Raw genomic sequence first — 57,671 nt, forward strand, 5'->3', positions numbered from 1 at the left:
TCCGTTTTACCGACAGCCGCTGCGCTGCGTTTGCTATCGAGCAGTTCGGCACCATTTTCGCTGTTTGAAGAAATTTTGGCTGCAGCAAACCTGTGTCTATGGTTAGTGATTGCATTTCAATTAGCGTACAAGGCATATGAACATACTGGATACAAGTAGGGGAGGAGAAATGATGTGGCAAGCTTGGCTTTCACTTGATCGGAAGCAGCTGCTTCGCGACCCGATATTTTTTATGGCAATTCTCTTGCCTTTATTGCTTATGTTATTTATCGCAAAAGGCTTGCCTTGGTTTGAATCAGTAGCACCATTTTCTATCACACCGCACATTCCGTATTTGCTAAGCATTTTTCTATTATTAACACCGATTACGGTTGGTATGATGGTTGGTTTAATGATGTTAGAGGAGCGCGATGAGTCACTTGTTACGTATTTTGCGATAACACCGCTTGGGAAAGGTCGATATGTAGCATTTCGTATAGGCATTCCATTATTGATAAATTTTGTTTTGTCTATTGTGCTTGTGATCGTATTTCATGATGCAGCATTAATGCGGTGGGAAGTTTTTTTGCTCCTTATCACAAGCTCTTTAGAAACACCGCTGATGGCGCTTGCGATTCTTGCCTTTGCCGCGAATCGATTAGAAGGCTTAGCGGTGGCAAAAATGCTGAATTTCATATTACTACCGCCAATAATCTTGTATTTTTTGGCAGACAAATGGCGCATATTTGGTCTCATCGTGCCAACTTACTGGGTTTCCGAAGGGATTTTAGCTTTGTCAGCAGACAGTGTTGTCAAGTTTTGGGGCTTTTGGTTAGGTGGTACAGCTTATCATATTCTTTTAATATGGTTACTTTTCTCAAGATTTAACAGATTGTTTCATTAAAAAAGCATAGGTGTTCAGGTGGACTTACTAAATTTTTAAAGGACAGGCGGCATATTGTGTTAAATATAGTTAAACTGAAGAGTAAAGTGGCCTTTTGAAATAGACATGAATCTCCTAGCAAAAATGGAGGTTCATGTCTTTCGTTATTTTACCAGAGATATCCATGATGATGGCACTGAGTCGGTTGGTCTGAGCACCGTCTCCTTGTTTTTCTAGAATGGTGTATAACGATTGGTTTTCGAGATTTTATGACATATAGATCGGTTTGGATAAAGATCGACTGTCCAATCAATGTAGATCAAGAATGATAAGCTATCAATTCATGTCTGAAAATCCCTCCATATATAACACGACAAATTTATTTGAGGACTGGATGAAATAGCAGTGAAGTGAGGTTTAAGCGAAAATATGGCAAGGATTATATTTTGCCTGAGCAATCAGAAGAGAAGGAATTATGCACTGGTGTAACAGTAACTGAAGTGAAAAATGCCTAAATATTAGTATGAAATTTTACATTTTTTTCTTCTTTGAAAAGCAACTGTTATCTATTTAATATCTTTTTGCAAAGCTATTGTTACATAAAATTGCTATGATGTCGTTGTAGGGTAAAGGAGGGATTTTTCATCATGAAAAAAACAATCATTGCTTTTACAGCTGCAGTAGCGACTTCGCTTCCATTTGTAGGTCAAGCTTCTGCTGAAACATATAAGGTAAAACAAGGTGATTCTCTTTGGGAAATCTCTAAAGAATATAATGTATCAGTGGCAGATATAAAAGAATGGAACGGCTTAACGACTGAAACGATTTATCCAAATCAAGAATTAGTCGTAAGTGAAAAAATAAAATATACAATCAAATCTGGAGATACGTTAAGCAGTATTGCCGATCAATTCGGTGTGACCGTTTCGTCACTAAAATCTGCGAATAACTTAACATCCGATTTAATTTTTGCTGGTGATGTTTTAATAATTGATCAAGCAGCGAAAGAGGAACGTACAGTAGAAAAGAAAGTGAACAAACCAGTCGTACAGCAAGAAACAACGACGAATGATAAAAACACAGCATCTGCAAATAAAACCAGTACATATGCTGCGAATGAAAAGAGTTTAAAAAAAGAAGAAGCAACGTCTTCTTCACCTAAAGAGGAAAACAGCTCTAATCAAACTGTCAGCAAGCAAGAAGTTCAAGCGAGAGAAACTGCAACGAAAGCTCAAGAAGATAACGGAGCGAAAGATGCTGGCGAAACGATTACAATGGAAGCCACCGCATATTCTTTAGTAGGAAATAAAACAGCAAATGGAACTGTATTAACAAAAGACTCAAAAGTTGTATCTGTAGATCCAAGTGTTATACCGTTAGGAAGCAAAGTATATATAGAAGGATACGGGACATATACTGCTGCTGATACGGGCAGTGCAATCCGCGGCAAAAAAATTGATATCCATATGCCTACTGAACAAGATGCGATCCAATTCGGACGTAAACAAGTAAAAGTAACAATTAAATAACTAGATAATACGGGTGCCGAAAGCTTCTTTTTGGCGCCCTTTTTATTTTTTGATTATTACGTTTTGTCAAAAAGGCTAAAGATGCAGAAACTGAAGGTGAATAGGAAAGGAAAAAATATTGCAGCGATTTTTGGAAGATGAGAACTTAAGCTATAATTGTCTAAGCTTTTTTTCATGCTTCAATGTTTTGCTGGACACGAAGTCGAGGGTTTCTTGTGCGTCTGTTAATTCGGCGCGAATCCCTTCCAATTTTTTCTCTAAGCGTGTAAAGCGTTCATCCACGTTTTTTCTAAAAGATTGCAAATCGTTTTCCAGTTTATCCATTCTTGATTCCAGCTTGTCCATTCTAGATTCCAGCTTATCCATTCTAGATTCCAGTTTGTCCATTCTTGCCTCTAAGCCATCCATTCTTTTTTCAAGATGATCAAATCTTGAGTCAATGTGCTCAGAATGCTCTTTCAGCGCCTGTAAAATTGTTTTTAATGCAACGTCTTCCATATTAAAAGGGCTGCCTCCTTTCTTTTAACTATATTTTTTATTATAAAAGATTATAGGTAAAAATGTAAGTTGGAATAATTCTGGAAAATACTCAAATCGGGTATTTGTCAAAAAGAGTTGATTACAGCAAAATTCAGCTGCACGTAACCGTCAGCCGTACAGGGCAAACGCGTTTGAAGATTGCAGTGAAACGCCGGGCAAAAAGAACAAACATGCTGAAATATTAGGCTTGTTGCAAGGACAAAAAAGGAGAGCAGCAAGCAAAAGTAAAATGAAAAAAAAAGGAACCGCAAAAGCTTTCCTAACGAGTGAAAAGAAGAACCGGCACTAGATGATTCTGAAATAAAAATTGCGCCGGTTCTACAAATTTTTAAATACCCGAAATTTTTGCAAGCAGCTTTCTTTTTTTAGCTCTCCTTCAATCTTTTGAAGAAAGAATGCCAAAGATTCGTAAAATTTGAATGAACAGGTTGATGAAGTCTAAATATAGATTTAGGGCTATTAACGGCACTTCTTCTGGATGAACACCGTAATGCTTCATTCGATTAAAGTCATATAATACGTAGCCGCTGAAAATTAATACTCCTATGAAGGAAAATGCGAGCATGCCGCCTGAGTTCAACGGCCAAAAAAGATTAAGAACATAAATGATCAGAAAAGCGAGCAGGGCAGAAAATAACATTCCGCCAAGAAATGAGAAATCTCGTTTTGTTGCAGTTGCATATACAGCTAATCCAGTAAAAACAGCGGTTGTGGCGGCTAGTGCCATAATGACCGCGTGCGCGCCGATTGTTGAAACATAATGCGAGATCATTGGATAGGCTGTAATCCCTGAAATAAACGTAAAACTATATAGAAATGTATAAGAAATAGCTTTTTTTCTGCGCAAAAAGAATGCAAAAATAATCATGCCAAGTTCAATTATGGCAAGAGGCAAAAACAGTGATGGCGGCACATATATTCCCGCTGCCATTCCTAGCATGGCGATAGCCAAAGAAACGGCAAACGCCTTTAAAACACTGGGCATTTGACTTCTATTCATAGCGTGTGTATACATAGTTTCCCCCGCAAATTTGATCTTCGATATGACGGTTAATGTTTTATGCTTTTGATATAATTTACGATTAACTTTATGCAAGGATTCATTTTTTTTAATTCAAGTCTTTGCAAATTCGATTTTGTTTAAACAATGTTCATTTTTTTTGCATCCTTTAGAAGCGGGAAGTTAGAAATCAACTATTCTACTGGACTCGACCTTTCTCGAAGAAAAGCATTGTGAGCTTGCAAATGTCAATATTGGAAAATGGAATCGAGCCATTCACACGATTTAGTGGCAAGTTTCTGCTGATGCTTTTCGAATCAAGGAAAGGTTCTAATATTTTAAGAAACTGTTTTGATCTGTGTAATTGCACAAAAGGCTGATTTCTGCTTTTGCCTTTTGTTCAGCCTTCCTGTCATGATCTGTTGAATTGCATAAAAGCGTGCACCAATTAAACCTGCACGTTTTTTAATTTTTATCTAGAAACTTAAGCTGCGGAAACTTTTTCGAAACGCTGGCCCCAGCGATTAGCCTCGAAACCAAACCGTTGCCGCAGCGGCAAAAAACGCCTTTATGCTAAAAGTTGGAAGGTGCTTGCGCTTTTTGCTAAGTCAGAAAACAACCAATCATTTTTCTAATCGTTTATACTAAAACTAATCAATGTAAACAGTTGCAAAGTGGCATTAGGAGGGAATTTTATGACTAGCTTTCGTCCCGATATGTCGGTTGAGGAAGCGATTTCAATTTTTCCTATTGGCGTTAATGAAGTGGAAGTATTTAACGAATCCGGTGAATTTGCAGGCTATTTAACACTTGAGTCGCTATTTGGAGCCGTTCAGCAAGGAGAATTAACAAAACCGATTCGTCATTTTATTTTAACGAATGCTCCTGTACAAAGTCTTGAGCAGCATTCGATCTCTTACTCTCAATTCCAATCTTTTTTTCAGAGCAAATTGTGCCGGATCGTTCTTAACTCATTATATGACGGTGTCTATATAACAGACGGTTCAGGGATTACGCTGTTTATCAATAAAGCTTATGAACGGATTACCGGGATCAAAGAAGAAGAAGTGAAAGGGAAGCATATGAGCCATTTGGTTGAACAAGGGATTATTTCCAAATCTGCATCTTTAGAAACGATTCGAACGAAAAAGCCGGTCACTCTTATACAGACCATTCGCAATGAGAGGAAAATTATTGTATCTGCAACACCTGTTTTTTCTTCTTCCAATGAAGTGATGTATGTCGTCAACAGTGTAAGAGATATAACAGAACTGATTCGTTTGAAGCATGAATTGGACAGTCAAAAGCTTTCGTATCAAAAAATTTCGCAAAACTCGCTTTTTCCTGAACAAACGGGTTTTCAAAATCTTGTTATCGGTCCTTCTACTTTTCCAATTTTCCAGCTTGCGAACAAAGTCGCCAAAACTGACGCAAAAATTTTGCTGCAGGGAGAAACCGGCGTAGGAAAAAGCTTAATTGCGAAATATATTCATTCGAGAAGCTCCCGAAGCAATAAAATTTTTATGGAATTAAACTGCGGCGCCATTCCTGAACATTTAGTAGAAGCTGAACTTTTTGGCTATGAACCCGGTTCTTTCACAGGGGCCTTGAGAGAAGGGAAAATAGGCATTTTTGAAAAGGCTAACGGCGGGACGTTATTTTTAGATGAAATTGGAGACTTGCCGTTAGAATTACAAGTTAAGCTGCTAAAGGTTGTAGAAGAAAACCGGTTTATGAGAGTAGGATCTACTGAAATGAGAGAAGTCGATGTACGACTCATAACAGCAACTCATAGAGATCTTGCATCTCTAGTAAGGGAAGGGGCGTTCCGTGAGGATTTATATTATCGACTGAATATTGTCACCTTTGATGTCCCGCCTTTACGGGAGCGGAAGGAAGAGATTGTTCCTTTATTAGAAATGTATTTGAAGGAATTTAATAAAAAATATAATGAAAATAAAAAAATGACCCCGGAATGCATTGAGTGGCTGACAAACTATTCATGGCCTGGGAACATAAGGGAGCTTGCGAATTTAGTTGAGAGACTGGTTGTGACTACCTTTCACGACACAATTGATGTAGGCGACCTTCCTCCTTTCATACAACAGATTTTCCCGGCTTCAAAGCCTAAAACTTTAAAGGAAGCTGTGGCGGAGCTTGAACGCTCCCTCATTATCGATGCACTTAAAAAGCATGGTACGACTAGAGCCGCAGCGAAATTTTTAGGAATTAGCCAAAGTGCCGTTGTACAAAAAATGAAAAAATTTCACATACGATTAGAAAACTAATCAAAAAACCTAGGTATGATTCGTTTTATAATCAATCTTTCCTGATTTACATCAGCAAATGAATAACAAACGATCTAAAAAACATTGAAGATTTTGTTACAAATATTCACGGATATTAAAAAATTTATAAAAAATACACAAATCATTTTCGAGTTGGCACGAAAATTGCATAGATATTTGAGTGACACCAGGAAAATCAATTCATTTCTCGCTAGTTTGAAAGGAGAGGAAGGAAAAAATGAATATATCTACATTTTCAATGGCGAACAAATTAATTACAGGAACTGATTCTCTCAATCAACTCCCTGAAGAAGTGAAGCGGCTTGGGATAAAAAATCCACTTATCGTGACAGATAAGATACTTATCCAAGCGGGAGTAGTAAAACAGGTTCAAAATTTATTGCCGATGGAGCCGGGAGTATTCTCGGATGTAAATCCGGAACCGGAAATTGAAATTGTCGAACAATGTCTTCAAGCGATAAAAGTAGGAAATCATGACGGGGTGATCGCTGTCGGCGGTGGAAGCGCTATCGATATTGCCAAAGCGGCTTCTGTCATGGCGACGAATAAGGGGAAAATTGAAGAATACTTTGGAATTAATTTAGTGGAATCACCAGGGCTGCCTTTAATAGCCATTCCGACAACTGCCGGAACAGGTTCCGAAGTAACGAATATTTCAATCTTGTCGGATACGAAAGAGCAGGTGAAAAAAGGGATTGTCAGTCCGTACTTATTACCTGATGTCGCAATTGTTTCGCCGATCATGACCATTACGTGCCCTCCTAGCGTGACAGCAGCAAGCGGAGTGGATGCATTGGTTCATGCTGTGGAAGCATATATTTCGAAGTTTGCTTCTCCGATTACGGATGCACTGGCAATTGGTGCTATGAAACTTATTTCCACCCATTTACCGAAAGCGTATTCAAACCCGGAAAACATCGAATCACGTGAGGCGATGATTACAGCGAGTCTCATGGCGGGATTGGCTTTTGGTAATGCAGGCGTTGGAGCAGTGCACGCTCTCGCTTATCCTCTTGGAGGACGTTTTCATATAGCACACGGTGTAAGCAACTCCTTGCTGCTTCCATACGTCATGAAATGGAACAAAATAGCTTGTTTAGAAAGATTCCGTGATATCGCAGAAGCGTTAGGTGAAAAAGTAGATCATCTAAACGATGATCAAGCGGCTGATGCAGCGATTGAAGCGATGATCCGGATATGCCGCTATGTGGAAATTCCACAATCTTTGCGTGAATTTAATATTCCGGAATCCGCGATTTCTGAAATGGCTGAGGAAGCTTTAAAGCAAACGCGGCTTCTGCGCAATAACCCTCGAAAATTAAGCAAAAAAGATATTGAACAAATATACCGTGCTGCCTATTGATAGGAGGGAAAATCATGATCATGAAATGGAAAAATCGTCCGCACGGCGCTGAAACGCCATATATCCCTGCAGGTCCCTTTAAAATACGGCTGCCGTTTATTCATTATCGGTTTGAATGGCCCGATTATGTGCAGGGTTTGCTCATGTGTGCGGTAGACCTTGGGGCTATTACTCTTTTAGCGGATCATTTAGGGATGCCGTTTGAAGTGGCTCTCGCTGTTGTTGTATTGAATGGACTTTTATATTTACTGCATCATCTGCTTGGTGACCCGGTCATTCCAGGTTGGGTCACTCCCGCGATTCCATTGATTGTTTTGTTTGTTAAACAATTTCCAGAAGGTGAGGACCGAATATATGCACTCATTGCATTTCAGTTGACTCTTGGAATTTTATCCATCATTTTAGGAGTAACGGGACTTGCCAGCAAAGTGGTGCGTTTAGTGCCTGACGCCATTAAATCAGGTATTATACTGGGTGCCGGAATTGGAGCTGTCGTATCGATTTTTGAAGCCGGAGGAAAGTTTGAATTATTCCCGATTACGATCACAATTTGCATTGGCTTTGCGTTTTATCTAATATTCTCTAAACATTTCGAAAAATTAAAGCAAAAAAACAAAGGCTGGGCTTTGTTGGGGAATTTAGGGATTTTACCTGCTATTTTGCTAGCTGTTTTTGTAGCGCCTCTTGTTGGAGAAGCGAAATGGCCGGACATTCAATGGGGTTTCAGTAAACCAGACTTCGCCACACTTTGGGCGGAATATACGGTGTTTGGCCTGGGCTTCCCTGCGTTATCGTTTTTCGTGAAGGCAGTCCCTGCTGTTTTTGCAACGTATTTAGTTGTGTTTGGAGATGTGCTGAAAACGAAAGCTCTCCTTTCTGAATCTGATGTCATACGTACGGATGAAAAAGTTGATTACAATCCGAACCGCGCCCACTTAATATTTGGTGGCCGAAACATTCTGATGAGCATGATCGGCCCTGATATTACGATGTGCGGTCCGATGTGGGCTGCTATGCAAGTGGTCGTGATTGAGCGGTTTAAAAAAGGTAAAGAAGCGATGCATTCGTTTTTCGGCGGAGCAGGATCGTTCCGTTGGGGTACAAATACTGGATTATTTTTGCTGCCTATAGTAAGTTTAGTACAACCGATACTTGGGGTAGCTTTAGCATTGACATTGTTGGTGCAAGGTTATGTAAGCGTTCGTATCGGTGTCATGCAGTCCCGCAGCCAGCGTGATCTTGGAATTGCGGGGATTGTTGGTGCAATCCTCGTCATAAAAGGAGCAACAATGGCTTTTGCTGCCGGCATCCTTTTATGCATCCTGCTGTATGGAAAAGATTTTCTGCGCGGAGAAAACGACCGCATATTTACGCACCACTCGAATGAAGAAAAAGAAAGAGAGGAGATTCAAGCAGTATGAAAGAACAACCATTGACAAAAGGGCTGTATCTTAACGGAGAATTTGTTCAGTTGGATGACAATTTTGCCGTTCAAAACCCTGCCACTTTTGAAACAGTTGGTTATGTGCCGAACGGAACCGCCAAGGAAGCAAAGCTGGCTGTCGATGCAGCTCACGAAGCTTTTAAAACTTGGTCAAAAACGACAGCCTATGAACGAGCAGAATTGCTGGAAAAATGGTATAAGCTCATAAATGATCGGCTGGAAGTGTTGGCATCCACGATGACAATCGAGCAGGGAAAACCGCTCGCCGAGGCGAAAGGCGAAATACAATATGCAAACAGCTTTGTGAAATGGTTTGCAGAAGAAGCGAAACGGATTTATGGCGAAACGATTCCGGCATCTGTTCATTCGAAGAGAATTATCGTTCAAAAACAACCTGTTGGAGTCGTTGCTGCCATAACTCCTTGGAACTTTCCGGCGGCGATGATCACACGGAAAGTCGCCCCTGCCCTTGCAGCTGGATGCACAGTTGTCATAAAACCGGCTGAACAAACACCGCTTACAGCACTTTTATTAGCAGAATGTGCTCATGAAGCAGGTTTTCCAGCAGGTGTCATCAATGTTATAACGACTGAAAAACCAGCTGAAGTCGTTGATGTTTGGATGGAAGATTCACGCGTTAAGAAGGTTACTTTTACAGGGTCTACTCCAGTTGGAAAGCTGTTAATGAGAAAAGCAGCGGATACCGTAAAAAAAGTATCGCTTGAACTTGGAGGCTTGGCACCTTTTATCATAACAGAAGATGCAAATATTCAAGAAGCTGTAAAGGGCGTTGTGCAATCAAAATTCAGAAATGCCGGTCAAACGTGCGTATGCGCCAACCGGATTTATGTCCATGAGTCAATTAAGGAGCCGTTTTTAAAAGCATTTCATGAAGCTGTTTTAACGCTGCAAGTAGGGAATGGTCTTGACGAGAAGGTAGACATTGGACCGCTTATTGACGAAAATGCAGTCAAAAAAGTTCAACATCAATTAGAAGATGCAGTCGAAAAAGGCGCGAAACTCCATGAAGGACCTTCCGTGAATATGGACAAAGGATATTTTATGAAGCCGGTTGTAATCTCTGATGTAACAGATGATATGTTGTGCATGCAGGAAGAAACATTTGGTCCATTGGCACCGGTCAGCACATATTCAGATGATGAAGAAGTTATCCAACGTGCAAATGGTACACCATTTGGTTTGGCTGCGTATGTTTACACCCAATCTCTCAAAAAGGCTGTTTGGTTTTCTGAAAATCTAGAATACGGCATTGTCGGAATCAATGACGGCCTTCCGTCTGTCGCCCAAGCACCTTTTGGCGGAATGAAAGAGAGCGGCCTTGGAAGAGAAGGAAGCCACTACGGGCTGGACGAATTCCTAGAAATTAAGTTCGTTTCTCTTCAATTAATATAATTTTGGATATCCAAAAAAGTGTGGAAAGAGGGTAAAAACACCCTCTTCCATGCTTTTAGCTACAATAGAAAAATCGTAATCTAACACTTTTTCATAAACTCATTCATTGACTAATCCATTTTAACTGACAGCCTTCCGAATTTTCTATCAGGTTTTGTTTGCTGACTTAACAATATGAATTTTAGCTATCACAATTGACAGTTTATAAGAGTTCCACATATCAATTGCTACAAGTTTTATATATCAAGCAAGATTTGAAAGAAATCGAACAATTTCATCTTGTTCGATTGTAATTTCGATGACTATTTTCATTGCTTCCACCTTGCAAATTTTGATTATTTGAAAAGCCCCTGCTTCTTTTACCTTCATTGTCACCTATTACATCTCTGCGTTAGCAACTATAAGGTGTTACGCAACGTAAAAGTCAATAGAAAAAGATGTTATTTTCTGGAACTTTTTAAAGATGAAGGTTGCCATATTTTTATTTTGAAAAGTGGCATTTTTTGAGGGATTTTACGTGAAATGGGCTGTGTAAAACAGTAGACAGTTTACAGGAATTCCATGCAATTTTCTGCTTATGACATGCTGATCCATCTCTAATTTTTATGGGAATTTGCACGATAATCCGAACACCATAAATTTTTTCTTAAAAAAACGCTCAGCTCTTCCGACAGGCTAAGCGTTTTTTTCTGCACTAATCTATTATACTTTCTGACGGTTAAAGACGTTTCTCAGCATACCGAATAAAAGGTAAGCTTGATAGCAATAAAGCTGTGATAAACAAGATGACTCCCGCCCAATGGAAATGAATCCAAAAATAGCCCCCAAATGTACCAACTAAGCTTGATCCCAAATAATAGAATAAAAGATATAAAGAAGATGCTTGAGCTTTATTCTTATCCGCCCGTTCTCCAATCCAAGCGCTGGCAATGGAATGACAGCCGAAAAAACCATATGTAAATAGTGAAATGCCGATAATTTTCACCAATACTGGCGGAAAAAGAGTCAATATGGCTCCGGAAATAGTCAAAGCGACGGCAAAAATTAGCGTGGCTGAATGGCCGTGTTCATCAGCTTTTTTGCCTAAAAATACAGAGCTGAAGCTTCCGAAAATGTAGACGATGAAAAGGAAGCCAAGCAATGATTGGCTGAATGAATAAGGAGGCTCGCTCAGTAAATAGCCAATATAATTGTATAATGTCACAAAGCTTCCCATAAATAAAAAGCCCAAAAAAATGAGAGATAAAAGCGGCTTATTTTTTAAGTGTACAGTATATGCCTTTATAACAGCTTCTATATTAAACGGCTTTTTTTCGCTATTCTTTGGTGTCGGTAGAATAAAAGCAAAGACGATGCTTAAAATAAGAGCTAGCGCTCCGATGGAAAATAAAGCGGTCCTCCATGAAAAAAAATCTGTCAACAAGCCAGTGATTATTCGGCCGGCCATTCCGCCGATGCTTGTTCCGCTTATATACAATCCCATCACTTTTCCAATTGCAGTTGGATGAAACTCTTCTGCTACATACGCCATAGCGAGAGAGGGGATGCCTGCTGAAGAAATTCCAAGCAGTGTTCGGAATACAACAAGCAAAGGAAAATTTGGGCTCATAGCAATAAACATAGAGAGCATGGAAGTAAGCAGCATCGAGATGATCATGATTTTCTTTTTTCCAAGAACATCTGACAAACTAGCAGCTACCAGCATCATAAAAGCAAGTGTTCCGGTTGAAGCCGATACGGTTAAACTGGCTGATGCGGCAGAGATATGAAATTCTTTTGAGAAAACAGGCAGTAAAGGCTGTGTTGTATACAAAATGGAAAAGGTGACAAACCCGCCGAAAAAAAGAGCTATGCTGGCCTTTACATATTCTGGACTGTTCATTTTTATGTATACCAATTGGACTCGCCTCTTTCCATTATTTCCAAATATACTATACATCTAATAAGCTAAACTGTCTAATGCAACGAATGTAGTAGAGGCGAATGACAATGAACGATAATCTGTACGAAATCACTTTTAAGGGCCGACTAGTCGAAAAAAACACAAAAATTCAATCATAAACAAAAATTTAAATCTAGCAACATTCCTCTTTCAAAACTTGCAAATGTCAAAGCCTACATTCCCTTGGCAACCGAGTGATTTGCCGTATTTGCTGCTGAAGGAATTTGAGCACCGATTCCCTTATGTGTTCACACAACCAAGGGAAAACAATTTATGCGATTGTTCCAATTGGTCGTTGGCAAAAATATAGAAAGTACAAACAAACAACTTCAAACATAAAAAGTTAGCAGGCGGACAATGTTCCGTGACAGTGGCAGCAGCGGTTTGAATTCTTGTGGAGGAATCTGCTGAAAAGTTGTATGGACGATGTGTGAAAATGTGGTAAAATATAAAAAAGCGTTTTCAAAATCAAAAAATATTAATGTAAAATCAAAAGAATTTCAAAAATAATTGACAAGATTATGTTTTTTCAAAATTGATCTGGAGGGGATTTAGAAATTGAAGAAAACTCGTTGGGGAATAATAAGCACAGCACAAATCGCTAAAAAGCAGTTGATTCCTGCGATTCAAAGATCTAAAAATGCTGTTGTGGCGGCGATAGCAAGCCGATCCGATAAAGTGATCGGGGTGGCTGATGAATTAAATATTCCGAAAGCCTATAAAAGTTATGAAGACTTGCTAAAGGATCCAGATATCGATGTTGTATACATACCGCTGCCTAACCATTTGCACAAAGAATGGATTGTGAAGGCAGCTGAAGCAGGAAAACATGTATTATGTGAAAAGCCGGCAACGCTGACAGCTGAGGAAGCGAAAGAAGCGGCAGCCGTTTGTGAAAAAAACAATGTGAAGTTTATGGAAGCATTTATGTACCAATTTCACCCACAGCATCAAAGAGTTCGAGACATCATCGCATCAGGTGAAATTGGCGATGTGAAATTAATGAGAGCCAACTTTTCGTTTTATTTGGATCCTGCCTCGCAAAATATTCGTTTAAATTCTGATATGGGCGGCGGCAGTATTTATGATATTGGCTGCTATTGTATTCATTCGATTCGAAATATTATTCAATCCGAACCGACTGAAGTGAGAGTAGATGCTGAAATAGATCCTGTTCATCGCGTTGATACGACGGCTGTCGGATATATGGAGCTTGACAATGGAGTCAAAGCCGTTTTTGACTGCAGTTTTAACGCGAGTTTTTCAAATGTTTATGAAGTGGTCGGAACGAAAGGTTCTATTCGCGTTCCAAGAGCCTATCGACCTGACCGCCAAGGAGGAGAAGGCTTAATCATTGTTGAAAAAGAAAATGAGCAGAGAATCGAAAGCATTGTAGCGGATCAATACGCTCTTCAAGTTGAGCATTTTTCAGATGCGGTGCTGCATGGAAAAAATCCTTCCTACACAAACGAAAATATGATCCAAAATATGACTGTAATCGAAGCTTGCTATGAATCGATCAAACAGGGAAAAAAGATTTCGCTCAAATAAAATGACAAAACGGCGGGGCATGTGTTCTCGCCGTTATTTTTTATCATTTTGACCAATAGAAAGCGTACTGGACAGAAGTGAATTCACCTCCCCTTATCGTCGGGCTGTACCCAACGCATGATGGCGGACTCTTACTATGAAAAAAAAACGAAAATCTGCTTTAGCAATCGAATTTTTGTATTGACAAATCCTAATAAATCGTAAATTCTCTTAATTAAGGACTTCTTTCATAAATAATATCGAGTGCATTTTGCAATATATAGGTATAATAGCATCAAACTAAAGGCAGGGGGTACGCGTGAAAATCGCAAAAGTGATTAATAATAACGTGATCAGCGTTATACAAGATGATCAAGAGCTGGTCATCATGGGACGAGGGATTGCCTTTAAGAAAAGACCTGGCGATGAGGTTGATGAAGACAGAATTGAAAAGATTTTTAAATTGGAAAATCAGGATATGGCCAGTAAATTTAAATCGCTATTGTACGAGGTTCCGATGGAATATGTAAAAGTAACGGAGGAAATGATACAATACGCGAAAAATAAACTTGGCAAAAAACTGAATGATATTATTTATATATCGCTGACAGACCATATTAATTTCGCCATAGAACGGCAAAAACAAGGGATAAAGATTGTGAATCCATTACTTTGGGAAATCAAGCGGATATATAAAGATGAATTTCAAATCGCTTTGGAAGCACTGAAAATGATTAAAGACAAATTGGCGATTGAACTGCCTGAAGATGAAGCCGGTTTCATTGCGATGCATTTCGTCAATGCTGAGCTGAATGAAGAAATGACGGATGTCGCCAATATGACAAAGATTATTCAAGATATACTGAATATTGTAAAATACCATTTTAAAATTGAGCTTGACGAGGATTCATTAAATTATTTCCGTTTCCTTACCCACTTGAAATTTTTCGCGCAACGGCTCATAAACAACATGCTGCTGAAGAGCGACGATGATGAATTGTATGAAATCGTAAAAAATAAGCATCCGGAAGCTTATGCCTGCACGAAAAAAATAAAAGATTATATTCAAAAGGTGCATGGCCATGAAATAACTTCGGAAGAAAAACTATATTTGACAATTCATATTGATCGAGTCGTGAATCGTAATTAAACAAAATCTCAGCTTCTCGTAAAAATTTTTAAATGAACTGTTGACAGGAAATGAAAGCGTATGCTAATTTGTAAATAACAATCGAATAGAAACAATTTCATTTAGGATTGTTACTGGTCATGCAGGCAAAACCTAAATTGTTTCGTCATTTTTATGGCGGGCAATTTAGGTTTTTTTATTTTCTTGATCGTATAAGCGCTTTGCGACAGGATAAAGTTGGAAATTTTTTAATAATAACGAGAGGGTGAATGAACAATGGGCCATTTCGAAGCGAAATTCCCGGAAAACTTTCTCTGGGGCGGCGCAACTGCTGCCAACCAATTAGAAGGTGCTTTTGATGCAGATGGAAAAGGTCTTTCTACTGCCGATATGGTGGCTTATGTACCAAAAGAAAAACGTGGTAAAAACGGACATTCATTAGATGTGACAAGTGCAGAAATCGAGGAAATCTTAAGCGGAGCAGCATCAGATAAAATTTTCCCGAAACGTTTCGGAATCGATTTTTATCATCGCTATAAGGAAGACATCGCCTTATTTGCAGAAATGGGGTTTAAAGTATTCCGTTTATCCATTTCTTGGCCGCGTATCTTCCCGAATGGGGATGAGACCGAACCAAATGAAGCAGGATTAGCCTTTTATGACAAAGTGTTTGACGAACTGGAGAAATATAATATTGAGCCGCTTGTTACACTTTCCCACTACGAAATGCCGCTCGGACTTGTGCAAAAGTACGGCGGCTGGACGAATCGCAAGGTGATAGATTTCTTTGTTCACTACGCTGAAACCGTATTTAAACGGTATAAAAACAAGGTGAAATATTGGCTGACATTTAATGAAATCAATATGATTACTTTCAGTCCGTACACCGGCGGCGGCATTTTAACCGATCGGGTTGAAAATGTAAAACAAGCTGCCTTCCAAGGGGTACACCACCAATTTGTAGCAAGTGCACTAGCTGTTAAAGCATGCCACGAAATCATTCCGGATGCAAAAATCGGCTGTATGCTGGCTAGATTGGAAGTATATCCGGAAACATGCAACCCGGACGATGTACTTAAAGCATTAAAAGAAGATCAGCTGAACTTATTTTTCACAGATGTTCAAGTTCGCGGCGCATACCCAAGTTATATGAAACGCTATTTTGCAGAAAATAATATTCACATTGAAAAACTTCCAGGCGATGATGCCATTTTAAAACAATATACAGTGGATTTCCTTTCGTTCAGCTACTATATGACACTTGTAGCCAGCACGAAGGATGATGCTGAAGAAGTTTCAGGCAATTTAATCGGCGGTGTGAAAAACCCTTATCTTGAATCATCTGATTGGGGTTGGCAAATTGATCCGGTCGGCTTACGGATTACGTTAAATAAATTGTATGACCGCTATCAAGTTCCTTTATTTATAGTGGAAAACGGATTAGGGGCCTACGACAAGGTTGAGGAAGACGGCAGCATCCATGACGATTACCGAATCGACTATTTGCGCAAACATATTGAGCAAATGAAAGAAGCGATTGGCGACGGTGTTGAATTAATGGGGTATACAACTTGGGGGCCTATTGACTTAGTAAGCGCATCTACCTCAGAAATGAGCAAACGGTATGGTTTTATTTATGTCGATCAAGATGATTTCGGCAACGGAACATTGAAACGCCTCCGGAAGGACAGCTTCTATTGGTATAAAAAAGTAATCGAAACAAATGGAGAAGAATTGTAAAAACGATTGCGATTTCGAAATCACTCTGTTTGAAAATGAAATGGGAGGTAGTAAGCATGAAACACGAGCGGCGCAAGCCTTTTCCAAACGATTTTTTGTGGGGAGGTTCCACATCAGCCTATCAAGTGGAAGGCGCATGGAATGAAGACGGAAAGGGACCTTCCGTTATCGATATGGCCAAATACCCCGAAGGCACAACTGATTTTAAAGTAGCCAGCGATCATTACCACCGTTACAAAGAAGATATTGCTCTGTTTGCTGAAATGGGCTTTAAAGCATATCGTTTTTCCATTGCCTGGACACGCATTTATCCTAATGGCGACGGAGAGGTAAATCGAAAAGGGATAGAGTTCTACGATCAACTTATCAATGAAATCAGAAAGCATGGAATTGAACCGATTGTGACGATTTATCATTTTGATTTGCCTTATGCATTACAGGAAAAAGGCGGCTGGTCCAATCGTGCAACGATTGATGCATATGCAAATTATTGCAAAACATTATTCGAGCATTTTGGCGATCGGGTAAAATATTGGCTGACGATTAATGAACAAAATATGATGATCCTTCATGGCGAAGCGATCGGGACCGTTGATCCGAACTTAAAAAATCCAAAAAAAGAATTGTATCAACAAAATCATCATATGTTTGTCGCTCAGGCGAAGGCAATGGCGTTATGCCATCAAATGCTGCCTGATGCAAAAATCGGACCGGCGCCGAATATTGTGACGATTTATCCGGCAAGCTCAAAACCTGAAGATGTTTTAGCTGCCAATAATTACGCAGCCATCCGCAATTGGCTGTATTTGGATATGGCTGTATATGGGCGCTATAACAATATTGCCTGGGCTTACTTGGAGGAAAAGGGATATACTCCAACAATTCTTGAAGGCGATATGGAAATTTTACAAAATGCCAAGCCGGATTTTATTGCTTTTAACTATTATACTTCGCAAACAGTAGCAGCAAGCGAAGGAAATGAAGAAGATGTGAACCAAACAGGAGATCAGCATATTACGGTTGGGGAACCGGGAGTTTATAAAGGAGCCTCCAATCCGCATTTAAAGAAAAATGAATTTGGCTGGGAAATTGATCCAGTCGGGTTTCGGACAACATTAAGAGAAATATATGACCGCTATCATTTGCCATTGATTGTCACTGAAAATGGATTAGGCGCCATCGATCAATTGGAAGAAGGCGATGTTATAAACGACACATACCGAATTGAATTTTTAAGAAACCATATCGAACAAATGCAATTAGCGATTAGTGACGGTGTTGAAGTGTTCGGTTTTTGTCCTTGGTCAGCTATTGATCTCGTCAGCACGCATCAAGGTATAAGCAAACGCTACGGTTTTATTTACGTTAACCGTGATGAATTTGATTTAAAAGATTTGCGCCGAATTCGAAAACAAAGCTTTTATTGGTATAAGCAAGTCATCTCATCGAATGGAGCCAATTTAGATTAGAAAGAGTAAATTCGACAATTGCATAATTTTTTCGGGAAGCTGTCAAAAATCAGGAAGGAATGTTACCATCCGGGCATAACCTGAACTGATTTGAACAACACAGTGCGTTTATTCGTGCGCGTTCAAATTGGTTCAGGTTTTTTATATATCAAATATATTTTTGGGAGGGTCAATCATGAAATATGAGCAATTGGCTAAAGACATTATCGAAAATGTCGGCGGTAAAGAAAACGTTATCAGTGTTGTTCACTGTATTACAAGATTGCGCTTTCAATTAAAGGACGAAGGGAAAGCGAACACAGAAGTGTTAAAAAACATGGACGGAGTCGTCACCGTTATGAAAAGCGGCGGACAATATCAAGTTGTCATCGGCAATCATGTGCCTGATGTGTATAAGGCGGTCGTTGCTATTGGCGGGTTTGAAGCTGCAAAGCCTGTCGATACGGAAGCGGGAAAAAAGGATAAAAATTTATTCAACCGCTTTATTGACGTTATTTCGGGAATTTTTGCACCAACTCTCGGCGTTCTAGCTGCAACAGGAATGATTAAAGGTTTTGCCGCTCTTTTCGCATCACTAGGCTGGATAACAGATAAATCAGGAACTTATCAAATTTTATATGCAATTGGCGATTCGTTATTTTACTTCTTCCCGATCTTTCTTGGTTATACGGCCAGCAAAAAATTCGGCGGCAACACATTCATCGGTATGGCGATCGGGGCGTCATTGGTTTATCCGGCACTATCTAATCTTACTAGCGGAAAAGCGCTTTACACTTTGTTTTCAGGCACGATGTTTGAGTCGCCTATTTATATTACATTTCTTGGCATTCCGGTCATTTTAATGACGTATTCATCTTCCGTTATTCCGATTATTTTGGCTGCTTATTTTAGTGCAAAGGTGGAAAATTGGTTTAAGAAAGTTATTCCTGATGTCGTGAAAACATTTTTAGTTCCTTTTTTTACACTGATTATCATAGTTCCTTTAACATTTTTATTGATTGGGCCAATTGCAACTTGGGCAGGAAAGCTTCTAGGTCAACTAACAGTTGCCATCTATGATTTATCGCCAATCATTGCAGGATTATTTATTGGCGGGTTCTGGCAAGTATTTGTGATTTTCGGTCTTCATTGGGGGCTTGTTCCGATTGGTATCAACAATATAAGCACACTTGGTGCAGATCCTGTTCTAGCGATGGCATTTGCTCCTTCTTTTGCACAAATTGGTGCTGTACTTGCCGTAATGGTGAAAACGAAACAGCAAAAATTGAGAACGCTTAGTGTTCCTGCATTTATTTCCGGAGTTTTCGGGGTTACAGAACCGGCGATTTATGGTGTTACGCTTCCACTCAAAAAACCGTTTATTATCAGCTGTATTGCTGCGGCAATTGGCGGAGGACTCATAGGAGTATTTGATTCAAAAATGTATATGCTGGGAGGTCTCGGAATTTTTGGTATTCCATCCTTTATCAGTCCGACTGAAGGCATTACGTTTGGTTTATGGGGCACTTTAATTGCCATTACCGTTGCCTTTATCCTTGGTTTTATCCTCACTTTCCTTTTTGGATTCAGTCAAAAATCGGCAGCAGAAGCAGATCGGCAATCCCAACAAGCAACAGCTGAGGCTGACGCGGAAGAAGAATTATTAGGTAAAAAAGAAATTATTTTCAGCCCGTTTAACGGCGAAGTAAAGCCGTTATCAGACATCAAGGATGCAGCATTTTCATCCGGGGCCCTCGGCGCGGGCGTAGCCATTGAGCCTTCGGAAGGAAAATTAGTAGCGCCTGTATCCGGCACAGTAACGACTCTTTTTCCTACGAAACATGCAATTGGAATAACATCTGATCAAGGTGCGGAAATTTTGATTCATATTGGCATGAATACCGTTCAATTGGAAGGGAAATTTTTCACTGCTCATACAACTCAAGGCGCCCGTGTAGAGAAAGGACAGCTGCTCATTGAATTTGACATAAATGGAATTCAGTCGGCGGGCTTTGATTTGGCGACACCGGTTGTTATAACCAACACTAGTCACTACAAAGAAATAAATGAAACGAAAGAAAAACAAATCAAAATTGGCGAACCTTTATTGACGCTTATAAATGACTCGGAATGATTTTGCACAAGAAAAAAGCATCTGCTGATTAAGGGCAGATGCTTTTTTTAAGAAGATTTTGAACGTTTTGCAGCTTTTCATGCTGTTTTTTTGAAAAAATATAATTCTTTTATGTAATAATAGTTTCCGTAATATGCGAATATTTCGAGAAATTATGTTAGAAAATATTACATATTTATTGCAGATATAGTCATATAAACTATAATTCTTAATAAATAAAAAATCCCCCTAAAGAGTTTGTAGTGATCTCTCATTCTCTGTCAACCGGAAAAAGAAGGTGAAAAGCTGACATTTGCCAGCGTATCTTGGAATGATGAAAAGTGAATATCGTTCCCCGAAATAAGTGGGAAATCAAAGCTGTCTAGGGTTCCGTTGCTGGCAGGCTGTATCACCGCCGGTAAGTCTGGTCCGAGAGAGAGCGTATAGAAGCTGCGTTTGATTGCAACTTCTATATACACGGAAGGATAAAAGCCTGGGAGATCTATTCTCTCTGGCTTTTATTTTTTTAAAGCTGAAAATTTAAAAATCTGGGGAGGGGGATATAACAGAATTTCTTTAAGCACTATTTTGAAATACCTAATTTCAAAAAGAGATGAAAAATATAAAGCCGAGGTGAAAGACATGAAGAAAAAGAAGTTTCCACTACTTGTTCTTTCTATCATTTTTTGCTTGTTGTTGTCTGCTTGCGGAAGTAAATCTGCAAATGAAACTTCTGGCGGCAATAAAAGCAAGAAAGAACCGATTAAGATTGGTTTCAGCGCCTTGCCGAGCTGGTATTTATGGCATCTCGTAGAAAAAAAGGGTTTTTTCGAAAAACATGGAGTGGATGTCGAATTGGTTTGGTTTCCAGTATATGCTGATTCCCTTTCTGCATTAAATACGGGAGAAATTGATGGAAACAGCCAAGCTTTGCTTGATTCGATCTCCCCTTTAGAAAAAGGAATTGATTTAAAAGCGGTATTTATTACAGACAATTCACTTGGCGGCGATGGGCTTGTTGCTTCAAATGATATTCGCTCGGTTAAAGACTTAAAAGGGAAGAAAGTTGGTACGGAAATAGGTACGATTGAACACTTTTTTCTGCTCACGGCATTGCATGAAGCGGGATTAAAGGAGTCCGATGTGAAATTTACAAACTTATCTGTTCAAGATGCGGGAAATTCATTTATAGCTGGAAAATTGGATGCAGCCGGTTTGTGGGAGCCTTTTTTAAGCATGGCAGTGAATAAGGGAAAAGGACATAAGTTGGTGACATCCGCTGATTTTCCGGGCTTGATTTCCGACTTATTCGTTGTAAGGGGAGATGTTGCGAAAGAGAGGAAAGAGGACGTGCAAAAAATCGTAGCAGCATGGTTTGATGCGGTTGACTATCTTTCGCAAAATTACGATCAATCGATTCAACTAATAGCGGACGAGGCGGGAATTTCAAAAGAAGAGCTGGATGTAGGAATGAAAGGATTCAAGCTGTTTTCTCCTGAAGAAAGCTTGAACGCTTTTAAAGAGGGAGATAACTATCAATCTTTTTATTACACAGCTGAAAAAAATGCTGAATTTTTAAAAGAGTTAGGGTTTATTAAAGACATTCCTGATTTTAGCAGCTTCGTTGACACCTCATTTATAAAAGCGGAAATTGAACGGGCAAAGTAAGGAGGATTAATGGATGGAGCTTCAAAAAGGAAAAAGGCATCAATGGACATTATTCAAAATACGCGAGGATATTCCGAAAAAATGGTATTTTACTGGGGTATCAGCTGCTTTTATCTTGTTATTGCTCATTTGGATTTTGCTGAGCAATTTAAAACTTGTGGATGAAGTATTTCTTCCGACTCCCGCAGCTGTTGTGGGCTCTTTCTTTGCTGCCCTTTCAAGTCCGGAGTATTGGGGAGAAATCGGGATTAGCGTCTACAGAGTTTTTATGGGGTTTTTACTGGCATGTCTGTTAGGGATTCCGCTCGGAATATTGGCTGGCACTTTTAAGCTTGCAGAATCGGTTATTTTGCCCGTCTCTGAGTTTATCAGGTATATGCCGGCAGCCGCTTTTATTCCACTTATTATGGTTTGGGCAGGAATTGGGGAAACAGCAAAAATTTTAGTGATTTTTATCGGAAGCTTTTTTCAGCTCGTTTTAATGGTGGCAGATGACACAAACCGGATTCATAAAGACCTACTTTATGCCTCCTATACTCTTGGAGCAAACCGCTGGCAAGTCATCTCAAAGGTTATCATCCCTGCAATGCTTCCGAAATTAATGACAACTATGCGGCTGATTATGGGATGGGCTTGGACGTATTTAGTTGTAGCAGAGCTGGTGGCGGCAAACAACGGTCTTGGATATTCGATTATGAAAGCGCAGCGTTTCATGGATACCGAGTCCATCTTTGTCGGAATCATTGTTATCGGGCTGTTGGGACTTATTATTGACAGATGCTTTGCCTACATTAATAAAAAATTATTTCCATGGGCGGAAGGAGGAAATTAAATGTTGAATGCTATCAAAGCTGAAAAAAATCTTCGCCAAGAGAAGATTGAAATAAACATTCAAAATTTGTCGAAAGTGTATAAAACGAATAATGGCTCCTTTCAAGCGCTGGAGAATGTTTCTTTGTACGTAAAAAATGAAGAATTTGTTTCCATTCTTGGACCGTCGGGATGCGGTAAGTCGACCATTTTGAGAATTTTGGCAGGTTTGGAGGAGCCGACATCAGGCAGTGTGCAAGTATCCGGTGAAGAAGTGAAAGGACCAAGTGCGAAACGAGGTATGGTCTTTCAGTCTTATACGTTGTTTCCTTGGTTGACAGTAAGAGAAAACATAGAGTTTGGCCTCAAGCTAAAAGGAATGAAACAAAAAGAGCGTAAAGAAATTTCCGATCGATATTTAGAGCTGGTAGGACTGGAAAGATTTGCGGATTCCTACGGCAAAGAATTGTCCGGCGGCATGAAACAACGTGTGGCTATTGCAAGATCGTTGGCCAATAATCCGGAAGTGTTATTAATGGATGAACCTTTTGGAGCGCTTGATGCACAAACAAAGCAATCCATGCAGCAATTATTGTTGGATATTTGGAAGAAGGAAAAAACAACCATTGTGTTTATAACGCACGACATCGATGAAGCCTTATTCTTATCCCAGCGAATATATGTCATGGAAGCAAGACCGGGGAGAATTCTCGAAGAGATTGATGCGGATTTGCAATTATTTCAAGATGGGGAGCTTGTGGATGTAGAGAAATTTATGAATGTAAAAAAACATATCATTTCTTTATTAAAGCATTAGTAAAAAAAATACAGAAGGATCGGAAGGGCTGTTGATGATGAAGATACGAAACAAACTGCTCCTTAGCTTTGGAACCGTTTTGCTAATTGTCCTGCTCGCCTTTCTTATTGTTTACTCTACTTTGCAGGACGTTTCCAAATCCTATTTTAATTTAGCAAATACCGATATGAAAAAATTGCAGCTTGCCCACCAGATTCAATTTGAAGACCTTGCGTTAACAGATGCGGTCAGAGGGGTGATTATCGAACCGGATAATACGGCCGAAAGGGAAAAGTACAATCAGTTTGCAAAGCAAATTGATCAACATATTAAAGAAGTGACTCCGATGCTGGATGATTCCAGGACGAAAAAAATTTTCCACGATCTAAATATAAATAATCAAAAATTAGTTGAATTAGAAACGCAGATGATGGAATTGGCCGGGGAAGACCGCCAAAAAACGCTTGCTATTTTTCATGGTGAATATGCGGATATTCGCGCTATTTTTAGTTCCAAACTGGAAGAATTCAAACAAATTGAGACAGAACGGATAACCAAGAAAATTGCGGAAGATGAAAAATTAATAAGAAAAAAAATCATGGCGGGTGCAGCGGTATTTATCACAGCACTGTTTGCAGGAATTTTAATTGCAATATTTATTTCTAAAAGAACCACCCGGCCATTGTGGAAAATTGCAAATAAATTAGAGGAATTGGCGCGAAATAAAGGAGATTTAACAGCTAGAATCCATATCACGAATAAAGATGAAATTGGAAAGCTGGCGGCGGCATTTAATAGAATGCTGGAGAACCTGCAAAAAATGATGCTAAAAATAAAGGAAACGACAGATGAAGTTTCCGCTTCAGCACTCGAGCTTTCTGAAGGTACTAAAAACTTTGCGGAAAGTACAGAACAGATCACGATGGCAGTTCAAGACATTGCTTCCGGAGCCGGTGATCAAGGGGACATGGCGGATGAAAGCTCACATGCGGTGAATAATATTGCCAATGAAGTTCAAAAAATTGCATCGTCATCTTCTTTCGCAGCAGAATCGGCCTTGACCACATCGAAAATCGCAGAAGAAGGAAACAAATCAATTGTCAAAGCAGTCAAGCAGATGGAATTTTTACAAAAATCCGTTGATGAAGCGTTTATTAAGATTGAGGAACTTGGCAAGCTTACCGACGAGATAAAAAAAATATCAGATGTCATGGCAAATATAGCGGAGCAGACGAATTTATTGGCTCTAAATGCTGCAATTGAGGCGGCGCGTGCAGGGGAACAAGGCAAGGGTTTTGCTGTTGTAGCAACGGAAGTTCGAAACTTGGCGGAAGAGTCAAAACAATCTGCGATTCAAATAAATGAAATGATACAGCATGTCCTCTCCATTGCTGCTGCCGCCGTGGAGAATATCGATAAAGGAAGGAGCGATCTAAAAGAGGGTAAAAGGGTTGTTGATGATGCTGGGCGCGCTTTCCATAAAATTTTAACATCAGTTGAGAAAGTAACATGTCAAATACAAGAGGTTTCCTCATCTGTCCAGCAAATGTCAACAGGAGCTGATCAAGTTGCTGTTTCTATCGGACAATTGGCTGACATCGCCAAAAAATCATCAGCTCATTCACAAAATGTGGCAGCCTCAACGGAAGAACAACTGGCTGCAATTGAAGAATTTACAGCAACGGCAGAAAATCTCTCAAATGTAGCAAAAAAACTGAGAAACATGATCGGGGAATTTAATGTTTAACATTGTTTTTATCTATTTCCAGCATTCATTGTAAGTTTCATGTTATATTATCTAACAAAATCATTGAACAATGCTGCACTCCTTTCTATATTAATCTTAAATAAAAATTTCATAAAGGTTCCTGATCGATAGGAACAAAAAAGCTGTCTAGGGTTCCGCTGCTGCTTAAGTTTGCAGCAGGTCTGGTCCGAGAGAGAGCGTATAGAAAGCATCAAAAGATGTCTTTCTATAAACACGGAAGGATAAAAGCCTGGGAGATTTCCCTAGGCTTTTATTTTTTTACAACGATCATTAAGAAAAGTCTCAAGGGAGGTATTTTGGATGACTAAAATTTTCAGCAAAACGATCGTACCTGGAGGAAAATGGTCGGGAAAAATTGGAAAAGGAAAGCTTATTCGTTTTACAGCCTTGGAGGCTGGAGCCAATCTTTCACTTATGATGTATCATGCACATGATCTTTCAGAGCGTTATAACATGCCAGATACATTAAAAGCCCAGCACACATTTCACTTGACAAAGGGAAACGTATTGATGAGCGATAACGGCCGAGTATTGGCCAGCATCACTAGCGACAGCCTTGGCTGGCACGACACTGTTTCAGGCTATACCACAAGGGAAGGAACAGATGAGAAATATGGAAAAACAAGCTATCAAGAATTAAGAAATGACTGGCTCAGAAGCGGAGAAGAGAACTTTGCCATGGAACTTGTAAGAAACGGGCTCAGCCTGCGCGACATGGCTCCTGTCGTCAATCTGTTTTCAAAAGTGAAAACCGACGACAAAGGCAACCTTACCTATTGTTTGGATCATTGCAAAAAAAATGACACAGTAACATTAAGAACAGAAATGGATATTTTGCTGATTGTATCTAATACACCAAATCCGCTTGATCCAAGAACCAACTATCCGTCCGTTCCGGTGGCAATGGAAATGCTTCCGGCAGAGCCTGTCGATTTGAACGATTATTGTGTAAATTATCGTCCTGAAAACCGCCGGGCATTTGAAAATACTTGGGAATATTATGCGCTTTTATAGCATTGGGCAGGAAATTGTTTGAGTACCCAGGCTGATGCCTTTAAAGATCAATATTATAGAAAATACCGATTTAAAAATACGATATGAGGAGGAAAGGAACATGGAAAATATTAAAAAAGTAGAAAGTCCTCGAAAAGAAGAAAATGCAATCTATAACAAAATCATCCCTGCCGGGGAAGGCTGGATGCATGAACTAAATCCAGGGCAAGTTCTAAGAATTGTCGACTTGGAAGGAAACCAAGCAGTAGATACATTGTTTTACGATGCAGATAATCCGGAGGATCATTACAGTGTAACAGCCACCATTACAGGACAGAAAAATATTTACTTAACAACAGGTTCGGTGCTTCGTTCTGAATCAGGAAATGAATTGCTGAAGATTGTAGCGGATACATGCGGGCGCCACGATACATTAGGCGGTGCTTGCTCAGCACAAAGCAATACCGTCCGATATGCACATGATAAATTGCATATGCACAATTGCCGCGACACGTTTATGCTGCAGTTGTCGAAATATGGGGAGCGTTTTACAAAAAGGGATCTGGCTCCAAATATTAACTTCTTCATGAATGTTCCGGTTACAGAAGATGGTCATTTAGAATTTGCTGATGGAATCTCTTATGCCGGAAGTTATGTGGAATTATTATCCCTTCGGCGGACATTGGTGCTGATCAGCAACTGCCCGCAATTAAACAATCCTTGCAATGCTTACAATCCAACAAAAATACAAGTGCTGATTTGGGATAAATAAACAGAATCAACTAGGATACGGATGCGTCAGGGGGGAGAACAAAAATGTTTAAAAAAATTCTGATTGCCAATCGCGGGGCAATAGCCGTCCGGATTGAACGGACGCTTCGCAAGCTTGGAATTCTATCGGTTGCTATATATACAAAGGCGGATCAAGACAGTTTACATGTAGACGAAGCAGATGAAGCTATTTTAATAGGAAAAGGCCCGGTCAAAGACAGCTATTTGAATGGAAATTTAATCATAAAAGCTGCCATTGAGTCAGGAGCCGATGCCATTCATCCCGGATATGGATTTTTAAGTGAAAACGCAGATTTTGCCCGCTTGTGCGAACAAAATGGAATTACGTTTATCGGACCTTCACCTGAACAGATGGAGATATTCGGATTAAAGCATTCTGCCAGAGAAATTGCAAAAAAAGCCAATGTTCCTTTATTGCCGGGAACGGACCTCATCACCGATTTGGATGAGGCGGTAAAACAAGCTGAACATATTGGTTATCCAATTATTTTAAAAAGCACGGCAGGAGGCGGAGGCATCGGAATGCGCGTTTGCGAAAATGAACAGCATTTGCGCTCGGCATTTGAGGCGGTACGTCGTCTTGCTGAAACAAATTTTAAAAATAAAGGCGTTTTCCTGGAGAAATATATCGCTAGAGCACGCCATATAGAAGTTCAAATTTTTGGAAATCGATTTGGTGAAGTGGTAGCTTTAGGCGAACGAGACTGCTCTATTCAGCGCCGCAATCAAAAAGTTGTGGAAGAAAGTCCGGCCCCTCTTTTGTCCCAGGAAGTCAGAAAAGGAATGTTCGCAGCCGCCATCCGATTGGCGGAAGAAGTTGGATACCGGAGTGCAGGCACCGTTGAGTTTTTATATGATCCTGAAACAAGCTCCTTTTACTTTCTTGAAGTGAATACAAGACTGCAAGTGGAGCATGGTGTAACAGAAGAGGTCTTTGGCATCGATCTTGTTGAATGGATGATACGTGAAGCAGCAGATGATCTGCATGAATTGCATTCCTTAGTTAAAGAGCCGAAAGGGCATAGCATTCAAGCACGTATTTATGCGGAAGATTGTTTGCATGAGTTTCGGCCGAGCGCCGGACAGATTGATGAGGCAAAATTTCCTAAAACAGCTCGAACGGAAACGTGGGTAAGAAACGGAATCACGGTTACGACTCTTTATGATCCAATGCTGGCGAAAGTGATTGTTCGTGGAAAAAACAGGGAAGAGGCGATCGGAAAACTCATACAAGCGCTAAACGAAACGAAATTGTACGGTATTACAACCAATCTCCACTACTTGAAAGCTTTATTGAAGGAAAAGGATTTTATAAAAGGGAATGTATACACCCGTTTATTAAACCATTTTCAACCTAGAGAACATGCACTGGAAGTATTGGACGGAGGAATTCAAACAACTGTTCAGGATTGGCCCGGACGCATTAAATATTGGAGCGTAGGTGTGCCGCCTTCCGGTCCAATGGACCAGCTCTCGTTCCGGATTGGAAATAAACTTCTCGGGAACAGAGAAGGCGCCCCTGGTCTTGAAATGACATTGCGCGGGGGATCTTATCGTTTTCGAGATGATATATGGTTTTGTATTACAGGTGCCGATATGCAGGCTAAGCTTGACGATCAGCCCGTGCCGATGTATGAACCTGTTTTGGCAAAAAAGAACCAAGTATTATCATTTGGTGAAGCGAAAAGGGGAATGCGGACTTATTTATTAGTAGCAGGCGGTTTTGACATGCCTGAAGTTTTAGGAAGCTCCTCCACATTTACGCTCGGCGGATTCGGCGGCCATGGCGGACGCGCCTTGCGCACTGGCGATGTGCTTTTGGTCAACCGGGGGGCTGTTGTCAAAAAAACGAAGGGGCTTCCAGCTGAATATAGACCGATCATGACGAATAAATGGACGATAGGCGTCATTCCGGGCCCTCATTGTACAAGCGAATTTTTGCAGCCGGATTATTTGCAGCAATTAACTGAAACAGAATGGGAAGTGCATTTTAACAGTTCGCGCACAGGCGTCCGGTTAATGGGCCCAGCGCCGAAATGGGCAAGAGAAGACGGCGGAGATGCAGGTTTGCATCCATCAAATATTCATGATAACGCTTATGCAGTGGGATCGCTTGATCTAACAGGCGATATGCCGATTTTACTGGGACCTGATGGACCTAGTTTAGGAGGATTTGTCTGCCCAGTTACGACGGCTTCAGCTGAGTTTTGGAAAATTGGGCAATTGCATCCGGGCGATATCGTCAAGTTTCATTTGTTGTCATTGGAAGAAGCGGAGGAACTTCGAAAAAAACAAGAAATGTTTATGCAAAAAATTGAAAATGGCAGTTTGTACGGATTTCAACCTTCTCAACTTCCTGCCATTAATCCAAAAATTACAGCCGACGATTCAATTTTGGCTCAAGAACAAACATCTCGAAACATTCCAATTACGATTCGTTCAAGCGGCGACGAAAATTTGCTGATTGAGTACGGTTCAATGGATTTAGACCTGCTGTATCGGTTTCAAGTACATGCTTTAATGCAAGCGATACAACAAAAAGGCAACATCCCTTTCCTTGATTTAACGCCGGGCATTCGGTCTTTGCAAGTGCACATTGACCCATCGAAAATGTCCGTTCGCGAGGCTTGTCAAAAAATTTTAGAAATTGATCGCGAGCTTCCGCCGCTGGAATCGATAAAAGTCCCTTCACGTATTGTTCGGCTGCCTCTTTCCTGGGATGATCCGGCTACTCAATTGGCCATTGAACGCTACCAGAAAAACGTCCGTTCCGATGCTCCGTGGTGTCCGAGTAATTTGGAATTCATCAGGCGCATAAATGGCTTAAAAAGCATTGATGATGTAAAGAAAATTGTATTTGATGCAAAATATCTTGTTTTAGGATTAGGCGACGTCTATCTTGGCGCTCCAGTAGCCATCCCAATTGATCCTCGGCACCGTTTAGTCACAACAAAATATAACCCTGCCCGGACTTGGACGCCTGAAAATGCGGTAGGAATTGGCGGTTCGTATTTATGTATATATGGAATGGAAGGTCCTGGAGGCTATCAATTTGTCGGCCGGACGATTCAAATGTGGAATAAATTCCGGACAACGAAGAGTTTTGAACAAGGAAAACCTTGGCTATTGCGGTTTTTCGATCAAATTCAGTTTTACCCAGTAGATGCGGAACAGTTGCTGCAATTGCGGGAAGATTTTCTTAGAGGAAGGTTTGAAGTGGAAATAACAGAAACAACGTTTGATCTTGGCGAATATTTAAAATTCTTGGATTCGATCAAAGATAGTGCCGAAACTTTCCGCATGCGGCAGCAGGAAGCTTTTCAAGCAGAGCGAGAACGGTGGAAGCAGCTAGGATTGGCGGAATATATATCAGAGCATGAACCAATGAAAGAAGGGCAAGAGGAAAATATCCCTCCAGGTGCTGAGGTTGTTCGTTCTTCCATGCCTGGAAGTGTATGGAAAGTTCTTGTGTCTCCTGGACAGCAAGTTAAGAAAGGCGATGTTCTGATGATTGAAGAAAGCATGAAAATGGAGTTTCCGCAGCTGGCCCCGTGCGATGGACAAATAGTAAATGTTTACGTGAAACCAGGGGACGAGGTGCAATCAGGACAATTGATTGTCAGCATTTTAAAGCAGAAAGAACGAGAGGAGGTTCTCAAATGAAATCGGTCAAACATTTTCCTCAACCTTTGACGATTGCGCGGTTGAGAGAGATGTACCTTAACAATGAATTGACTCCCGAAGAAGTAGTCATTGAAATCATTCATCGAGTTAAACAAGATGAGGATATGAATATATGGATTACCCCTCCGGCAATGGAAAGAATTCAGCCTTATCTAGACAGGCTTGCTTCACTGGATCGGAAAAGCTTGCCATTATGGGGAATTCCATTTGCTATTAAAGACAACATTGATTTAGCCGGGGTTCCGACAACTGCAGCTTGCCCCCAATATGCTTATATACCAGAAAAAAGCGCAACAGTGGTTGAGCGGTTAATCGCAGCAGGTGCGATCCCATTAGGAAAAACAAATTTAGATCAGTTTGCCACTGGGCTTGTCGGTACAAGAAGTCCTTATGGAGAAACGAAAAATGCCTTAAAAGAAGAACTGATCAGCGGGGGATCAAGCTCTGGATCTGCGGTGGCCGTTGCACGAGGCCATGCAGCGTTTGCACTCGGAACGGACACTGCTGGGTCCGGACGAGTGCCGGCAGCCTTAAATCGCTTAGTCGGATTTAAGCCGAGCAGGGGAGCCTGGCCGACCGCTGGAGTAGTTCCGGCTTGCGCAAGCCTTGATTGTGTGACAGTTTTTGCGCACAATTTGCAGGATGCATTGGAAGTTGATCGAATTGTGCGCGGCGAGGATGAAACAGATCCTTGGTCACGCTATTTCCCGAACGTATCGCCGAAAAGTCCGAGCAAAATTTGTTTGCCGAAACAACCGCTTTCGTTTTTTGGCCCATTTCGTGAAGGATATAGGAATGCATGGATGAAAACGATGAAAAGATTGGAACGTTTGCGTCTTCCGATTGAGTATATCGATTATGATTTGTTTTCCGAAGCGGCGTCTCTTCTTTATGAAGGTCCTTGGGTGGCGGAAAGATGGGCGGATTTAGGTGATTTTGTGAAAGCAAATACAGAAGATGTGTTTTCCGTTACGGAAAAAGTCCTTTCTTCCGGAGCTTCTCCTGATCATACGGCAGCATCAGCTTTTCAAGCGATGCACAGGATCCAATCAATCAAGCATAAAGTGAAAAAATTGTTAAAAGATGCAGTATTAGTTTTGCCTACTTGTGGCGGTACTTGGACGCGCGAACAAGTTAGGCTCGATCCGATTCGCACAAATAACGAAATGGGAAAATACACCAATCACTGTAATCTTTTGGATCTGTCGGCAATCGCCATTCCGGCAGAGGATGCGGAAGCAAATGTTCCTTTTGGCATGACGATGTTTTCGCTGGCAGAACAGGAAGGATTGATATTCGGACTTGCTTCTCAATTTTTAGGAGAGATTCTAACAGAAAATTTTCAACCGCAAAAAAATACGACTTTTGTTGCCGTCTGCGGTTTGCATATGAGAGGGTTTCCGCTCGAAAATGAAATGCATCAATTCGGAGGCAAATTCGTATGTGAAGCAACAACTGCTCCTAATTACCGGCTGTATAAGCTGCCTACGGATCCTGCCAAACCTGGGCTTATCAAAACAAACCACAATGGCGCCTCCATTCAATTGGAGATATGGGAAATGCCATTAGCTTCATTTGGTGCTTTTACAGCATCTATTCCAGAACCTTTAAGTATAGGAACAGTAGAACTGATCAACGGAAACAAAGTGCCGGGCTTTCTTTGTGAAAAGTATATAGCCAATCAAGCGGAGGATATTACAGCTTTTGGAGGATGGCGTTCCTATTGCCTGAAAGAACTCAATTCATAATACAAAAGCCGTCAAACATGTTGGCGGCTTTTTCACGTTCAAGCGCAAAATTCTAATTTTAAGAGATTGACAGGATGGAGTGACTGAACTATTTAGATAAAATCGACGTGTACGTACAGTGTATTAGGAGACAGAAAGTTAGCTGCATACTTCTGTTTTGTTTATTTTTTAAACTGTAAAATACGACTTTTACCTCTGCTGGTTACTTGAATATTGAAAATACCAATGTATCAATTCATTTCCAAATTGCTTGAAAAAATAGTATTTCCTCTTATTTAGATTTATTACATAAAATTTTAAAATATTGTATTTAAATTCCAATTTTGGTAAAATTACTATATATAGTAAAAATAACTAGGAGGTGTGGGAATTTATAAAAATTAAGAAAACTATTTTTTTTATAATATTCTTCATCTTCTTAGCTTCATGCAATCATCAATTATCCTATGATCAAAAAATTGATTGTAATCAGAATTGGGCTCTATGCTCCATACAGAAGGAATATGCTGATCCTAACTCTTTAACAGACACACCTATAAAAATTGCCATTATTGATAGTGGAATTGATGAAGAAAAGGCTCGTGTCAAAGTATCAAAAAGGTTCAACGAGAAAAATAATCAAATAGATTCATACGGACATGGTACAGCGGTTGCTAGTATCATTGCGGCTCAGTCTAATCAAAAAGATCATGTAGAAGGAGTTATTAAAAATATTGAAATTTACGATGTCAATGTACTGGATGCTAATGGGAACGGAGATATTGACGATATTACGGAAGGCATTGAATGGTGCGTTAACCAAAATGTAGACATTATCAATATGAGTTTTGGGATTCAAAAAGATGATGCAAGATTACGTGCTGCAGTAGAAAAGGCCATTAACCATGATATTATCATAGTTGCTGCAGCTGGGAATACACTTGGTTTATATACTGAATACCCTGCAAAATATGAAAGTGTTTTGTCTATTTCAGCAATCGATAAAAATATGAAAATTTATAAATACGCGGCGAAAGGAAAAATTGATTTTGTTGCTCCAGGTGTAGATATTGTTGCTATAAAGACTGGAAAGCTATCACATCAAAAAGAATTAAGTGGTACCTCTTTTGCAACGGCATATGCCACAGGCATTATTGCGAGCCTCTTAAACAATAAAGAAATTCATAAGGAAACAGTCCATAAAGATTTATTGGAATATTCGAAAGATTTGGGTGAAAGTGGCTGTGATGATTTATATGGATGTGGATTATTAACATTAAATCATCGAAAATAAGGAGGAAAAGTATGAAAAAACTGATATTAAAGTTACTTATAGTAACTTTATCGATATCGGCAATATTACCGGGATTTGCTAGTGCTGAATCTAATGAAAATATACCTGTAAGTGACACAAATACTGTATTAGTTGAAGACAATACTGGTGTTGAGTATGAAGTAGATGTTGAGGAAGAACTTGGATTAGATTTAGCAGAAGATATTGAAATGACAGCAACAGAAATCTCTGACGAGGAAGTGGTTGTTTCTACAGAAGTAGAAAATGAAGATACATCCATTGATACCGAATTGTTTGTGAATAGTGAATCTGGTGAAATAACGCTTTCAGGTCATATAGAGTTAAAGAATGGAGAAATCATTACTCAACATTTTGATGTAGTGTTGCAACGGCACCGATTTTATTGCAACACTCATTGATCAAGATACCGGAGAATCTTACCAGATCAATACCATTGATGCTCAAGCTTCGGTTCTGCCGGCGGTTATAATCGGAGTAGTTGCAAAACATGGAATCAAGTATGCCATAAAAAAATTTGGAAAAAAACTTATCGTTAAGTCGATAAAAAGCTCTAAAGCCGTTCTTAACACATTTGCAAAGGCAGCCGTTAAAGCAGCAAAAAGTAAAGTTTCTAGTTTTCGGGTAAAAGATAAGCATTTGAAAAGCACTGGAGGAACCTATGCTAAATTCAATACTACCAGTAAAAGCCAAGTAAATAATTGGGTTAAAGAAGGATTAAATTCTAAGAACGCATCGTATTCTTTAAATCCAGAGGTAGAAACAAAAAATGCGGATTTGTCATTTGTAGTTATAGCCAACCTTGGTAAAGTAATAGGTACAAAAGGTCAGAAAAAAATTAAAATAGTAGTAGGGTGGAATGGTAAAATATGGACAGCATATCCAATCAATTAGAGTTTGTCTATCACTTTACAACCGATGAATCTTACATTCCTAAAAAGTGGAAAAAGGATTCCGCTATCGTACTTAGAGTTGATGGAGATTTTGAAATTAAGGTAGATGGAAGATCATATTGTCAAGAATATGTTGCTTTATTAGAATTCTATCTATACTTACACAGATGGCTTGCCATTATCGAGAGTAAAAAATATATCATCCCTGAATTCCATTATTATTCTCTTGAATGGCATGAGGATGAACCGTTAATTTCAATCATCCCTTTTGACAATAACGATAAGGCTCGACTCACATCTATTTGGAGAAAGGAACCGTTTGATCCTGTATTTAAGATGGATTATATAGTGAACCAATTGACAGAATTACGCGATCAATTAAAAAAAGATATCGAGGCACATTATAGCATTTCAGTAGAACCGTTTATTGATAAATTTCCGATAAAAGCTTTAGCAGTTGTAGACAAAAAAAAGGGTAAGACGAAATGGCTTTAGTCATTGAACGTTACCTGTTAAAGACTATGTCAATGTTTGTAGTTGATAACATTTCTTGGGGCTTTCTATTATTTTTGAAGCCCCATTTATTTTTTCAAAAAGTGTCCGAATTATGCTAATTCAACACTACTGATAAAAGCCAAGTACGCAATCGAATGAAAAGGATTCAATTCTATAAATCCAGAGGTAGAAACAAAGAATGCTGATTTATCATTGTAGTGATAACCACTCGGTAAAACATAGGTACAAAAGAGTAATAGGGGATGGGATGGTGAAATATGGACAGCATATCCAGTCAAATAGAATTTGTCTATCACTTTACAACCGATGAATCTTATATTCCTAAAAAGTTGAAAAAGAATGCTGCCATTGTGCTTAGAGTTAGTGGAGATTTTGACATAAAAGTAGATGGAATCTCCTATTTCCGAGATGATATCGCATTGTTGGAGTTTTATTTATACCTAGAGAGATGGCTCGCCATTATCGAAAGTGGCAAATATGATATCCCGGAATTTCATTATTATACTCTTGAAATTGACGAAGATGAGCCGTTGATTTCAATCATCCCTTTTGACAATAACGATAAGGTTCGACTCACTTCTATTTGGAGAAAGGAACCGTTTGATCCTGTATTTAAGATGGACTATATAGTGAACCGATTGACAGATTTACGCGATCAATTAAAAAAAGATATCGAGGCACATTATAACATTTCAGTAGAACCGTTTATTGATAAATTTCCCATTAGAGCTTTAGCTGTCATCGATAAAAAGAGAGGCAAGACGAAATGGTTTTAGTATTTTGTAAAAAATTAGGAATACAAATCTTTTAGAGTAGGAACAGTAAAACTGATCAACGGAAACAAAGTGTCGGGCTTTCTTTTGGAAGGCGTATATCGCCAATCGATTCGAGGATATTACAGATTTTGGAGGATGGCGTTCCTATTGCCGAAAAGAAGCCAAATCATAATGGCAAAAGTGGCTGTCAAATTAGTCGATTTTTTCGGCTTATAGGTGCCCTTTCGATATTCAATGTTTATGTTTTTCGTTTCCAAAAGATTTTGGCTTTCTGGGCAACTTCTTTCCCTATGTTTCGTATCTTGTTTATGTCCTTCGGGAATCTTATGAAGGACTTTTTCTATGCGTGCTATTTTCATTCTGTCATTCAAAAGCCTTATGACGGACATTCAGTATATACAATTTCCTTTTTTTGGATTTCACCACCTCCATGAAGGACGTTTATAAATTTTATTAGATTATTTTTGTCCTTCACAGTTGTATTTCTTCAAAATCCATCTCAGTTCGGATTCTAAAATCAAATCAGTGAACCTTTAAGTAATAAAAAAAGGTTTCTGCCTTTTTGTTCATCTCAACATTTATTAAATGGAGAGATGCTTCCAAAAGTTTGAACAACTTTTGTGAAGCATCCTCCTGTTTTAATTATGTGGTTTAAATATTTTTAACATAGTTTTCATATCATCATTGTCACTAACGATGTTTCACTTGTGAGTTAGACAGAAATTTAAAACGATACTGAACTTTTTTCTTGTTTGATCCGTATTAAAAGATGAGAGGAGGAAAATACATGACGTTGAAGCTAGAGCAAGTGACGAAAAAATTTGGCGATTTCACCGCTGTGGATAAGCTGTCTTTATCCATTCCGGAAAAAGAAATGTTTGGTTTTTTAGGGGCAAACGGTGCCGGAAAAACGACAACATTTCGCATGATTTTAGGGCTGCTGGCACCAACTGAAGGAACCATTACATGGAATGGAGAAAAAATTGATTATAGCACGAGCCCGTATATCGGATATTTGCCCGAAGAGCGGGGATTGTACCCGAAATTAAAGGTAAAGGATCAGATTGTCTATTTAGCCAGATTAAGAGGGATGAACAAAAAAGATGCGCTGAAGGAGCTGGCAAATTGGCTCGAACGGTTTAAAGTGCCAGAGTACGCTGAAAAAAAAATCGAAGAGCTGTCGAAAGGAAACCAGCAAAAAATTCAATTTATTGCTGCTGTCATACATAAACCGAAGCTGCTCATCTTGGATGAACCGTTTAGCGGATTGGATCCGGTCAATGTTGAGCAATTGAAAGAGGCTGTCATTGATTTGAAAAATGCCGGTACATCCATTGTGTTTTCCAGCCATCGGATGGAGCACGTTGAGGAATTATGTGAACATTTATGCATATTACATAGGGGAAGCCCTGTAGTTCATGGGTCGCTCAAAGAAATTAAACGTTCCTTTGGCAAAAAAAATCTCGTGATTCATGCGGATTTTGATCTCAATTTCTTGAAGAATTTCCCAGGTGTCGTAAAAGCCAAGACAACAGTTGAAGGGATTCAATTGCAAATTGAAAGAGAAGAGACCGCACAACAATTGTTACAGGAGATTGTCGATAAAGGATTTATTCGCAAATTCCAAATAGAAGAGCCTTCATTACATGATATTTTTATAGAGAAAGTGGGTGCGGCCTATGCATAACTTTTGGACTGTTTTGTTCCACACTTATTTTACCAAACTAAGATCGAAGCAATTTATCATTTCCACGGTTATTACATTGCTTATTATTCTAGTTTTGGGAAACATATCAAAAATTATTGATTTTTTTAATTCTGGTGAAAATCAAGAACGCCTTGCAGTCATTGATCAATCAAATTCTTTATTTGAACCGTTTAAAAAGCAATTGAAAGAAGTTAATCCGGACATTCAATTGCAAAAAACTAATGCTTCCGAAGAAGAGCTGAAAAAGAATGTATTAAATGATGAGATCAAAGGGTATCTCGTTTTATCTTTAAATGATGAAAACCGGCCGATGGCGGTATATAAAGCAGCGTCTCTTGCAGACTCAACCGTTCCAAACGATTTGCAATATGCCCTCCAACAAGTGAGCATGGTATGGACAGCAGGTCAATTGAAATTAACGCAAGAAGAACTGATGAAGCTGAATGCGCCAGTATCTTTTGAAATGGAAGCGTTGAATGCCAACGCAAAAACGGTGGAAGAATTGAATCAAGCGAGAGGTCTCGTATATGTACTTTTATTTGTAATATATTTTGCAGTGATCATGTATGCAAATATGATTGCGATGGAGGTAGCAGTAGAAAAATCTTCTAGAGTGATGGAAATTTTAATTTCCAGTGTTCCTCCTATTACACAAATGTTTGCGAAAATTTTAGGTGTTGCTCTATTGAGTTTAACGCAGCTTGCCTTATGGCTTATTGTCGGCTACGTTTCCATTAAACAAAATTTAGAATCGATGGATGGAGGATTTTTCTCTTTCTTTGGATTCCAAAACACGTCGTTGTCGACCATTCTATATGCAGTCATTTTCTTTATTTTAGGCTATTTATTATATGCGACGATGGCTGCCTTTCTAGGCTCGCTGGTCAGTCGTATAGAAGATGTTCAGCAGTTGATCACTCCGATGATTTTAACGGTTGTGGCGGGCTTTATGCTAGCGATATTTGGTTTGAGCAATCCGGAAGCTTCCTATGTTACGATCACATCATACATTCCGCCGTTTACCCCAATGCTGATGTTTTTGCGGGTTGGAATGCTGGATCTTCCAATTTGGGAGCCGCTTTTAGGAATCGGTTTATTAATAGCATCCATTGCTATATTAGCTGTCTTCGGGGCAAGAGTTTACAAAGGCGGCGTATTGATGTACGGAAAATCCAATGCGCTTAAAGATATTAAAAAAGCTTTGCAGCTATCGAAAAATAAATGAAGAAGACATTACGCAAAATGGTTTTCTTTTGATTTTGAGCAGATAATAATAAACGTAGCAAGCAGCCCGATTCCTATACACTAGGAGTTTGGCTGCTTAATTTTTTGGAAGCTTTGATAATGATGAAAATGAGTCAATTTCTGCGCAGTATTTTTTCTCAACTACCGAAGTTGGGGGATCTCCCTTTTGCATTTTCGATTATTCCTGCAAATATTCGCTTCTTGACGATGTGATTTTTAATAGTAAAGAGAAAATCCCCAGTCAATCAAGACATTTATTGTAATTGAAAGCGGTTTAAAATTTTTTGAAGATGTATGACAGCATCGGAAAGAATAACCGATTCCTTTGCAAGCTCATGGATCCCTTCAATATGTTCCTCCAATGCTGCCGTTGTTTCGTTGACTGTGTTGGTGAAATCATGTGCGATTAAGTTTACATTTTCTATTAAACCTTTTAAATTGTTGCCGTTTTCACGAATGTTTATGACGTTTTCTCGATTATGCTTTAACAGAGAATGAATGTCTGAAAACATTCGCTTAAATGTCTGCATGCTTTCTTTTGTTCCAGATATAGACAAGGAAGCTTGATCAACACTTTCTTCATTTTTTTTGACGGCAGTAACGGCATGAGCTAAATCATTTCTCGTTTCTTCCAACGAAGATAAAATTTTAGCCGCAAAAGAATTTGTATCATCTGCCAGTTTGCTCACTTCTGCAGCTACAATCGCAAAGCCTTTTCCAGATTCACCTGCTCTCGCTGCTTCAATGGAAGCATTTAATGCTAAAAGATTCGTTTGCTTGGCAATTGCTGTGATCGCAGAAGCCATTTCCATCGCTTGATCCGCTTTTTTGGATACCATTTGGATGAGGGAAGTTGCCTTTTTCGTGTCATTTTCAATATTTAGCATAAGCTGTTCCGTTTTTTCAATCATTTGTTGTCCTTCATCTGCTGAACGCATCGTTGATTGAGCGTATTCAACAACACGTTCAATTTCCGATCCCATATTTGATACACCTTCTATCATCGAATTTGCCAGTTCGCTAACTTTTTTAAACGAATCGGTCTGCTGTTTGGAGCCTTCGCGGAACACTTCCATTGTTGCAGCTACTTCATCAAAAATTTCCGATAAGCGATTCGCTTCTTTTTTTTGATCTTGACTGACCTTCTTGACAGTTTTGACGGCATTGGCAAACTCGCCTAAAATCGACCGGATTCCAAAAATAATTTTATTAATTTCATAACCTATTTGATGAAACTCATTGCGTTTGCCGACAATATCTACTTCGACATGAAGGTTGCCTGATGATACAGTACGTGTGACGTTATACCATTGTCTAAGATTAGAAGTGAACGAGCGGTAAACAAAGAAGCTGTTTACTGCACTTACGCAAATAGTTACGAAAAATAAAATAATTGCTTGACGAAAAGATAATTGCATAAATAAAGCTGTCATGAGGCAAAGAAAGCTTGGCAAAAACGATAGCATGGCAAAATTCATTTGCAAGTACGGGCGATGAATGAGTCTTCCTAACCGGATATTATAACGTTTTCCAGTACTGTCTGTAACGAGCGGACAGCTCGCATCAACAAGAATTTCTCCTGTATCACGGATATACAGCTGCAAAAGCGGTTCTTTTGTTGTAGCGGCTTTTTTGCCGACCTCATCCGAAAATACTCTTCCTTCACGAAGGCGATTGGTATGTAGCGGAGAATATCCTGTTTCATCTACGACCAAAAAATATTCGTCTTGGCCCAGCCTTTCATCGAACGTTTTTCGAATTTTGTCGAGCTGTTCGGTTAGCGGAAGCTGAGGATCTAGCTGTTTCTTAATGATATCGCTTACATGCATGACTTTTTTGAGTGCTTGTTGAGCAGCTTTTTTCTTTATTAAACGGCTCATACTTCTCCCTCCCCTTACTACAAATGTATACCCCATTTACAGAATTTTCAATAATTATTTGCTAAAAATTTAATTTCTAGTAAAAAAGGAACAAATGTTCTATTTTTATAGATTCAAAATTTAGTATTTGATATAATGAAAATGCAATAGAACGGTAGACTCAAGGGTGGTTGGCATTTACCCCGTACAGAAAGGGGGTGTGCCGATGACAGTATTCGAAGCGTTAATGTTTGCAATCAGTTTTTCAAGCCTTATAATTACAATGCTGTCAAATCCGCAAAAAAAATAATCCACCCTTGAGCTGATAGCAGTGGTGGATTATTTTTTACCTGCTGCCTGATCCCCTTGAAGGGAACCGTCTGTTGCAGGGCCAAGGGTGTCGCAGCACCTTTGGTCGTCTGGTTGTTGATGCAATTTTTCAACTTCATTATACATTATTCCCCTCGTCTTGTAAAAGAGAGCCACTATATGATTCTGCTTGATTATATTCCCTTCATATTTTGATCCTTTTTTTTTATGTTGATTTACCTTTTATTTTCCCCTTGATTGAAAAATCCCAAAATAATAGGCGTGAAATCAACAAGTAAACAATATACGTTTCAAATCTTAGCTATAAATAAAATATTCAAAACAAAAAACAAAAATAAAAAAATATATTCAATAATAAACAATCATATGTTATATTTAAAATAAATAAAAACAAAAATGGAGGTCAACAGATGGTCAAAAGTTTGTGGGATTCAGAAAAAGCTAAAAAATTGTCGGAAGGTTTAGAACAGTTAGTCTACCGTTCCAATTTAATCGGAGCAGATCGCGCTGTATGCAACTGGGGCGGAGGCAACACTTCAATGAAAACAATTGAAAGCGATTTCCGCGGCCGTGAAATTGAAGTCATGTGGGTAAAAGGAAGCGGTTCAGATTTAGCGACAATGAAAGCACACAATTTTACAGGACTTAAATTGGAAGATATCCGCCCGCTTATAGAACGAGATGAAATGTCCGATGAAGAAATGGTTGCCTATTTATCTCATTGCATGATTGATCACAAGCATCCACGCCCTTCGATTGAAACTTTGCTGCACGCATTTCTTCCGTTTAAGCATGTTGATCACACGCATCCTGATGCGATTATCAGCATTTGCTGTGCGGACAACGGAAAGCAAATTGCTGAGGAGATTTACGGCAACCGATTTGTTTGGGTGCCTTACGTGCGTCCTGGATTTACGCTTTCCAAAATGATTGCTGAAGGCGTGAAAAACAACCCGAATGCAGAGTTAGTGTTGATGGAAAAACACGGCTTAGTCACATGGGGCGATACTTCAGAGGAATGCTATGCAAAAACGATTTCTATTATTAATGAAGCAGAAAACTATATAAAAGAGCGAATCGATGAAGAAAAAGCATTTGGCGGATTAAAATATAAAGCCCTTTCCAAAGATGAAAGAAAAGAAATCCTAGCGGAAATATTGCCAGTTATTCGTGGTGCTGTAAGCGATGAAAGAAAAATGATTTTAACTTGGGATGACGGAGAGGATGTTCTTCAGTTTGTTAACAGCCGAAACGCAAAGGAACTTTCTCAAATAGGCGCAGCATGCCCTGATCATTTAGTTCACACGAAGCGGGTTCCTTTATACATCGAATGGGATCCGCAAACAGAAAATAAAGAACAATTAAAGGAAAAAATAAAAGAAGGAGTTTCCAATTATAAAAAAGACTACAAAGCTTATTTTGAGCGGAACAAAAACGAAGGGGACAAAATGTTTGAAGCTGCCCCTAGAGTAATCTTAATTCCTGGTATTGGAATGGTGAATACAGGGAAAAATGAAAAAATGTCAAGGATCAGCGGAGCTCTTTATCATCGCGCCATCGCTGTCATGAAAGGGACAGATGCGCTCGGGAAGTTTGTCTCATTAAACGAAAATGAGTCTTATAATGTAGAATATTGGCCGCTTGAGCTCTACAAATTAACGCTTGCTCCACCAGAAGCAGAATTTTCGCGCAAAGTGGCTTTTGTCACAGGCGGTGCAGGAGGAATTGGCAGTGCGACGTGCCGACGTCTAGCCAGCGAAGGCGCACATGTTGTCATTGCTGATTTAAACATCGAAGGAGCAGAGGAAAAAGCTAAAGAAATTAACGAAAAATATGGCGAAAATCGTGCAATTGCCGTCAAAATGGACGTAACAAAAGAGGAAGAAGTGCAAGCTGCCTTTAAAGAAGCTGCCCTTGCCTTTGGCGGAGTCGATATTATTGTCAACAACGCTGGACTTGCTACATCCAGTCCGTTCGATGAAACAACTTTGCAAGAATGGAATTTAAATATGAACGTTCTTGGTACAGGATACTTTTTAGTAGCTCGCGAAGCGTTTAAACAAATGAAGGCGCAAGGTATTGGCGGGAATATGGTATTTGTTGGCTCGAAAAATTCAATTTATGCTGGAAAGAATGCGGCTGCTTACAGTGCTGCAAAGGCGCTTGAAACTCATTTGGCAAGATGTATTGCTGCTGAAGGCGGCCAATACGGAATACGTGTAAACTCCGTTCTTCCGGATGCCGTTCTTCAAGGCTCTGCAATATGGGATTCCAAGTGGCGTGAAGAGCGTGCAAGAGCTTATGGAATTTCACCGGATGAATTAGAAGATTATTATAAAAAACGAACAACATTATTAGTAAATGTGTATCCTGAAGACATTGCAGAGGCGATTGCATTTTTTGCATCTTCTAAAGCTGAAAAAACAACCGGATGCATGATCACAGTTGACGGTGGTGTTCCAGCGGCATTTACTAGATAATCTTTCAACAATACAAAAGAGCAATAGCCTATTGGCCATTGCTCTTCATGAAAATTCTCCACATAACAGTTATCGGTTATTATAACGAATTCGTGAATAAGAAAGATTTAATCATTGCAGCAGGTCATCCCCCTTCAACAACGTACGGAGACTTAACCATCAGGAGGCTTTCGGAAAGCGGAAAAGGGCATAAAAACCTTTTCCGCTTTAAAAAATAATAGATGCGCTGTGAGAAAACTGCTTTGAGCCTGATGTGCTAAAAATATTGGTGACAATGATTTAATGATTCATTTTATTTATAATGTGGTATATTATTTTCTGGCAGTGCTTGAAATCTTTAGGACATATTGTGGTAATGTGGTATATTATTTTCTGATAACTATTGAAAAACTTTTGAACATATTGGGGGGACGTGCAAGGTGCTTGTAGCCGAAAGACATAGGAAAATAGTTGAAATCGTTAACAAAAAATTAAGTGTACGAGTATCGGAGCTTAGCAAAATGTTTTCAGTCACGGAGGAGACGATACGAAGAGATTTAGAAAAGCTGGAAAAGGAAGGGAGGCTTCTGCGCAGCCACGGGGGAGCGGTCAGCATTGAAAGAGACCAGCAGCTCGAATTGTCCTATTTAGAACGTGAAGTCACAAATGCCAAAGAAAAAAAAGCAATCGCTGCAGAAGCAGTTAAGCTCATACAGCCAGGAGACCAGATTGTTTTAGATGCAAGTTCGACGGCATGGTATATGGCAAAGGAACTGCCAAATGTACCACTAACAGTTATAACAAATTCCATTAGAGTAGCAATTGAATTAAGTGTCAAAGATCAAATTAAAGTAATGTCAACCGGCGGAATGCTCTCTTCAAAATCGTTATCGTATATTGGTCCTCTCGCAGAACGATCTTTGGAAACATACCATGTCAATAAAGCTTTCCTATCCTGCAAAGGTGTGCATCTTGAAGGCGGACTCAGCGATTCGAATGAATGGCAAGCATTAATAAAAAAGCAGATGATGGAGATAGCAGATAAAACCATTTTACTAGTTGACTCCAGCAAGTTTGGCGTTCGGACGTTCGCTTTAATCAATCATATTGAGAAAGTGGACGAAATTATTACAGATTCCAATATCCATCCAGCATATAAAAAAGAGTTTGAGGGAAAAAACACAAAAATCACAATCGTTCCTTTATCGTAAAAGGGGTCAAATTGTTTCAAAATAAAACAAAAAAAACAAAAAATTTTTTATAATAGCACTCTTTATTTTTTTTGGTATATTTGATAATATAAAAACAAACAAAAATAAACAAAGGTTGTGTAAGCGTTGTTAAAAGGTATTCCAAAGAATCTTTCTCCTGAGCTGTTAAAAATTTTGATGGAAATGGGCCATGGTGACGAAATTGTCATTGCAGACGGGAATTTTCCGGCAGCAAATTTTGCTCAAAGATTGGTTCGAGCTGACGGACATGGTGTTCCTGAGCTGTTGGATTCTATCTTAGATTTGTTTCCGTTGGATACTTTTGTGGATAAACCGGTGGCTCTCATGCAAGTAGTAAACCAAAATGAAAGCAAACCGGCCATTTGGGACGAATATAAAAAACTTCTGGAGAAAAAATGTTCCGAACCATGGGATATAGAATTTATGGAGAGATTCAGCTTTTATGAAAGAGCCAAAAATGCTTATGCAATTATCGCAACGAGCGAGAGTGCGCTTTATGCCAATATCATTTTAAAAAAAGGTGTCATTTCATAATAGATTTCATTGGGAAACTAGTACATTTTCCGTTCAAGATGGAAGCGATAGGATGGTGGAGACAATATGGTGCAAAAATTTATTCTTGCTCATGATCTGGGGACAAGCGGAAATAAATCCACATTAATATCGCCGGACGGTGAAATCATAGCTCATACTACCTATCAATATTCCACCATTTTTTTGAAGCAGCATTGGGTTGAACAAAATCCGAATGATTGGTGGGATGCCGTGGCAAATGCATCAAAACAACTTATTGCAGAAGCAAAAATTGATCCGAAACAAATTGCATGCATTACGTTCAGCGGCCAGATGATGGGGGCTGTCCCAGTCAATCATAAAGGAGAAGCTGTAAGAAATGCAATTATTTGGGCTGATATGCGTTCGGCGCAAAAAACAGAAACAATTGCAGAAAAGATAGGAATGAAAGAACACTATGAAATTACTGGAAACAGATTATCCCCATCCTATTCTGCAGCAAAAATTAATTGGATTCAAGAAAATGAACCAGCTGTTCATAAAGAAACATTTAAATATTTACAAGCAAAAGATTATATAATTGCTAAACTAACGGGTAAATTTGCCACCGACTATTCTGATGCAAGCGGCACGAATCTATTAAATATTAAAAAGAAAGAATGGTCGGAAGAATTAATAAAATTATGGCAAATTGATGATGAAAAATTGCCTGAGATTTTGCCTTCAACAGCGGTTGTTGGTGAAGTTCATTCAAAGGCGGCGGAAGAAACAGGTCTGATGCCTGGTACACCTGTTGTAATGGGCGGTGCAGATGGGTGTTGTGCTGCATTAGGTGCAGGTGCGATTGATGAGGGAGATATTTTTAATTACATTGGCTCTTCTTCCTGGATCTCATTTTCATCATCTCGTCCAGTTTTTGATCAAGAAATGCGGACATTCAATTTTATCCATTTGGATGAAAATAAATATATTCCCATCGGAACGATGCAAGCAGCAGGGACTTCCTTTCAATGGTTAAGAGACATACTGTTTCAAGACGTTTTGAAAACGGATGCAGCGAAGCATATTTATGAAATGATGAATGAAGAGGCTGAAAGCTCACCAATCGGCTCCAATCAATTGATTTTTCTTCCGTATTTAATGGGGGAGCGGTCTCCTTGGTGGAATCCAAACGCAAAAGGCAGTTTCATAGGATTAACGATCAATCATAAACGTTCTGATTTGATTCGTGCTGTTTTGGAAGGGATTTCAATGAATTTAAAACTTATTTTCGATGCTCTGCAAGAAAATTATGATCGACCATTTCAAGACATATGGCTGTTTGGAGGCGGAGCGAAAAGCAGAATATGGCGGCAAATGCTGGCTGATCTTTTCGGTGTTACCATCCGTATACCGAAAATTTTGGATGAAACGACCTCGATGGGCGCTGCGGTTGCAGGCGGTGTAGGAGTAGGCCTTCTGAAAGATTTGACAGCAGCGAAAGCTTGGTGTGTTGAAGCTGAATCATTTGAACCAGATCAACGCAACCATCAATCTTATCAAACAGCTTTGAAAGCGTTTGAACAAGTTTATAAACAAGTGGAGCCGATTTTTAATCAATGGAACGGGGTTGAATAAATGTACAAACAATTGTGCGAGAAAGGGGGAAAATCATGGACATTTATTTAGACACCGCAAATGAACAAGAAATAGAATTTGCTTCAAAATATGGCTTTTTAGCAGGGATTACAACCAATCCAAGCATTATTTCAAGAGAAAATAGAGAGTTTCGGCAAATTATTGTGGATATTTCCTCCAAAATTAATGGAGAAGTCTGGTGCCAGGTAACAGGAGAAACAGCTGAAGAAATGATTCTTGAAGGGAGAGAAATGTCCACATGGGGAAAAGATATTGTCATTAAACTCCCGATGACTGAAGAAGGATTATCCGCAGCTTATCAATTGAAACAGGAAGGCATAAAGGTGAATATGACTCTTATTTATACACTGCCTCAAGTTGTATTAGCTGCCAAAGCAGGGGTGGATTTTATAAGCCCTTACATCGGAAGAATGGATGATCATGCGATTGACGGGCTGCAATTTATTAAAGAGGCAAAAGAAATTATTCATCAAATGCATGCGGAAACGAAAGTTATTGGAGCAAGCATCCGAAATCCGCAGGTTGTCGTTGATCTTGCAAAATCAGGCGCAGATGCTGTAACGATGCCATTTTATATTTTTAAGAAAATGTTTGCGTCAGATCTTACAAATATCGGGTTAAAAGGGTTTTTAAATGATTGGAAGCAGTACCAATCCGCGAAAAAATCTGAAAAATCTTATTAATGTAAAAGTGGAACAAAAATTCAGGACGGATAATGACAGTTACGTAAAGTAGGTGATAGGATGTCAGCTCAATTATTAAGAATGGAAGGGATAAGCAAAAGTTTTCCTGGAGTAAAGGCATTATCAAAAGTTCGACTGGATTTAAACTATGGGGAAGTTCTAGCATTAGTTGGCGAAAATGGTGCTGGGAAATCGACTTTAATGAAAATTTTGTCTGGAGTCTATCAAAAAGATGAAGGTGAAATCTACTTAGAAGGCAACAAAGTTGAAATTCCTAATGCGAAAGCAGCACAGGAAATGGGCATTAGCATTATACACCAAGAACTAAATTTAATGCCTGATTTAACGGTTGCCCAAAACATTTTTATTGGCAGGGAGCCTCGCACCGGATTTAATTTCTTTTTGAAGGAAAAGGAATTGAATGAAAAAACAGCCGAGTTGCTTGAGAAACTCAATATTAATTTAAATCCTAAAGAAACAGTATCAGATTTAACAGTGGCAAAGCAGCAGATGGTGGAGATTGCGAAAGCGTTATCTTACAATGCGAAAATTATCGTGATGGACGAACCAACTGCCGCATTGACGGAATCTGAAATTAAAACATTATTTGATTTAATTGAAAATTTGAAAAACAAAGGTGTTGGCATCATTTATATTTCACACAGAATGGAAGAATTGAAAGTCATTTCTGACCGAATAACAGTCATGCGCGACGGTCAATACATCGACACGTTATATACGAAAGATACAGATATGAAAAAGGTAATTTCGTTAATGGTAGGCCGTCAAATCCAGGATGAATCTCGCCCTACAACGACGGTTTCAAAAGAGGCTGAAACAGTCCTGGAAGTGAAAAACTTATCGACCAAAAACTTTTTAGAAAATATCAGCTTTACTTTGAAAAAAGGAGAAATTTTGGGCTTTGCCGGTTTAATGGGAGCTGGACGCACAGAAGTAGCAAGAGCCATTTTCGGTGCTGACAAAATCGATGAAGGGCAAATTTTTATCAATGGAAAAGAAGTGAAAATCAATAAGCCTGAAGATGCAGTAAAACACGGAATTGCCTATTTGTCTGAGGACAGAAAACGATACGGCTTAATGCTTGAAATGGACGTGAATTCGAATATTTTAATTTCTTCACTGAGCAATTACGTGAATTGGCTGACCTTTGTCAATGACTCAAAAGGATATGTAACATCAGAAGAGTATGTAAAGTCGCTGAAAATTAAAACGCCAAGCATCAAACAGCTAGCGAAGAATTTATCGGGAGGAAACCAGCAAAAAATTGTCATTGCCAAATGGCTTGCTAAAAACTGCGACATTTTAATCTTTGATGAACCTACACGCGGAATTGATGTTGGGGCGAAAACTGAAATATATCAGCTGCTGAATGAACTGGCTCAGCAAGGAAAATCCATTATTATGATTTCTTCCGAATTACCGGAAATATTAAGAATGAGCCATCGAATCATCGTCATGTGTGAAGGAAGAATCACCGGAGAGTTGACGAACGAGGAAGCATCTCAAGAAAAGATTATGGATTATGCAACACGAACTAGATCATAAATTGGAGTCCGATTTAAGTATCATTAATGTCAAAAGGATTTGGAATACAAAACGAGGAGGATCAATATGAGTACAGGAACTGCACCTAACACAGAAACAAAAAAGAGTGGAAATCTATTAAAATCCAATGCACTGCAACAAATATTGGCATTTGCTAGTTTAATTGTACTTATTCTGTTTTTTACCATTTCCTCCGATAACTTTTTAAATTGGACTAATATTACCGGGATATTATTATCAACGACAGTTATCGGAATCATGGCGTTAGGAACTACATTTGTTATTATGACTGGAGGAATTGACCTTTCCATTGGTACAGGAATGACTCTATGTGCTGTTATGACAGGGGTATTTATCGTCTTTTGGGATTTGCCAATTATAGTCGGCATTTTAGGCGGAATTTTGACTGGTGCTTTAATGGGATTTATAAGCGGATTCAGTGTTTCAAAATTAAAAATTCCTCCATTTATTGCAACATTGGCGATGATGATGATCGCGAAAGGATTAGCACTTGTTATTTCAGATGCAACTCCAATTTATTTTAGTGATAAACCTAGCTTCAGTGAAATTGCATTAGGTTCAATTATACCAGGATTTAATTTGCCTAACGGTGTCCTAATTTTCATTATTATGGCAATTATTGCAGGAATTTTATTAACGAAATCTATTTTTGGCCGCTTTACAACTTCTATTGGAAGCAATGAAGAAGCGACAAGATTATCCGGTATCAATACGGATAAATGGAAAATCATCATTTACACGGTTGCAGGTGTGTTTACAGGAATAGCAGGAGTTTTAATGGCTTCAAGGCTTAATTCAGCACAGCCTGCTTTGGGAGCCGGGTATGAGTTGGAAGCAATTGCAGCTGTCGTTATCGGAGGGACTTCGTTAAGTGGTGGTAAAGGAACTATTTTAGGAACAGTTATTGGGGCTCTTATTATGAGCGTATTAACAAACGGTTTGAGAATTATGTCAATCCCTCAAGAATGGCAGACAGTTGTTGTTGGATTTGTCATTTTGGTTGCAGTTTATATCGATATTATCCGTCGAGGCAAAAGCAGTTAAATTCCGTTTTTTATCTCTAGTTACAAACTAGAGTTAAAAAATAAAAAATTATAAGGGGGAAAATTCAGTGAAGAAATGGTTGTTAACTCTATGCGGTATTTTAATGTTGTCGCTCATTTTGTCAGCATGCGGAAGCTCCTCGAAAAACGAGAGCGAAGGAAGCTCTGAATCCGCAGGAGGCGACAGTGGAAAACCCTATATCGCTATTGTCTCTAAAGGATTCCAGCATCAATTCTGGCAAGCTGTTAAAAAAGGTGCTGAACAAGCAGCAAAAGAGTTTGACGTAGAAATTACGTTTGAAGGTCCAGAAAGTGAATCTCAAGTCGACAAACAAATTGAAATGTTAAGAACAGCTATTGATAAAAAGCCGGATGCAATTGGTTTTGCTGCTCTAGACAGCCAAGCATCAATTCCTTTATTAAAAGAAGCGGATGAAAAAGGTATTCCGATTATTGCATTTGACTCAGGGGTTGACAGCGATATTCCTTTGGCAACTGCATCTACAGATAACAAAGCTGCTGCAGCGTTAGCGGCAGACAAAATGGCTGAAAAAATTGGAGGCAAAGGAAAAGTTGCGCTAATTGTTCATGACCAAACAAGTATAACTGGTGTTAACCGCCGAGATGGATTTGTTGAGAGAATAAAAGAAAAATATCCAGATATTGAAATTGTCGACATTCAATATGGCGGCGGTGACCAATTAAAATCTACAGACTTAGCGAAAGCAATCATCCAAGCGCATCCTGACTTAAAAGGGATCTATGGTGCCAACGAAGGTTCAGCTATCGGTGTAATTAATGCAGTAAAAGAAATGAATAAACAAGGCAAAATTGTTGTCATCGGCTTTGACTCTGGTAAACAGCAAATTGAAGCGATTAAAGACGGTACAATGGCAGGAGCCATTACACAAAATCCGGTCGGTATCGGCTATGAAACAGTAAAAGCTGCTGTTCAAGCAATCAATGGCGAGAAAGTAGAAAAGGTTATTGACACAGGATTCTATTGGTATGACAAAACCAATCTTGATAATGAAGAAATTAAATCTGCCATTTACGAATAATAACCTGAAAGCTGGGGATGCATTTTGCAGCCCCAGTTATACAAATACTTGAAGGGGAAAAAGATTAACCAGCTCATAAAAACAGGGTGAAACGAAACTTAAAAATTGTTTTCAAGATGATAAACATATACTAGAGGTGGAATTTAATGTCAGCAGTAATCGGAGAACTAAAAAAATATGCACATAAAATTGTAGATGCTGGTTTAGTTGTTGGAGCCGGTGGAAATCTCAGCATGCGTGATGGTGAATATATGTACATTTCACCAAGCGGCTTTGATTTAAAGGAGATTGAAGATGATCAATGGGTTAAAGTAAAAATTGACACTGGAGAAGTTTTTGGAGATTTAAAACCTTCCTCCGAATTGCTCATGCATTTAGAATGCTTTCGGCGAAATCCAGAAATCAATGCAGTGTTGCATGCGCATCCTAGCTACTCTGTTGGAGTCTCTAGTGCAGGGAAAGATATCCCAATGCTTTTCCCCGATTTTCCTGCAATGGTAAAGAAAGTTTCCTACTTAGATTATATTATTCCTACAACCAATCTTTTAGCAGATGCTGTTGGAGAAGTCATCCATGACAGCGATGTCATTGTGATGAGGAACCATGGAGTGCTCACAGTCGGCAAAACGATGAAAGAAGCATTTTTTTATATGCAATTAACCGAAGAATCAGCAAAAGTATTTACCATCGCTTCAACTGTTGGTACTCCGAGAATTTTAACGGAACAAGAGTGCGAAGATTTACGAAATTTGTCATCCGAAAAGTATCGGGCCAGTCTGTTAAAGAAGAAGTCATAAACAGGCTTTTTTACGGGAGTGCGAATGACATGAAAAGAGTACTAGCTTTTGATTTGGGTGCTTCGAATGGTCGATTAATACTCGGAGAATATGAAAATAGAAAATTAAACATAACAGAAATTCACCGTTTTCAAAATAACCCCATCACGATCGGAGATCATTTGCATTGGGATTTAAACTACTTATTTGCTGAAATGAAAAAAGGAATAAAAAAATTTGTCGAGGTTTATGGAAAAAGGATCGATGGAATTGGTTTTGATACGTGGGGAGTAGATTTCGGTCTCATTTCTGAGGAAGGAGATCTATTAGAAAACCCGTATTCTTATCGGGATACACATACCGTTCTCTTTATGGATGAAGTCCATGAGAAGATAGATAAGAAAAAACTTTTTCAAATGACTGGCGTAGAGCCAGCTGCCATCAATACGCTTTATCAGCTGTATGCGATTTTGAAAACAAGGCCTGAGCTAATAGAAAAGGCAAAATATATATTAATGACACCGAGTCTGTTCGCCTATTTGTTTACAGGGGAAATCAAAAATGAATTTACAATCTCGTCGACTTCTCAACTATTAAATTGGGAAAAAAAAGATTGGGATGAGACGATTTTAAATAAGCTGTTTGCAGATAAGGTGAATTTTGCACCTCTGGTAGAAACGAATCGCATTTTGGCCAAAACGAAAGCATCTATTAATAAGGAATTAGGGATCGATCCGGCCAATGTCATCGCGGTTCCAGGACACGATACAGCTTGTGCTTTAGGTGCCATGCCGATCCAAAATGATCAAACAAGCTGTTTTATGAGCTGCGGAACATGGGTGCTGATCGGTGTGACGGTTGAAAAGCCGGTTGTTTCAGATGAAGCTTATGAATGGGGCTTCACAAATGAAGGGACATTTGACGGGAAGTTCCGTTTGCAAAAAAACAATACCGGCTTATGGTTTATTCAACAGTGTAAAAAAGAATGGAACGATAATGGCGAAGGCATCTCCTATGAAGAAGAAAGCCGGCTGATAGAAGAAGCAGAACCGTTCCGTTCTTTTATAAATCCAAATGATCCATCGTTTTTTAACCCGCCAAGCATGCTGAAAGCTATTCAAGATTATTGTCAAAAAACTTTACAGCCTATTCCGGAAACGAAAGGGCAATTTTTGAGATGTATATTGGAAAGCTTAGCTTTTCAATACCGTTTCGTGATCGAACGGCTGGAAAATTTAATCCACCATAACATCCAGTCGATTCATATGGGAGGCGGGGGAATACAAAACAAATGGTTTTGTCGATTTATTGCTGGCGCCGCAAAGCGTACCGTTTATGCAGGGCCGGTGGAAGCCAGCGCAATCGGCAATATGCTTTCTCAATTAATTGCCCTTGGAGAAATTGCAGACTTAGAAGAAGCAAGAAAAATTGTTACCAACTCCTTTAGCTTTAAAACATATGAACCCGAAAACTGTGATCATTGGGAAAAACATTATAAATCATTTCTAGCAATCATTAAATAAATAACATACAGGAGGAATGAAAGATGGCAAAAGATCCACGATATGTAGGAAATCTACCAAAGATAGGAATACGCCCGACGATCGACGGCAGAAGAAAAGGAGTTCGTGAATCATTAGAAGAAACAACAATGAACATGGCAAAAGCTGTAGCTAAATTACTGGAGGAAAATGTTTTTTATTATAATGGACAGCCAGTGGAATGTGTGATTGCAGATACATGTATTGGAGGAGTAAAAGAAGCGGCAGAAGCAGCTGAAAAGTTTGCAAGAGAAGGCGTTGGCGTTTCGATTACTGTTACTCCATGCTGGTGCTATGGAACTGAAACAATGGATATGGATCCTCACATTCCGAAAGCAGTTTGGGGATTCAATGGAACAGAAAGACCTGGCGCTGTCTATTTAGCTGCTGTTCTAGCAGGTTATAACCAAAAAGGACTTCCTGCCTTTGGAATTTACGGTAAGGATGTTCAAGATGCAGGAGATACGAATATACCTGAAGATGTAAAAGAGAAGCTCATTCGTTTTGCAAAAGCAGGACTGGCTGTTGCTATGATGAAGGGTAAATCTTATCTCTCCATTGGATCTGTATCAATGGGAATTGCAGGAAGTGTTGTGCAAGAAGACTTTTTCCAAAACTATCTTGGAATGAGAAATGAATATGTTGATATGAGCGAATTCGTGCGCAGAATTGAACTGGAAATTTACGATAAAGAGGAATATGAAAGAGCCTTAAAATGGGTGAAGGAAAACTGTAAAGTTGGTCCGGACAACAATCGCGACGGCTTTAAAAGAACAGAAGAGCAGAAGGAAAAAGATTGGGAAATCAGCGTAAAAATGGCTCTTATCGCACGCGACTTAATGGTTGGCAATAAAAAATTAGAAGAAATGGGATATGGAGAAGAAGCTCTAGGAAGAAACGCCATTGTTGCTGGTTTCCAAGGACAGCGTCAATGGACCGACTATTTCCCAAATGGAGATTTTATGGAAACGATTTTAAATTCATCTTTTGACTGGAACGGAAAAAGAGCGCCATATATTTTTGCAACGGAAAATGATAACTTGAACGGCATTTCCATGTTGTTCGGCTACCTTTTAACTAATACGGCGCAAATTTTTGCCGACGTGAGAACTTATTGGAGTCCGGAGGCTGTCAAGCGGGTAACTGGCTATACTCTTGAAGGGAGAGCGGCAAACGGAATCATCCATTTAATTAATTCTGGAGCGGCTGCATTGGATGGAACAGGAGAACAAACAAAAGACGGCAAACCAGTTATTAAACCATACTACGAATTGACAGATGAAGATATTAAAAAATGCTTGGAAGCAACACAATTTAGACCTGCTTCAACTGAATACTTCAGAGGCGGCGGATATTCAACTGACTTTTTAACAAAAGGCGGCATGCCTGTAACGATTTCGCGCTTAAATATTGTTAAAGGGCTGGGTCCTGTTCTGCAAATTGCAGAAGGATATACGGTTGATTTGCCGGAAGAAGTTCATGACGTGCTTGACAAACGGACCGATCCAACTTGGCCTACCACTTGGTTTGTTCCGAATCTAACCGGAGAAGGTGCATTTAAAGATGTTTACTCGGTTATGAATAACTGGGGAGCCAACCATTGTTCCATCAGCTATGGTCATATTGGAGCCGATTTAATCACGCTGGCATCCATTCTTCGCATTCCGGTAAATATGCACAATGTACCTGAGGAAAAAATATTCAGACCAGATGCTTGGAGCATGTTTGGAACAAAAGATCTTGAAGGCGCTGATTACAGAGCATGTAAAAACTTTGGGCCGATCTATAAATAACAAGTAACAAAGGAACGGGATGCTTATGAAAAAATACGCAATCGGAGTAGATTTTGGGACTGAATCTGGAAGAGTTGTCTTAGTAGATGTTGCAACTGGTGAGGTTGCTGGTACTCATTCCACACAATATAAACATGGAGTCATAACGGAAACTCTTCCTCATAAGCAGAAGAAGCTGAAAAACAGTACAGCTCTTCAGCACCCGCAAGATTATTTAGATGTGCTGGAAACGTCCATCCCGAGAGTGTTAGAGGATTCCGGGGTGAGCAAAGATGATATCGTCGGCATAGGAATTGATTTTACATCCTGTACAATTCTGCCTGTCGATGAACAATTAACACCATTATGTTTTCTGGAAAAATGGAAAGATGAGCCGCATGCATGGGTAAAATTATGGAAACATCATGCAGCGCAGCCAGAAGCAGATACAATTAATCAATTAGCAAGCGAGTCGAATGAAGAATGGTTAAAGCGTTATGGTGGAAAAATTTCGTCAGAATGGATGCTGCCGAAAATATTAGAAATTATACATGATCGTGAGGAGCTCTATCATGAAGCGGCATTGTTCCTTGAAGCAGCTGATTGGCTGACGTCGCTGATGGTCGGTGAAGTGAAACGAAATAGCTGTTCTGCCGGCTATAAAGGAATGTGGCATAAACAGGAAGGCTATGTAAGAAAAGAATTTTTAAAAAGACTTCATCCATTGATGGAAAATATTTATGAAACAAAACTGTCGGGTGAAGTGGTTCCGATCGGCAGCAAGGCTGGCGAGCTGACGGAAGAGTTTGCAGCAAAAATTGGACTAAAACCAAAAACACCGGTTGCCATTGGAATTATAGATGCTCATGCTGCTGTTCCAGGTGCAGGAGTTACCGCACCTGGAAGCATGGTTATGGTTATGGGAACCTCCACCTGTCATATGCTGTTAAGCACAAAAGAAGAGTTTGTCGAAGGAATCAGCGGAGTCGTCGAAGATGGAATAATCCCTGGCTACTACGGATATGAGGCAGGCCAGGCTGCTGTTGGCGACATTTTTGCATGGTTTGTCAAAGAGCTTGTGCCGGGTTATGTCGAAAGAGAAGCGGAGGCCAAAAATCTATCTATTCATCAATATTTGGAACAAAAAGCCAGCACATTGCCTCCAGGATCAAAAGGATTGCTGGCATTGGATTGGCATAATGGAAATAGAACTCCGTTAGTTGATGCCAATTTGTCAGGTTTATTAGTCGGTCTTACGCTGAATACAAAACCTGAAGAAATTTACCGTGCATTAATTGAATCAACAGCATTCGGGACACGCTTGATCATTGAAAGCTTTGAGAATGCAGGAATCGAAATTAATGAATTGGTTGCATGCGGCGGACTGCCTCATCAAAATGAAATGCTCATGCAAATATATGCAGATGTAACGGCAAGACCAATCAAGATCGCATCTAACAAAATCACATCAGCCATCGGAGCTGCAATGTTCGGAGCTGTTGCTGCAGGATCAAAACTAGGTGGATACGATACGATCGAAGAAGCAGCAGCAAATATGGCCAAATTAAAAGACAAAGTTTTTTATCCGAAACAGGATCACGTAGAAAAATATAATTTGTATTATGAAGAGTATAAAAAATTGGTAAACTATTTCGGCCGCGGAACGAACAATGTGATGAAAAAAATAAAAAATTAATACAAAATACGGGGGTGTCTAATAAGTCGCTTTTACGGCTTATTGATGCCCCCTTTAATGTTTTGAAACGTTGATATATCGATGTTTATGATTTTTTGCTTTCAATGGGGCCTGATTTTATGGAGGCTTCTTTTTTATTTTGCACTGGCGCACAAAACTACTGATGCTAAATGTTTTAATAGAATCAAAGCTTGATGCAAAATGGCGATTATGTTTCTATTAAATCAATATAATAATTAGTTTGGTCAAATTCACTCTTTTTGTTTATAGGTTTCAAATTATATCCATTTTATTTTACTTCAATCATCACGGCATCTCCCTGACCGCTTCCAGAACAGATCGCTGCGATTCCAATCCCTCCTCCGCGACGGCGTAATTCGTACGCTAGTGTCAAAAGAATACGCGCGCCGCTTGCGCCGATTGGGTGACCA

45 protein-coding genes, 1 pseudogene and 2 riboswitches (2 of these 48 only partly in view) are annotated in these 57,671 nt (G+C 39.4%); of the genes and pseudogenes, 39 read left to right on the forward strand and 7 right to left on the reverse strand.

Annotation, left to right across the window (positions count from 1 at the left end):
* From NSQ84_RS03050 to NSQ84_RS03060, 3 genes are all read left to right on the forward strand, one after another.
* A protein-coding gene (locus tag NSQ84_RS03050) for a hypothetical protein (RefSeq protein ID WP_066246838.1) crosses the window boundary here: on the forward strand, window positions 1–159 show its 3' portion. The gene continues 519 nt to the left of window position 1, outside the view; 159 of the gene's 678 nt are visible here — the last part of the coding sequence; its start codon lies beyond the left edge, outside the window; the stop codon is at window positions 157–159.
* A gap of 13 nt (window positions 160–172) precedes the next feature.
* A complete protein-coding gene (locus tag NSQ84_RS03055; RefSeq protein WP_066246837.1) occupies window positions 173–883 on the forward strand; it encodes a hypothetical protein in 711 nt (236 codons plus the stop codon).
* Window positions 884–1,509: 626 nt separating this feature from the next.
* Window positions 1,510–2,391, forward strand: coding sequence for a LysM peptidoglycan-binding domain-containing protein (locus NSQ84_RS03060; protein WP_066246834.1), 882 nt, complete (start codon window positions 1,510–1,512; stop codon window positions 2,389–2,391).
* A 150-nt stretch (window positions 2,392–2,541) separates the two neighbouring features.
* On the opposite strand, the gene NSQ84_RS03065 is transcribed toward NSQ84_RS03060, so the two are convergent.
* Both NSQ84_RS03065 and NSQ84_RS03070 read right to left on the reverse strand, forming a co-directional pair.
* Window positions 2,542–2,889, reverse strand: a complete 348-nt coding sequence (locus NSQ84_RS03065) for a hypothetical protein (protein ID WP_063389277.1) — start codon at window positions 2,887–2,889, stop codon at window positions 2,542–2,544.
* A 418-nt stretch (window positions 2,890–3,307) separates the two neighbouring features.
* Window positions 3,308–3,946, reverse strand: coding sequence for a Bax inhibitor-1/YccA family protein (locus NSQ84_RS03070; RefSeq protein WP_066246832.1), 639 nt, complete (start codon window positions 3,944–3,946; stop codon window positions 3,308–3,310).
* 680 nt (window positions 3,947–4,626) lie between these two features.
* On the opposite strand from NSQ84_RS03070, the gene NSQ84_RS03075 reads away from it, so the two are divergent.
* The 4 genes from NSQ84_RS03075 to NSQ84_RS03090 all read left to right on the forward strand — a co-directional run bounded on the left by NSQ84_RS03075 (window position 4,627) and on the right by NSQ84_RS03090 (window position 10,460).
* Window positions 4,627–6,219, forward strand: a complete 1,593-nt coding sequence (locus tag NSQ84_RS03075; protein WP_066246830.1) for a sigma 54-interacting transcriptional regulator — start codon at window positions 4,627–4,629, stop codon at window positions 6,217–6,219.
* A gap of 238 nt (window positions 6,220–6,457) precedes the next feature.
* Window positions 6,458–7,603 carry an iron-containing alcohol dehydrogenase gene (locus tag NSQ84_RS03080; RefSeq protein ID WP_066246829.1) on the forward strand — a complete coding sequence of 382 codons (1,146 nt, stop codon included), beginning with the start codon at window positions 6,458–6,460 and terminating at the stop codon, window positions 7,601–7,603.
* 20 nt (window positions 7,604–7,623) lie between these two features.
* The gene (locus NSQ84_RS03085; protein ID WP_063389297.1) at window positions 7,624–9,024 is read left to right on the forward strand and encodes a hypothetical protein; all 1,401 of its coding nucleotides are present in this window, start codon (window positions 7,624–7,626) and stop codon (window positions 9,022–9,024) included.
* The gene (locus NSQ84_RS03090) at window positions 9,021–10,460 is read left to right on the forward strand and encodes an NAD-dependent succinate-semialdehyde dehydrogenase (RefSeq protein ID WP_066246827.1); all 1,440 of its coding nucleotides are present in this window, start codon (window positions 9,021–9,023) and stop codon (window positions 10,458–10,460) included. The genes NSQ84_RS03085 and NSQ84_RS03090 overlap by 4 nt, the downstream gene beginning before the upstream one ends.
* Window positions 10,461–10,703: 243 nt before the next feature.
* Here NSQ84_RS03090 and NSQ84_RS03095 read toward each other — a convergent pair whose 3' ends face one another.
* Together NSQ84_RS03095 and NSQ84_RS03100 are read right to left on the reverse strand one after the other, a co-directional pair.
* The gene (locus NSQ84_RS03095) at window positions 10,704–10,829 is read right to left on the reverse strand and encodes a hypothetical protein (RefSeq protein WP_261308703.1); all 126 of its coding nucleotides are present in this window, start codon (window positions 10,827–10,829) and stop codon (window positions 10,704–10,706) included.
* 349 nt (window positions 10,830–11,178) lie between these two features.
* Window positions 11,179–12,357 (reverse strand): MFS transporter, encoded by a 1,179-nt coding sequence (locus NSQ84_RS03100; protein ID WP_261308702.1) that lies wholly within the window; start codon window positions 12,355–12,357, stop codon window positions 11,179–11,181.
* A gap of 603 nt (window positions 12,358–12,960) precedes the next feature.
* On the opposite strand from NSQ84_RS03100, the gene NSQ84_RS03105 reads away from it, so the two are divergent.
* The 20 genes and pseudogenes from NSQ84_RS03105 to NSQ84_RS03200 all read left to right on the forward strand — a co-directional run bounded on the left by NSQ84_RS03105 (window position 12,961) and on the right by NSQ84_RS03200 (window position 39,030).
* Entirely contained in the window at window positions 12,961–13,953 is a 993-nt protein-coding gene (locus NSQ84_RS03105; RefSeq protein ID WP_066246823.1) for a Gfo/Idh/MocA family oxidoreductase, read from the forward strand.
* 298 nt (window positions 13,954–14,251) lie between these two features.
* Window positions 14,252–15,082, forward strand: coding sequence for a PRD domain-containing protein (locus NSQ84_RS03110; RefSeq protein ID WP_063389270.1), 831 nt, complete (start codon window positions 14,252–14,254; stop codon window positions 15,080–15,082).
* A gap of 255 nt (window positions 15,083–15,337) precedes the next feature.
* Window positions 15,338–16,801, forward strand: coding sequence for a 6-phospho-beta-glucosidase (gene ascB / locus NSQ84_RS03115; RefSeq protein ID WP_066246821.1), 1,464 nt, complete (start codon window positions 15,338–15,340; stop codon window positions 16,799–16,801).
* A gap of 56 nt (window positions 16,802–16,857) precedes the next feature.
* On the forward strand, window positions 16,858–18,270 hold the full coding sequence (locus NSQ84_RS03120; RefSeq protein WP_066246819.1) for a glycoside hydrolase family 1 protein: 1,413 nt from the start codon (window positions 16,858–16,860) through the stop codon (window positions 18,268–18,270).
* A gap of 175 nt (window positions 18,271–18,445) precedes the next feature.
* Window positions 18,446–20,383: a beta-glucoside-specific PTS transporter subunit IIABC gene (locus tag NSQ84_RS03125; RefSeq protein ID WP_066246818.1), complete on the forward strand. Its 1,938-nt coding sequence runs from the start codon at window positions 18,446–18,448 to the stop codon at window positions 20,381–20,383.
* A 350-nt stretch (window positions 20,384–20,733) separates the two neighbouring features.
* Window positions 20,734–20,864: riboswitch (guanidine-I (ykkC/yxkD leader) on the forward strand.
* A 140-nt stretch (window positions 20,865–21,004) separates the two neighbouring features.
* Window positions 21,005–22,030, forward strand: a complete 1,026-nt coding sequence (locus NSQ84_RS03130) for an ABC transporter substrate-binding protein (RefSeq protein WP_066247003.1) — start codon at window positions 21,005–21,007, stop codon at window positions 22,028–22,030.
* Window positions 22,031–22,043: 13 nt separating this feature from the next.
* Window positions 22,044–22,862, forward strand: a complete 819-nt coding sequence (locus NSQ84_RS03135) for an ABC transporter permease (RefSeq protein ID WP_063389266.1) — start codon at window positions 22,044–22,046, stop codon at window positions 22,860–22,862.
* A complete protein-coding gene (locus tag NSQ84_RS03140; protein WP_186439255.1) occupies window positions 22,863–23,657 on the forward strand; it encodes an ABC transporter ATP-binding protein in 795 nt (264 codons plus the stop codon).
* Between the two features lie 34 nt (window positions 23,658–23,691).
* The gene (locus tag NSQ84_RS03145; protein WP_066246816.1) at window positions 23,692–25,383 is read left to right on the forward strand and encodes a methyl-accepting chemotaxis protein; all 1,692 of its coding nucleotides are present in this window, start codon (window positions 23,692–23,694) and stop codon (window positions 25,381–25,383) included.
* Between the two features lie 136 nt (window positions 25,384–25,519).
* A riboswitch (guanidine-I (ykkC/yxkD leader) is annotated at window positions 25,520–25,642 on the forward strand.
* A 62-nt stretch (window positions 25,643–25,704) separates the two neighbouring features.
* Window positions 25,705–26,418: an urea amidolyase associated protein UAAP1 gene (locus tag NSQ84_RS03150; protein ID WP_063389264.1), complete on the forward strand. Its 714-nt coding sequence runs from the start codon at window positions 25,705–25,707 to the stop codon at window positions 26,416–26,418.
* Between the two features lie 100 nt (window positions 26,419–26,518).
* A complete protein-coding gene (locus NSQ84_RS03155) occupies window positions 26,519–27,169 on the forward strand; it encodes an urea amidolyase associated protein UAAP2 (protein WP_066246812.1) in 651 nt (216 codons plus the stop codon).
* Window positions 27,170–27,213: 44 nt separating this feature from the next.
* The gene (gene uca, locus NSQ84_RS03160) at window positions 27,214–30,852 is read left to right on the forward strand and encodes an urea carboxylase (RefSeq protein WP_066246809.1); all 3,639 of its coding nucleotides are present in this window, start codon (window positions 27,214–27,216) and stop codon (window positions 30,850–30,852) included.
* A complete protein-coding gene (atzF, locus tag NSQ84_RS03165) occupies window positions 30,849–32,621 on the forward strand; it encodes an allophanate hydrolase (RefSeq protein ID WP_066246807.1) in 1,773 nt (590 codons plus the stop codon). Before uca ends, atzF begins: the two co-directional genes overlap by 4 nt.
* A 361-nt stretch (window positions 32,622–32,982) precedes the next feature.
* Complete coding sequence (locus NSQ84_RS03170) at window positions 32,983–33,894, forward strand: S8 family serine peptidase (protein ID WP_082829346.1); 912 nt, start codon at window positions 32,983–32,985, stop codon at window positions 33,892–33,894.
* A gap of 11 nt (window positions 33,895–33,905) precedes the next feature.
* Window positions 33,906–34,401 (forward strand): annotated as a pseudogene (locus NSQ84_RS03175) (SAR2788 family putative toxin); the annotation flags it as partial.
* A gap of 150 nt (window positions 34,402–34,551) precedes the next feature.
* Window positions 34,552–34,806, forward strand: coding sequence for a hypothetical protein (locus NSQ84_RS03180; protein ID WP_261308710.1), 255 nt, complete (start codon window positions 34,552–34,554; stop codon window positions 34,804–34,806).
* On the forward strand, window positions 34,782–35,300 hold the full coding sequence (locus NSQ84_RS03185) for a hypothetical protein (RefSeq protein ID WP_066246805.1): 519 nt from the start codon (window positions 34,782–34,784) through the stop codon (window positions 35,298–35,300). Before NSQ84_RS03180 ends, NSQ84_RS03185 begins: the two co-directional genes overlap by 25 nt.
* A 278-nt stretch (window positions 35,301–35,578) precedes the next feature.
* Window positions 35,579–36,097: a hypothetical protein gene (locus NSQ84_RS03190; RefSeq protein WP_066246803.1), complete on the forward strand. Its 519-nt coding sequence runs from the start codon at window positions 35,579–35,581 to the stop codon at window positions 36,095–36,097.
* A 787-nt stretch (window positions 36,098–36,884) separates the two neighbouring features.
* Window positions 36,885–37,784 (forward strand): ABC transporter ATP-binding protein, encoded by a 900-nt coding sequence (locus tag NSQ84_RS03195; RefSeq protein WP_066246800.1) that lies wholly within the window; start codon window positions 36,885–36,887, stop codon window positions 37,782–37,784.
* On the forward strand, window positions 37,777–39,030 hold the full coding sequence (locus tag NSQ84_RS03200) for an ABC transporter permease (protein ID WP_063389255.1): 1,254 nt from the start codon (window positions 37,777–37,779) through the stop codon (window positions 39,028–39,030). Before NSQ84_RS03195 ends, NSQ84_RS03200 begins: the two co-directional genes overlap by 8 nt.
* Window positions 39,031–39,304: 274 nt before the next feature.
* On the opposite strand, the gene NSQ84_RS03205 is transcribed toward NSQ84_RS03200, so the two are convergent.
* Both NSQ84_RS03205 and NSQ84_RS03210 read right to left on the reverse strand, forming a co-directional pair.
* A complete protein-coding gene (locus tag NSQ84_RS03205; RefSeq protein WP_066246796.1) occupies window positions 39,305–40,930 on the reverse strand; it encodes a methyl-accepting chemotaxis protein in 1,626 nt (541 codons plus the stop codon).
* Between the two features lie 257 nt (window positions 40,931–41,187).
* Window positions 41,188–41,358 (reverse strand): hypothetical protein, encoded by a 171-nt coding sequence (locus NSQ84_RS03210; protein WP_157727905.1) that lies wholly within the window; start codon window positions 41,356–41,358, stop codon window positions 41,188–41,190.
* Window positions 41,359–41,649: 291 nt separating this feature from the next.
* On the opposite strand from NSQ84_RS03210, the gene NSQ84_RS03215 reads away from it, so the two are divergent.
* The 12 genes from NSQ84_RS03215 to NSQ84_RS03270 all read left to right on the forward strand — a co-directional run bounded on the left by NSQ84_RS03215 (window position 41,650) and on the right by NSQ84_RS03270 (window position 57,240).
* Complete coding sequence (locus tag NSQ84_RS03215; protein ID WP_066246794.1) at window positions 41,650–43,719, forward strand: bifunctional aldolase/short-chain dehydrogenase; 2,070 nt, start codon at window positions 41,650–41,652, stop codon at window positions 43,717–43,719.
* 419 nt (window positions 43,720–44,138) lie between these two features.
* Entirely contained in the window at window positions 44,139–44,909 is a 771-nt protein-coding gene (locus NSQ84_RS03220) for a DeoR/GlpR family DNA-binding transcription regulator (protein WP_066246791.1), read from the forward strand.
* 126 nt (window positions 44,910–45,035) lie between these two features.
* Window positions 45,036–45,464, forward strand: coding sequence for an RbsD/FucU family protein (locus NSQ84_RS03225; RefSeq protein WP_063389250.1), 429 nt, complete (start codon window positions 45,036–45,038; stop codon window positions 45,462–45,464).
* 66 nt (window positions 45,465–45,530) lie between these two features.
* Window positions 45,531–47,060: a xylulokinase gene (xylB, locus tag NSQ84_RS03230; RefSeq protein WP_082829345.1), complete on the forward strand. Its 1,530-nt coding sequence runs from the start codon at window positions 45,531–45,533 to the stop codon at window positions 47,058–47,060.
* 35 nt (window positions 47,061–47,095) lie between these two features.
* On the forward strand, window positions 47,096–47,764 hold the full coding sequence (locus NSQ84_RS03235) for a transaldolase family protein (RefSeq protein WP_066246789.1): 669 nt from the start codon (window positions 47,096–47,098) through the stop codon (window positions 47,762–47,764).
* Window positions 47,765–47,824: 60 nt separating this feature from the next.
* Complete coding sequence (locus NSQ84_RS03240) at window positions 47,825–49,330, forward strand: sugar ABC transporter ATP-binding protein (protein WP_066246787.1); 1,506 nt, start codon at window positions 47,825–47,827, stop codon at window positions 49,328–49,330.
* 66 nt (window positions 49,331–49,396) lie between these two features.
* Complete coding sequence (locus NSQ84_RS03245; RefSeq protein ID WP_063389247.1) at window positions 49,397–50,395, forward strand: ABC transporter permease; 999 nt, start codon at window positions 49,397–49,399, stop codon at window positions 50,393–50,395.
* Between the two features lie 103 nt (window positions 50,396–50,498).
* On the forward strand, window positions 50,499–51,455 hold the full coding sequence (locus NSQ84_RS03250) for an ABC transporter substrate-binding protein (protein ID WP_066246995.1): 957 nt from the start codon (window positions 50,499–50,501) through the stop codon (window positions 51,453–51,455).
* Between the two features lie 146 nt (window positions 51,456–51,601).
* Window positions 51,602–52,252, forward strand: a complete 651-nt coding sequence (locus tag NSQ84_RS03255) for a class II aldolase/adducin family protein (RefSeq protein ID WP_066246786.1) — start codon at window positions 51,602–51,604, stop codon at window positions 52,250–52,252.
* A gap of 29 nt (window positions 52,253–52,281) precedes the next feature.
* Window positions 52,282–53,754: a rhamnulokinase family protein gene (locus NSQ84_RS03260; protein ID WP_327856560.1), complete on the forward strand. Its 1,473-nt coding sequence runs from the start codon at window positions 52,282–52,284 to the stop codon at window positions 53,752–53,754.
* A 23-nt stretch (window positions 53,755–53,777) separates the two neighbouring features.
* Window positions 53,778–55,565 (forward strand): L-fucose isomerase, encoded by a 1,788-nt coding sequence (locus NSQ84_RS03265; protein WP_063389244.1) that lies wholly within the window; start codon window positions 53,778–53,780, stop codon window positions 55,563–55,565.
* 25 nt (window positions 55,566–55,590) lie between these two features.
* Window positions 55,591–57,240, forward strand: coding sequence for a ribulokinase (locus tag NSQ84_RS03270; RefSeq protein ID WP_082829344.1), 1,650 nt, complete (start codon window positions 55,591–55,593; stop codon window positions 57,238–57,240).
* A gap of 289 nt (window positions 57,241–57,529) precedes the next feature.
* Here NSQ84_RS03270 and NSQ84_RS03275 read toward each other — a convergent pair whose 3' ends face one another.
* Window positions 57,530–57,671, reverse strand: partial view of an acetyl-CoA C-acetyltransferase gene (locus tag NSQ84_RS03275; RefSeq protein WP_066246782.1) — the final stretch only. The gene runs 1,040 nt beyond the window's last position; the window shows 142 of its 1,182 coding nt (coding positions 1,041–1,182); its start codon lies off the right edge, out of view; it ends in the stop codon at window positions 57,530–57,532.

Source organism: Aeribacillus sp. FSL K6-3256 (assembly GCF_037965805.1).
GTDB lineage: Bacteria > Bacillota > Bacilli > Bacillales > Aeribacillaceae > Aeribacillus > Aeribacillus composti.

What these genes read in the sequence shown, in the direction of transcription:
- NSQ84_RS03055 (WP_066246837.1), top strand. Translation starts at nt 173, where the DNA reads ATGTGGCAAGCTTGGCTTTCACTTGATCGGAAGCAGCTGCTTCGCGAC.
- NSQ84_RS03060 (WP_066246834.1), top strand. Translation starts at nt 1,510, where the DNA reads ATGAAAAAAACAATCATTGCTTTTACAGCTGCAGTAGCGACTTCGCTT.
- NSQ84_RS03065 (WP_063389277.1), bottom strand. Translation starts at nt 2,889, where the DNA reads ATGGAAGACGTTGCATTAAAAACAATTTTACAGGCGCTGAAAGAGCAT.
- NSQ84_RS03070 (WP_066246832.1), bottom strand. Translation starts at nt 3,946, where the DNA reads ATGTATACACACGCTATGAATAGAAGTCAAATGCCCAGTGTTTTAAAG.
- NSQ84_RS03075 (WP_066246830.1), top strand. Translation starts at nt 4,627, where the DNA reads ATGACTAGCTTTCGTCCCGATATGTCGGTTGAGGAAGCGATTTCAATT.
- NSQ84_RS03080 (WP_066246829.1), top strand. Translation starts at nt 6,458, where the DNA reads ATGAATATATCTACATTTTCAATGGCGAACAAATTAATTACAGGAACT.
- NSQ84_RS03085 (WP_063389297.1), top strand. Translation starts at nt 7,624, where the DNA reads ATGAAATGGAAAAATCGTCCGCACGGCGCTGAAACGCCATATATCCCT.
- NSQ84_RS03090 (WP_066246827.1), top strand. Translation starts at nt 9,021, where the DNA reads ATGAAAGAACAACCATTGACAAAAGGGCTGTATCTTAACGGAGAATTT.
- NSQ84_RS03095 (WP_261308703.1), bottom strand. Translation starts at nt 10,829, where the DNA reads ATGAAGGTAAAAGAAGCAGGGGCTTTTCAAATAATCAAAATTTGCAAG.
- ascB (WP_066246821.1), top strand. Translation starts at nt 15,338, where the DNA reads ATGGGCCATTTCGAAGCGAAATTCCCGGAAAACTTTCTCTGGGGCGGC.
- NSQ84_RS03120 (WP_066246819.1), top strand. Translation starts at nt 16,858, where the DNA reads ATGAAACACGAGCGGCGCAAGCCTTTTCCAAACGATTTTTTGTGGGGA.
- NSQ84_RS03125 (WP_066246818.1), top strand. Translation starts at nt 18,446, where the DNA reads ATGAAATATGAGCAATTGGCTAAAGACATTATCGAAAATGTCGGCGGT.
- NSQ84_RS03130 (WP_066247003.1), top strand. Translation starts at nt 21,005, where the DNA reads ATGAAGAAAAAGAAGTTTCCACTACTTGTTCTTTCTATCATTTTTTGC.
- NSQ84_RS03135 (WP_063389266.1), top strand. Translation starts at nt 22,044, where the DNA reads ATGGAGCTTCAAAAAGGAAAAAGGCATCAATGGACATTATTCAAAATA.
- NSQ84_RS03140 (WP_186439255.1), top strand. Translation starts at nt 22,863, where the DNA reads ATGTTGAATGCTATCAAAGCTGAAAAAAATCTTCGCCAAGAGAAGATT.
- NSQ84_RS03145 (WP_066246816.1), top strand. Translation starts at nt 23,692, where the DNA reads ATGATGAAGATACGAAACAAACTGCTCCTTAGCTTTGGAACCGTTTTG.
- NSQ84_RS03150 (WP_063389264.1), top strand. Translation starts at nt 25,705, where the DNA reads ATGACTAAAATTTTCAGCAAAACGATCGTACCTGGAGGAAAATGGTCG.
- NSQ84_RS03155 (WP_066246812.1), top strand. Translation starts at nt 26,519, where the DNA reads ATGGAAAATATTAAAAAAGTAGAAAGTCCTCGAAAAGAAGAAAATGCA.
- uca (WP_066246809.1), top strand. Translation starts at nt 27,214, where the DNA reads ATGTTTAAAAAAATTCTGATTGCCAATCGCGGGGCAATAGCCGTCCGG.
- atzF (WP_066246807.1), top strand. Translation starts at nt 30,849, where the DNA reads ATGAAATCGGTCAAACATTTTCCTCAACCTTTGACGATTGCGCGGTTG.
- NSQ84_RS03185 (WP_066246805.1), top strand. Translation starts at nt 34,782, where the DNA reads ATGGACAGCATATCCAATCAATTAGAGTTTGTCTATCACTTTACAACC.
- NSQ84_RS03190 (WP_066246803.1), top strand. Translation starts at nt 35,579, where the DNA reads ATGGACAGCATATCCAGTCAAATAGAATTTGTCTATCACTTTACAACC.
- NSQ84_RS03195 (WP_066246800.1), top strand. Translation starts at nt 36,885, where the DNA reads ATGACGTTGAAGCTAGAGCAAGTGACGAAAAAATTTGGCGATTTCACC.
- NSQ84_RS03200 (WP_063389255.1), top strand. Translation starts at nt 37,777, where the DNA reads ATGCATAACTTTTGGACTGTTTTGTTCCACACTTATTTTACCAAACTA.
- NSQ84_RS03205 (WP_066246796.1), bottom strand. Translation starts at nt 40,930, where the DNA reads ATGAGCCGTTTAATAAAGAAAAAAGCTGCTCAACAAGCACTCAAAAAA.
- NSQ84_RS03210 (WP_157727905.1), bottom strand. Translation starts at nt 41,358, where the DNA reads ATGAAGTTGAAAAATTGCATCAACAACCAGACGACCAAAGGTGCTGCG.
- NSQ84_RS03215 (WP_066246794.1), top strand. Translation starts at nt 41,650, where the DNA reads ATGGTCAAAAGTTTGTGGGATTCAGAAAAAGCTAAAAAATTGTCGGAA.
- xylB (WP_082829345.1), top strand. Translation starts at nt 45,531, where the DNA reads ATGGTGCAAAAATTTATTCTTGCTCATGATCTGGGGACAAGCGGAAAT.
- NSQ84_RS03235 (WP_066246789.1), top strand. Translation starts at nt 47,096, where the DNA reads ATGGACATTTATTTAGACACCGCAAATGAACAAGAAATAGAATTTGCT.
- NSQ84_RS03240 (WP_066246787.1), top strand. Translation starts at nt 47,825, where the DNA reads ATGTCAGCTCAATTATTAAGAATGGAAGGGATAAGCAAAAGTTTTCCT.
- NSQ84_RS03245 (WP_063389247.1), top strand. Translation starts at nt 49,397, where the DNA reads ATGAGTACAGGAACTGCACCTAACACAGAAACAAAAAAGAGTGGAAAT.
- NSQ84_RS03250 (WP_066246995.1), top strand. Translation starts at nt 50,499, where the DNA reads ATGTTGTCGCTCATTTTGTCAGCATGCGGAAGCTCCTCGAAAAACGAG.
- NSQ84_RS03255 (WP_066246786.1), top strand. Translation starts at nt 51,602, where the DNA reads ATGTCAGCAGTAATCGGAGAACTAAAAAAATATGCACATAAAATTGTA.
- NSQ84_RS03260 (WP_327856560.1), top strand. Translation starts at nt 52,282, where the DNA reads ATGAAAAGAGTACTAGCTTTTGATTTGGGTGCTTCGAATGGTCGATTA.
- NSQ84_RS03265 (WP_063389244.1), top strand. Translation starts at nt 53,778, where the DNA reads ATGGCAAAAGATCCACGATATGTAGGAAATCTACCAAAGATAGGAATA.
- NSQ84_RS03270 (WP_082829344.1), top strand. Translation starts at nt 55,591, where the DNA reads ATGAAAAAATACGCAATCGGAGTAGATTTTGGGACTGAATCTGGAAGA.